Origin of the sequence: Actinomyces massiliensis 4401292 (assembly GCF_000269805.1) — a bacterium.
Taxonomy (GTDB): Bacteria; Actinomycetota; Actinomycetes; order Actinomycetales; family Actinomycetaceae; genus Actinomyces; species Actinomyces massiliensis.
On record NZ_JH711481.1, the window covers coordinates 259,537 to 317,207 of the forward strand.

The window sequence follows — 57,671 nt, forward strand, 5'->3', positions numbered from 1 at the left end:
CCGAGCCGGTCCCGATCGGCGCCATGCCCGGCGTCGTCCAGCACACCCTGGACTCGCTGCGCCGCGAGGCGGTTGCGGCCGCCGAGGCCGGCGTCGGGGGGATCGACCTGTTCGGGGTGCCCGCCGTCCGCGATGAGGCCGGCTCCCGGGCCTGGGCCGAGGACGGCATCCTCAACCGCGGAATCGCCGCGGTCCGCGCCGAGGTGGGCGACGAGGTCGTCGTGTGCGCCGACACGTGCCTGGACGAGTTCACCAGCCACGGCCACTGCGGGCTCGTGCGCCCCGGGCCGGGACCGCGCGCCGGGGAGGTCGATAACGACTCGACCCTGGCGCTCTACCAGGCGATGGCGGTGAGTCAGGCGGAGGCGGGGGCGCACATGGTCTCGCCCTCGGGCATGATGGACGGGCAGGTCGCGGCGATCCGCACCGCCCTGGACGCGGCCGGGCGCGACGACGTCGCCATCCTGGCCTACTCGGCGAAGTACGCCTCGGCCTACTTCGGGCCCTTCCGCGAGGCCGTGGGATCCACCCTCACGGGCGACCGGCGCACCTACCAGCAGGATCCGGCCAATCGACGCGAGGGGCTGCGCGAGGCGATGCTCGACGTCGAGCAGGGCGCGGACATGGTCATGGTCAAGCCGGCCGGGCCGTACCTGGACGTATTGGCCGACGTCGCCGCCGCCAGCCCCGTGCCGGTGGCCGCCTATCAGGTCAGCGGCGAGTACGCGATGGTCGAGGCGGCCGCCGCCAACGGCTGGATCGACCGCGAGCGCGTCATCGCCGAGTCGGTGCTCGGGATCGTGCGCGCGGGCGCGGATACGGTGCTGACCTACTGGGCGCGCGACATCGCCGAAGGGCTCGGCTGAGCCACGAACCCGCTAATCCCCTCGAGATCGGTCGAGTTCCGCACCGAAATCGGTCGTACTCCGGCTCGAGATCGGTCGAGTTCCGCACCGAAATCGGTCGTAACCCGCGTCGAGATCGGTCGCGCTGCTGCGGACCTGCTGCTCGCCGACGGTTCTGAGGTGCGGCATGTGGCCTTCGCCCTCGACCTCGTCGTGCGCGCCTCGACGTCAGGTCGGCCGGGCTAATCAGACCGATCTCGAGCCGGAAGTGGACCGATCTCGGCGCGGGACGGCGGTTTTGCAGAGCTTGTCGAGCACCCCGGCACACGCCGGCATCAGTAGGGCCGGCCCGCCGCGATCCAGCCCGACTTCGACGACTGATTCCGACGGGGAGCGGACCGGGTCGGGCGGGCCGCCCTGAATGTCAACTGCTATTGACGGCGTGAGCGTACCTTCGTTGAGCGAACGTACTTTTCTCCCATTTTTCTGAGCTTTACCCCCAGAAGGATGGGAGAAAGGTCCGCTCGTGTTGGAAAGGTACGTTCACCTTCCGGGCCGTCTCCTCTCCTTCCTCCCCCTCGCGAATCTCACCATGCCGGCTTCATGGCCTCGGCACGGTCCTCGCATCCCTAGCCCGGGGACGTCGGAAACGCGAGCTGGAACGCAATGGGCTCGTCATCCGCCACCATCTCCAGCGACGCACCACCGTGGACCGCGTGCGCGTCATCGCAGAGCTCGTCCCCGACGACGTCTACGACCTCGTCGTCGTAGTGATGCAGTGATAGTGATGCAGTGCGGGCAGCTGCCAGAAGCTCTGCCGATCCTGGCCCGCGATGCGTCCCGGTGCCGGGCGCATCCCGCTTCAGGCTCTCGTCCTGCTCGGCGCCAAGACGAGCCTGGGCCGACTGGCTGCAGCCGACCACTGCCGCCACGCTCCCGACGAGGCGCGCCTTCTCGACGGTGCTTTCAAGCAAGTCGTGCGGGAAGCCTCGACCCCGCGGCCCGCCTGGTCGGAACTCAGGAGGCAGGCCCAGCTCAGCAACCGACCCCCGCTTGCGGACGGTTGGCCCCAAAGGCGTCCGGGAGCGTCCGGGAGTGCCGAAGGCGACCGCAGGGCGCGCGAATCTGCGCCGCCCTTGAAGGCACTCCGTCGCAGCACCCCGGTGGTATCGCGTATCCGCGGGCCTCGCCGCGACGCCCGATGAGCCGGCGGACGGGCCGACTCCCAGTAGAGTCCGAGTAGCAACCATCCGCCACCGACGGCACATCGGCCCGGCCCGGCCCAGAACCGGCCGGTGCGCCGTCCGACCCATGACAGCAGGAACGATGACGCCCTCGCACTCGACTCCACTCACCAACGCCTCCCTCTTCGACGCCGCCCGCGCCGTCATCCCCGGAGGAGTGGACTCCCCCGTGCGCGCCTTCGGCTCTGTGGGCGGAACGCCCGCCTTCATCACGGGCGCTCGCGGCGCGCATGTCTTCGACGCCGAGGGGCGCAACTATGTCGATCTGGTGGGTTCGTGGGGCCCGGCGCTGCTCGGTCACGCCCATCCCAGCGTCGTCGAGGCCGTGCGGGAGGCGGCATCCCGCGGCCTGTCCTTCGGGGCGCCGACCGCCGCCGAGACCGAGCTGGCCGAGGCGGTACGGCAACGCGTGCCCGCGGCCGAACGGGTGCGCTTCGTGTCCACCGGCACCGAGGCGACCATGACGGCCGTCCGCCTGGCGCGCGGGGCGACCGGCCGCGACCTGGTGGTGAAGTTCGCCGGCTGCTACCACGGGCACAGCGACGGGCTGCTCTCGGCGGCCGGATCAGGGGTGGCCACCGGCGGCCTGCCCGGCTCCGCGGGGGTGCCGCAGGCGGTGGCGGCGCAGACGATCGTGCTGCCCTATAACGACGTCGCCGCCCTGGAGCAGTGCTTCACGATGCGCGGCGACGACATCGCCGCCGTCATCCTCGAGAGCGCGCCCGCGAACATGGGGATCGTTCCGCCCGTGCCCGGCTTCAACGAATCGGTGAGGCGGGTGACGGCGGCCCACGGCGCCCTCATGATCGCCGACGAGGTGCTCACCGGCTTCCGCGTGGGTCCGGCCGGGTTCTGGGGCCTGGAGTCCCTGGACGGATGGTCGGCCGATGTTCCCGGAAGCGTTTCGAACATTGCCGCGGCAGCGGCGGCCTCCGCGCCGTCGTGGCCGGGGGCGGACTGGCGCGAGCGGGCCGCCTGGGTTCCGGACCTGCTGACCTTCGGCAAGGTGGTGGGCGGCGGGATGCCGCTGGCGGCCCTCGGGGGCCGGGCCGACGTCATGGACCTGCTCGCCCCGCTGGGGCCCGTCTACCAGGCGGGCACGCTCTCCGGCAATCCGCTGGCGACTGCGGCGGGAATCGCGACGCTCACCCTGGCCGATGACGCCGTCTACGCGACTGTCGCGCGGCGCGCCCGGGAGATCGGGGAGGTTGTGAGTACGGCGCTGGACGCCGAAGGGGTGGCGCACCGGGTGCAGCGCTCGGGTTCGCTGTTCTCGATCATGTTCGGTCCCGATGCCGCCGCGCGCGGGGTGCGCGACTACGACGAGGCGCGCGCCCAGGAATGCTGGAGATTCGGGCCCTTCTTCCATGCGTTCCTGGAGGCGGGGGTGGCGCTGCCTCCGAGCGTTTTCGAGGCCTGGTTCGTCTCGGCCGCGCACGGCGACGCCGAGCTGGATCGCATCGCCCGGGCAGCGCCGTCGGCGGCGCGGGCCGCGGCCACGGCGCAGCCCCCGACGGCTGAGCCCTCGGTCTGACTCGCTCCTCCCGCCGCCCGCCCCTTCGCCGAGATCGGTCCACTTCCGGCTCGAGATCGGTCGTACTCCGCACCGAAATCGGTCCACTTCCGCCTCGAAATCGGTCGTACCCCGCACCGAGATCGGTCCACTTCCGCCTCGAGATCGGTCCGGACGCTCCGTCCGCGGCGCATCGAAACCAACCAGGGAGGTTTCAGGGGACTCCCGGATACCGGCCGGGGCCGGAGTACGACACGATTGACCCATGACGCAGCACTACCCGTCCGACCCGCACCTGTCCGCCCGTACCGAGAGCTGGCGCTCCACTCTCCCCCGACGCTCGCGCAACCATCTGCTGGTGGGCGTGTGCGGCGGCCTGGCCGAGTACTGGGGCGTGAGCCCCACGATCGTGCGCCTTGGCTGCCTCGCCCTGGCCCTGCTGCCGGGCCCGATGTGGGTCGCCTACGTCCTGGCCTGGATTCTCATGCCCGGACCCGACGAAGTCCTCTGACCCTCCGCCGTCCGGGCCTCATCAACCGTGGCCCGCTGCCCGCCGCCCACGGCCCGCCCGACCGTGATCAGCTCCCGTGCTCCATCACGAGCGCCGGCTCTCCCGGCGCCTCCACCTCCGCCCGAGGTACCGGGTCGAGGCTGAGGCGCACCCGGATGCGCCGCCCCTGGCCCCCGACGGCGTCGTACTGCATGAACCGGTTCTCCAGGGCGATGCGCTCGGTACGGCCGCGCACGAGCCACGGGTGACGACGCCGCAGCCCGATAAGAGCCTGGTGCCACCGGTAGAGCCAGTCGCCGAGGGGCGAGAGGCCCTCGGGCCCGGGAGGCAGCACCGGGCGGACCTCGTCGTCGCCTCCCGGGCGATCCGTTTTCACGCCGCGGAAGGCCTGTTCATCGCCGTAATAGATGGAGGGGATCCCCCCGACGGTCAGCAGGATCGTGACGGCGAGCGCAGCCTTGGCGTCGCCGATGCGGCTGGCGAGGCGGGTGACGTCGTGGTTCCCGACGAAGGTCAACGGCACGAAGGCATCCAGGAACGCGTTGTGGCGGTTCAAGCACCAATCGAGTTCGAAGAAGTTCTCATCGAGCAGGCAGCTCCATATCGCCTTCCACAGCTCGTACTGGGTTAGTGAATCCATGGAGGAGCGCTCGACGATGCCGGCGTAGTCCCCGTGAATGACTTCTCCGACGAACCAGGCGTCGGGGAACTCGCTGCGGACCCGCGGCAGGACCCGGGCCCAGAAGGACGGCGGAACCGCATACGCCGCGTCGAGCCTCCAGGCGGAGGCGCCCCGCCCCAGCCAGTGAGACAGGACGGATACGGCGAGATCGGCGACCTCGTCGTTGTCATGGTTGAGCACCGCCAGTCCTTCATGCCCTTCGAAGACTGCGTACCCGGGCGAGCCTGTTGGGGAGCCGGAATCACCCGGGCCGTCGAAGTAGAAGAGACGGCGCTCGCCGCCGCCGGCGACAGCGGCCCGGAACAGCGGGTGGGCCGTGCCCACGTGATTGAGGACGCCGTCGAGCATGAGCGCCACGCCCCGGTCCCGGCAGGCCTCTGCGAGGCGGTCGAAGACGGCGTCGTCGCCGAGTCTCGGATCGATGCGGAAGTGGTCGGTGGTGTCGTACCCGTGGGTGCTCGCCTCGAAGATCGGCCCGAGTGCCAGACCGCTGGCGCCCAGGTCGACGAGGTAGTCGAGCCATTCGACGAGGCTCTCGAGACGGGGTGCGGGCGCCCCGTCGGCTGGGCCGGCCGGCCGGATCGGGGCTCCGGTGGCGCCCAGGGGATAGACGTGCCACCAGATGCCGTGCTCGACCCATGCTGGGAGGCCCCGATCGCCCGCTTCAGTTATTCCAGTACCCTCACTACTCATGCTAGTGAGGGTACTCACTAGCATGAGTAGAATGCAACCATGCCGACCAGATCCGACCGCCGTCCTCGTCTGCGCATGGACCCCGACGAGCGCCGGCAGCTCATCCTGGACGCCGCCAGGCGGGCCTTCGCCACGCAGTCCTACGAGGAGGTGTCCCTGTCCACGATCGCGAGGGAGGCCAAGGCCTCGGAGGCTCTCGTCCACAAGTACTTCTCGACCAAGGGCCGGCTCTACGGCCGGGTGCTCGCCCTGGACGCCGAGGACCTGGCCGAGCGCACACAGCAGGCTGCCGATGCCATGGCGGACAGCAGCACCGCCCGCGACCGCATCCGCACCTCGATCGGCGTCTACCTCGACTTCATCGCCGAACGAGCCCGCGGGTGGGCCGCATATCAGATGCTCGCAGGCCACGAGCCGAGTGAGGCCGCCGAGGTCCGCAGGCGTGCGCGCGAGGCTTCGGTCGACGCACTGCGCACCCTGATCGGGGGCGCCGACGACGCGCGCACCACCTTCGCACTGTGGGGATATCTGGGCTTCCTCGACACCGTCTGCCTGGAGTGGACCTCACGAGGCTGCCTCGCGAGCGACCGACCCGCACTGACCGACGCCGCCCTGGGCTGCCTCGAGGGAGCGCTCGGGGCGACGGGCCTCGGCTGCTGAGGGCAGCGGTCGGCCCGGTTCACCGGCCCGAAAGCGGTCCACGATGCCGGCCCGGCGGCCCGCCGAGCGCAGCTGCGCCCGGCGAAGTGGTCACCCCGCACACCTTCAGCCCTCCGGGCGACCCGATCAATCCGGCCTCGGCGCCTCAAGATCACCCCGCACACCTTCAGCCCTCCGGGCGACCCGATCAATCCGGCCTCGGCGCCTCAAGATCACCCCGCACACCTTCAGCCCTCCGCGCTGCCCGGACCGCACAGCAGAACCTCGGAATCACACTGACCTCCACCATGCCCGAGGCCATCAGCCGACTTAAAAGTGCGCGGGATGATCACTTCTCCCACCCCGGGACCGGTCAGTCATCGGGATGACCGACCCTGGACCGGCAGGCACAGCCACCAGGCATGACGGGCCGGCCCCGCACCGGAACGTCAACGTACCTTCTCAACATGAACGTACTTTTCTCCCATCCTTCTGGGAGTAAAGCTCAGAAGGATGGGAGAAAAGTACGTTCGCGCGACAAAGATACGTTCACATCGAGCCGCTTGCTCCACCCGGCACGGCTCAGCAGACGTCGCCGGCGGACAGGTCAAGCTCGACCGGGAAGCAAAGCACGGCAGAGTCATGGGACACCGCCCACCGCCAGCCCGGAATCACTCACCTAGGGCGACCGCACATCACCGCGTTCCGCTCGCACTCAACTCGCAAACCCGCACACCAAGCCTGGTTGCACATGGGAGAAAGGCAGCCTTATGAAGCAAGGGCTACTTTTCCTTGATATTCCATCACTTCCTCTAGTCCATCAAGGTCAGTTGACGGTCTCCCATGTGCGCGGAGGGGGCCTGCGCACATGGGAGCGGCTCCTCCTCGACGGACGACATAGCAATTCCGCATGATTCCGCGGTTCATAATGCGACGTGCCACGCATGAATGTGCAACTCTACCGGCCCGGCACCTGCGGATCCCTCCACGGCCGCGTCGCCGCAGGCCGAACCTCTGGCCAGTGACCACGAGACGCCGGGGTCTCTCACGGGACGCTCAGCGTCTGCGGTAGCGGTATGGGCGCAGGGCCTTCTCGTAGGCGTCCACATCCTCCTGCGAGAAGGCGCAGATGACGATGCGCGGCCCGGCCTCGGGGTGCGCCTCCAACCACCGGTCAATGACCGAGAGCACGAGCGGCGCAGCCTCCTCCTTGGGGTAGCCGAAGGCGCCCGTGGACACCGAGCACAGGCCGACCGAGTCCAGCCCGGCCTCGGCGGCGAGATCCAGGACAGACCGGTAGGAGCTCGCCAGAAGCATGCGGTGCTTCTCAGTCACCTCGCCCTCGACGATCGGCCCCACCGTGTGGATGACGTGCTCGGCCGGCAGGTGGTATCCGTTGGTCAGCAGCGCACGGCCGGTCTCCTCCGGGTGACCCGCGCGCCCCTCCATGTATGCGGCGCATTCGGCCCGCAACCCCGGTCCGGCCACCGCATGGATGACGTTGTCGATGCAGGTATGGCCGGGCACCCAGCATCCGAGCATCTCGGCATTGGCGGCGTTGACGATGGCGCCCGCCCGCAACGTGGTGAGGTCGCCCCGCCATAGGGCGACCCTCTCCCCCATCTGCCCGCCGACACCGTGCGTGACGAACAGGTTCGACACGGCCAGCGCAGCGGGGACGCCGGCGTCGAGAACGCGCTGGGCGACCTCGGCGGCGAGCATCTCGTCAAGATCCTCGCGAACGTCGTCGTCGGTGATGGGCCGGGGAGGGCGAACCGTGAGCAGGCCGTCGAGAAGGCGGCGCAGTTCCACCGGCGGGAGCTCGGCGAGCGCGGCGGGCGGCGGGAACGCAGCGACATCGCCCGCCTGGACGGCCTCGGTGGCGAAGTGCTGCGTGAGGCGGATCAGACGTGCGACGTCGGCACGTGCGGTGAGCGGCATGCACTCAGGTTAACGGGCGATTGACGGGGATGCGCCGATACCGGGCCGACTCGACTCATATCGGAATGGGTCGCAGCACTCATTCGCACAATCCGGGAAACGCGAGGTTCCGCCCCGGGATCAACCGATCTCGAGGCGGAACCGGACCGATCTCGACGCGGATTGCGACCGATCTCGGCGAAAAGGGGCGGACGGAGCCGCGCGGAGCGCTCAGGCGCTGTAGTTCTGCGCGGACAGGAACCAGCTCTGCTGCTCCAAACGCTGGGTGTAGTCCTCCAGGATGCCGGAGGAGGAGGGGTCGGCCTCGTCGACCGAGTCGTGGATGTCGCGCAGGGTCGTGGTGACCGCGTTGATGGCGGACACGATGTAGTCGACGGCGTCGGAGGTGATGACACCGCCCTCGGGGGCCTGGGGCACCGAGGTCTGGGCGGCGACCGTCGAGGGACGGGCGTCGGGGTAGACGTTGATGGCGCGCATGCGCTCGGCGAGCTCGTCAGAGCCCTCGCGCGCGATGTCGACGACCTCGTCGAGGTTGAGGTGGAGGTCGCGGAAGTTCGGGCCGACGACGTTCCAGTGGATCTGCTTGCCGACCAGGCTCAGGGCGGTGATGTCCACCAGCGCGCGCTGAAGGTCGGCGCGCAACTCCGCATTGGCCGTGAAGGCGGGGGCGACGGGCGGGTTCTTGACAGTCTTAGAGCTCATGGAGACAACCATACAATCCACAGCACTCAATGGTCGTATCTTATCGCTCTCAGGGAACAGAGCGAAGGCTCGCCTATTGGAGCCCGAGTACCTAGCGCCGGGCGCCGGGCGCCGACGGGCATCGAAGAGCCCGAAGCCCCTTGACGCCTCTGCCGGCCCAGCATCCCCGACCCCGACCCGCGGAGCCCCGTCGGAAGCCGGCCCTCAGCCCTGCTCGTTCGCCTTCTCCTCGGCGATCTTCTTCTTGAGCTCGACCATGTCGAGCTCACGGACCTGGTCGATGAGGGCGTCCAGCGCCTTGGGCGGCAGCGCACCGGCCTCGTGGTAGACGAGGACGTCGTCACGGAAGGCCATGAGGGTCGGAATGGAGGAGATGCCCAGTGCGCGCGCCAGTCCCTGCTCGGCATCGGTGTCGACCTTGGCGAAGGTGATGTCGGGGTTGGCCTCGGAGGCCCGCTCGTAGACCGGACCGAACTGCATGCACGGCCCGCACCAGGACGCCCAGAAATCGACGAGGGTGATGCCCTCGCCGCGGACCGTGCTGTTGAACTCCTCGCCGGTGATGTTCGTGGTGGCCATGTGATTCCCTCCGGATAGCGCGCTCGGCGCATGCGTTCGGTTCATTCGATCGTTCAGCAGGCCCAACACCCGCGAGTGCGGCGCCTATTCCACACCTTCCCAGCCTTCCGGTTCCGCAGCCCTCCCCGCAGCCTTCCGGGACCACGACGACCGCGCCCGCAGCACCAGGGCACTGCGCAGGATCCCGTCCCGCACCCGCCATGCCCCCTGGATACGTCCCCGATGAGCCTCGGGGATCAGAAGGCGAACCCGAAAAACCCCCTCCGCATCGATCTCGACCTCCGCATCATGAAACCCGAGCCATGTTCTTTTCGCGGGGAACCAGGCTTTATATATGCTTTCCTTGATACTGAAGAGAAGCCGGTCGAAGGCGACGTCGGGGCATTTCTCGCACATGGCCCGCACATGCTCCGCCTCATGACTCGACGCCACCATGGCGAGAACATCTCGGGGCAGCGGAGCATTGGGCTCCGCATCAATCCCCACCGCGGCCGCGTCTCGCACCAGCGCCACGGCCGCGGCGCGGTAGCCCTGACAATGAGTCATACTGCCGACCACGCCGTCGGGCCACGCCGGCTCACCATGGCGGCCGGGCACCATGACCGGACGCTCCAATCCCAATTCCCGCAATGCCCGCCCCGCGCAGTAGCGAACCGTGGTGAATTCCGCGCGACGCTTCTCAACAGCAGTGGCGATATACGACTGCTCAGCGGGATACAGCATTGTTGGAATATCGCGCCCGGTTTCCACAAGCGTGACCGACGGCGGCACCAGCGCATGCATTATTGCATCGCCCCCTCAGATTGCGGCGGGCCTTTTAGCCGTGATTTCTTCGCATCGCGCGACCATCACGCGAAAAGTTCCCGGCGAGTCTACCGTCACGGAAGACCGAGCCTGGCTGCCGGCTGCCGGTCGGCGGCCGTCGGCTGCCTGCACCGGCCGTCTGCCGTCGGCTGCCCGCCCCAGCCATGGCCCAGCGCCGGGCGGGGCGAGCCGAAGCCGGGGCGGGCGGACCTACAGCGGCGGCCACGCAGCCGCCAGAACCCCGCTCCGGGGCTTGCACCCGAGCAACTTAAGACCTTAAGTTACTCACATGGACCTGGCCTTCGAGCTTCACGACCTCGTACTCACCCTCGACCGGACGGCCGAGAGATTACTGACGCCGCACGGCTTGAGCTACAACCGCTACGTCGCCCTCGTCGTTATCGCCGAGCATCCGGGCGTCACCGGCCGCCTCCTGTCCAATGCGCTGCGCGTCTCCGAAGCCGCAGCGAGCGGCATCGTCCGCTCGCTGCTCGCAGCGGGCCTGATCGACGACGTCGCCCCGGGCGGTGCGGGACATGTGCGGCACCTGCAGATCACCCCTGCGGGATCCGCTCTCGTGGAGCAGTGCTCTCAACTGCTCGGCTCCTCGCTGGACGCTCACGCCCGAGCGATCGGAATCGATCCGCAGTCTCTCGCGCACACCATCCGCGCCTTGCACGACGAGCTGCGCACGGGCGGAAGAACAACCACAACTGAAGAAGATCACTGAAGAAGATCAAGGAGCATCATCATGCTGACCGCCCTTGCCGTCCTCGCCCTCATTCTGGGAGTCGTTCGGCTCGTCATGTTCATCGCTCTCCATGTGGTACCGAGCGAGTACAACATCGTGAACCACGCGGTGAGCGACTATGCGGTGGGGCCGACTCGAAAGCTCGGAACGGCGATGACCTGGACCTCAGCCGTTTTCTGGGCCGTGCTCGCCGGGGCGGTGATCGTCAGCCCGTCCTTGACGGAGAAAAGTGTGGCGATCTGGCTCCTGGTACTGACCGTCCTCTTCGTGGCTCTGCCCTTCCTTCCCACCGATATCGAAGGGCAGCCGGCCACCCTGATCGGGCGCCTTCACCTGGTAGCCGCGGTGGCCTGGTTCGCCATCAGCTACTCCTGCATGGGCAACTTCGTCAGAATGCTCCAGCCAGTCGCGCCGCAGGGGCTCGTCTCATTCCTGGTCGGGACCCGTTGGGTGACCATGGTGTCGCTGATCGCCCTGGTCGCGGCACTGGTCATCACCCCGGCGAGGAAATACGCCTTCGGCATTTCGGAGCGAATCTTCCTCCTGGCCGTCAACGCCTTCTATCTCGGCGTCTCCCTGGGACTCGCACTCATCTGATAGCCGTGCCGGCGGGCGGGCTTGAGGGCTTGCCGGGCGCCCGCCGGCACTTGTCAGTGCTTGATGGGAAGGGTCGTGCTTCCCAGGTCTCGCACGGAGGCGAACAAGGAATCCTCTCGAGCCTTCACCTCGACCTGGCAGAGCACCGAGTCGCCCGAAGTCAGCCGACTCACCTTGATATCGCGAGCGTCGGTTCTCGCGTCGCGACGAGCAAAGGCGCTGTACTTCTCATCGCAATTCACGTCCGTGGCACCCTCATAGAAAATCTCCGCACTATGCTCGGCATCGCATGAGGCCGCCTGCCCCTGATAGCTGAGGCACCTGCGGAACTGGCCGCCGTCGTTATAGCCATTCCGGTCAGCATCGGTTGTCCACAGCTCTTTGAGAGTGGCCGATGGGAGATCGGAGCCGCTTGCGGCTTTGACGACGCAGAGCGACGCTCCGCTATTGAGCGACCCAACAGTCAGATCCGCATTGAGCACGTCCATTCCGGGAACTCCCCCAAGATACGTCACAAGAGAATCGGAATCGCAGGAATTTCCCGTAGCCGGCGAATAGACCTCTGCGGTGTGCTTGACAGAGCAGGCGACCGCGACGTCATCCCGATAGCACCCCGCAGACATTTCCGGAGCACCCGAGGAAGCTGAGGAATCAGCGGAGGACGGCGCCGCGTCGGGGGCAGTCCCGCCGCCCGGTCCGGTTGAGGTGGGAGGCTGAGATGCTTGAGGCGGCTCGGACGAGGACAGACTGCACCAGCCCCAGCCGAGACTGCGGCAGGAGGAAACTGCGCTGGGAAAGCCGACGACAAACGTCACAATCACACCGATAATGGCGATGGCAAGGGTCGAGAGCGAAAAAACGATCCCCACCTTCTGCATGGTGCTGAGCTTACGGAACCGCTCTGCAAGACGTCGCACAGCGCCTACGGCTCCAAACGCATCCCGTAGAGAACCGCCGTGATCTCGTCGCGGCACATGGTGCCCTCCTTGGGCTGGCACGTCAGAACGATCTTGAGTGCATTCACATTCGTTGCATCCACCTCAACGGGGCGGGTCTCATTGAAGGGAACCTCGATGATGCTGTCGTTGGCACCATTCTTATTCACCTCGACATGAAGCGTCTCATCCGAGGACTTCGAGTTATTCGCCTGGCCGACATTGAATGTGAATTTCTCATACCGGTTCGCCAGCCTCAGCTCCGCCTCGACCTTCTGACTTCCGGAACCGACGGTCGCACCCACGCCCTTCTGATCGGTAAGCGTTGCCACATTGTACAAACCATCTTTCAAGACATGATCATCGGGTTCGAAGAAGTCATTAACCGCCAGATCGCGACCCTTCGTTTTTTCCGGGGAGATGTCTCCCGGCGTTGCGCTCCCGTCTCCCGTCGGCATGGCAGATGGCGCCGCAGAAGACGCGGGCGAGCCGCCGTCAATGGCCGTCGGCGAAGGAGAGGGTAAAAGCGTGGGAGCATCCGAGGGAGGAATGGGATCCTCGGCAACAATAGGCGACGACGTCACTGAGGAAACAGCGCCGGAATTACCTACCCCGCCCGAGCATCCAGTGAATCCGATAATAACGGAGACTGCGAGAGCGGTCACCTTCCAGGGAATTTCAGGGACATATATGAAGTTCATCTTGCGAGCGTACCAAAGGGCTGACCCCGCTCACAACGGCGGCCTCACCGGGCCGGCAGGAGAGCGGGAGGGGAACCGACCGGCACCTAGGATCCAGAACCGACTCCAGCCGCCGGAGAGTCCTCGCTTCTTCGCGGAATTCCAGGCAAGAAGAAGCAGACAATACGCACCCCGAGATCGTTATTCGATTGTGATTCTCGGTGCTGCGGCGCTCCCGTCGGGGCCGTCCGAGACGCCATGTAGCAGCGTTCTACGACGACGCGAAGGGCCGCCCCGACGGGCTATAGATCTGGCAGCATCAAAGATGCCCGGCCGCCGTTCCAGAGGGTGACCGAGCCACTCGCATCCCTGTTGCCGCAATGCCCGGCGATACAGGCGATCGCCAATTGCAGGCACCACAGCCGCCCCGCCCCCGCAGGCATCAGCAGCACACAGGACACTCGGGCAACGAGCGCATCGCCCTGTCGAGATCGACAGAGTGGGGCGGAACCGAATCGATCTCAGCACGAGAGCGGGATGCTTATTCATAAGCTCTCTTGTGTTTCCGCAGGTTGTGCGTGTTTTGCGGGGAGATGTTGGACAGTCCTCAAGAGTCGTGGGCGGGAGGCGCGGTTGGTCGAGCCCGGGGCGCCTCGGTAGCGGAGGCCGGAAGTGGCGGGGGTTCCGTCAACGAAGGCTGCCGCTCTCAACGCTGGCTTCATCCCTGATGATGAGGGCCCCGGCCCGCGTGATCGGCCCCGAAACCGCATTAGTGGCGCAACCCCTCGTCCACGACAAGGCCCACGCCCTCGAGCGCCCCGCCCCAGCCCGGCCCGCTCCGGGGCGGCCCTGACTCTGGTGCCGGCACGGCGCAGTGAACGCGCCAAGTGTCCAAAACGGAGGAGATCAGCCCGGACACCATGCAATGCAACACCGAAGGCACACCGGAAACACACCGAAAACACGCCAAAAACACCAGCCCATCGCATGGTCTCTTGAAGACACCCACGCCACCGAGGCTTTAATCCCCTCCGTTTTGGACACACCCAGCCCAACAACCCCCGACAACCGACCCCACCACCACGCCGGCCCCACCGAAAACAACCGACACCTAGAAACCCACGAATAAGCTCCAGCCCCAGCACCGCAGTTCTCCCCCGCCCCCCCCCGTTCACTTCCGAGTCCGCAAGGAATCCTTCTAATGACCCTTCACCGAGCATCCATCGCAACGATAGACTCGAAGCCGCCTGCATCATTGCCGTATTCTTCATACCCGGGAAGACATCATGCCGGTTACCAGACAATCGGGCCTTGACCAGTCGGATCTCCTGCGCACAGCTCCGGCAGTACTCCTAACCATCGGCTTGACCGCCCTCCTGACGGACAGCCTGGGAACAGCAAGCCACCTCTCCCCCGACGATGCCCGCGACCAGCTGGGCATCGTCATCACCACCGCCGTCGTATCCGCCGTGCTCGCCGCAGTGGTGGGCACGAGTGCAGGCACAGCCGCCGTCTGCGCCACCGTCCTCGTCTCATGGGGTGCCGGAGCACATTTCCTCCTCGACATGAACGACGGCGACCGGACCGCGATCAGTTGCATCGCGGTGGCCGGGATGCTGTGGGGGTTGAGCATGACCTGCACCGCCGACGAGGCCGTGATCAAGGGCGACCGTGCACTCATCTCCAGGCGTCAGGCCATCCTGCGAGACCCCACTATTCTCATGGCCGCCTTCTTTCTGTCATCTCTGGCGGCGGGCGGCGTCGAGGCGACGCTTGCACTGTATGATAATGATACTTATCATCATGAAACGATAGTCGTCCTTTGCCTCCTGGGTCTGGCCGGCGCCGCCCCGCTCGTGTTGGCCCGAGACACTCCACTCGCCCCGGTTTTCTTCGCCTTCACCTTGTCCATCTGGGCGGGGCAGTTCTCTGCGCCAGACTCCACGACAGTGCTGGCGTTCCAGATGGCCGCGATCGCAGTCGCCCTCTCCGTTCCTCTGATGATCCGTCCTCGCGTGGGCAGAGCCGCACCTGACTGAGCCGGGGCGGACTGAGCCACGAGCACCGGGCCGTCAGCCACCAATCTGACCGCGCCGAGTCCGGCCATCATCCTGGGACGGCCGAGCCGTTCACGCCCTGTTGTCGCAGTGCCCGGCGGTACAGGCGGTCGTCATTCGACGTCTGCCCGCTCAAGGAGCGATTTCCGAGTACCTGGATGGGCGGCCGCGCGGGGACCGCACATGGGAGAGAGACGGTCGAGACCATCAAGAGCCGCTTTTCATTGGTATATCAAGAATCCTGGCATCTCCCGGAGTCTGGCCGCTGAGCTCCCATGTGCAAGCAGGGGGGGTCCATGCACATGGGAGCTGCCGACGGTCGATTGTCGGAATCCTTTTCCCGCATGATTCCGGGGTTCTGTTCAGCAGAGATCGCAGCTATGTGTGCAACATCCCGATTCGGCGGTCGCGCGACTCCGATTGAGCCCCCGCAGGCATCACGACCGTCTCCCCATGGACATCGCCGCGCGGACCACTCCGAAGACCATTCGCCCAGCCCCGGTCAGCCCCACCCGGACGAGGTTGAAGGCCCCACCCACGCGGCCGGCCTTTCGCCTCCACGCGTCAGTACCGACGGGCCGGGTTCAGAAGGCTCGGCGTTATCCCCTTAATTGCCCCGTCATTCGCCCCCATCAACGGCTGCGTGACAGCTCAGCCCGGGTGGGGTTGAGCGGGTCCGGCCAGGGATAGCCGGCGAACATGGCCGGCGAACGAGGAGTTTCAGTCCCGCATGAGCGAGGTCGGGCGGAGCCCCAGGGTGAACCAGTGCACCAGTCGACGGAAGGCGATGGGATCGAAGTCGCCGTCGGCCATGACCGAGTAGGTCTGCTTGCCCTCACGAATGCGATACCCGGTCAGAGTGAAGCCGGTCCGCTCATAGAAGGACCGGCGACGGCGGCGCTGCTCGATATTGGGGGCGCCGTCATCGAGCGGCTCGATCTCCAAGACGATCGTGCGCCCCTCCGCCTCCTGCCGCAGGTGGCTCAAGATGCGCGACCCGTAGCCGCGCGAGCGCACGGCATCGTTGACCGCGAAGTAGAACAGCCAGAGCATGGTCGGGCGACTGACCGTGTACGTGAGTCCCACGAGGGCGCCGTCGTCGAGCCAGGCCCGGAGCCTGACGTCCCGACGCAGCGACATCAGGCGCATGTGCCACAGCGGGATCCGCTCCTCGCTCGGGAAGGCCCGCCGGTACAGGTCGATGACCTCTCGGTACTGGGGCAGCCGTCGCGTCACGTCTCGAGACTCCAGATCAACGGTGCTCCGCGCAGTCATGCCGCTCCCTCACTTCTGCTGGTGCGCAGACTACTCCGCCGACATCCAAACAGACATTTTCGAATGAGGCCGACGGTGGCACCGTCGATCTCATTCGACAATGTCTATCTCGACGTCGGGCAGCATGAGCAGTCGCCCGCGGGGGCCTCAGTCGCGCAGCGAAGCCGTCACCACTGCCCCTGGTTCGCTATTTCTTTCACACCCCCTTACATGAGGTACAGGAGGTAGAGGAAAATTTTAAAGATCACGCCTACTCCCACGATGTATAGGACTGCTTGAAGGATCGAACCCGGGAGGCTGTCGAAGACGCCTGAGCTCGGGTAGATGATCCGGCCAAACCGGCGTTTCTGCTGGCGGTTGGAGAGAACCTGCTTGCGATAGGCGCGCAGCGGGTGGCCCAGGCAGCTCTCGAAAGTAATGCTCGCACCGTCACGCCCTTCGGTCTTGATGGTGATGTCGATCACGACCTCGCCAGGTGAGGTCGGGTAGGTGGTCTGGCCCATGACCTCCTTGATGCAGCCGAGTCTGCGCTCGGTGACCACGGCCCGCCGGCCGCCCATGCTGCCGGTGAGTGTCACGCTCTGATCCTCCTGAAGCCCGACCAGATCAGTCGGGTCAATCTGGTTAGCGAGGCCCACGGAGGGCAGGGGCTCATAGAGGCTGATCTCCCCGGAGTCGTGGTGGACCTCCACCCAGTAGTCATACCGGCCGGGGCCGACCAGCTCCCACTTCTCCCAGTGGGCGAGGAAGGCGTCCTCGTACTCCTCCTCGTCGAAGTCCTGGGCGGGCCCGCCTTACTCATCCTCCTCGTCGTCCTCCTCGACCTCCTTGAACAGCAGGCACCCCTGGGCGCGCAGCTCCGACTCGGCACCGGCCAGCACGTCGCCGATCGCGAGCTCGGCCTCGGTCTTCGTCTCGATCTCACTCACAGCGACATCCCCGCGCCTGCGGCCTTCTGGACGCCATAGACCCGGGCGAGCATGCCCGCGACCACCGCCGTCGGGGCACTGAGGCGGACAGTACGATGGCTCCACCGCCGTGCCGTCTTGGGCCTCCCCACGACTCTCGTGTCGTCGCATAGGTCATTCAGCGCCTGAGGAAAATAAAGCATGGAGCCATGCTATGGAAAGGCGGCCATCATGCTGGGCGAAGCGCATGGGCAGGAGAGTCCATGCTGGTACTGAATGCTGAAGGCTTATTCGTGGACTCTCTTGTATTTCTGCACGTTGTGTCTGTTGTGCGGGGGCGGTCTTCAAGGGTCGAGGGCGGGATGCATGGTTGGTCGAGCCCGGGACGCCTCGGTAGCGGAGGCCGGGGGGCGGGGGTCCAACCGTCGACGGTGACTGCCGCTCTCAACGCCGGCTTCGTCCCCGATGACGAGGCCCCGGCCCTCATGATCAGCCTTGAACTCGCGTTGGCGGCGCAAGCCCTCGTCCACGACAAGGTCCAAGCACCCTCGAGCGCCCCGCCCCAGCCCGGCCCGCCGGACAGCCCTACTCGGGTGCCGGCACGGCGCAGTGAACGCGCCAAGTGTCCAAAACGGAGGAGATCAGCCCGGGCACCATGCAGCACGACACCGAAAGCACACCGAAAACACACCGGAAACACAACGAAAACACCAGCCCATCGCCTGGTCTCCTGGAGACACCCACGCCACCGAGGCTTTAATCCCCTCCGTTTTGGACACACCCAGCCCAACAACCCCCGACAACCGACCCCACCACCACGCCGGCCCACCAAAAACAACCGCCCCCTCGAGAACGACGCCTAGAAGCCCACGAACAAGCCTCCGGGTACTGCATGCTGGTACTGACGGACGCCGCCGCCCCTGCTCACGCTCCAGTACGGAGACGACCGTGCAGCCTGCCGTCGGCCGGGTCGCGCGGGCGTCGGCACTGGACCCGCCCCGCGCGAAGGTGCGCCCCGGCCGACGGACCGATCTCGATGCGGAACCGGACCGATCTCGACGCGAGTTTCAACCGATCTCGATGCGGAGTACGACCGATCTCGATGCGGAGTACGACCGATCTCGATGCGGAGTACGACCGATCTCGGCGAAAGGAGGGGGCGGCCAGAGCCGGCCGGCAGCGGCTAGCGCTACGAGGCCGCCCCGGCCCGGCCCGATCAGGCGCGCAGCTCGGCGGCCACCAGTTCGGCGAGCTCGACGGCGTTGAGGGCCGCGCCCTTGCGCAGGTTGTCCCCTACGGCGAAGAAGGCAATGCCGTGCCCGGGGGCGAAGGCCTGGTCGGCGCGCACGCGCCCCACGAACGTGCCGTCGCGCCCGGCCCCCTTGAGCGGACTGGGCACATCGTCATAGGTGACGCCCGGCGCCCCGGCCAGCAGCTCAGCGGCCCGCTCCGGGCTGATCTCACGGGCGAATTCCGCGGAAACACTCACCCCGTGCCCGGAGAAGACGGGGATGCGCACACAGGTGCCCGACACCGCCAGTTCCGGGATCTCCAGGATCTTGCGGGACTCGTTGCGCAGCTTCTGCTCCTCGTCGGTCTCCCCGGAGCCGTCGCCGGCGTCGTTCCCGGCCCAGGCGACGGCGTTGAAGGCGATGGTGTCCACGTACACGCTCGGCTCGGGGAAGGAGACGGCGCGCCCGTCCACAGCCAGGGCCTCGATGTCCTGGTCGGCGACTGCGCGCACCTGCCCGGCGAGCTCGGCCACCCCGGCCCGCCCGGAGCCGGAGACGGCCTGGTAGGTGGAGGCGATGAGCCGGACCAGTCCGGCCTCGTCGTGCAGCGCCTTGAGCGCCGGCATGATCGCCATGGTCGTGCAGTTGGGGTTGGCGATGATGCCCTTGGGGCGCTCGCGCAGGGCGTGAGGGTTGACCTCGGAGACCACGAGCGGCACCTGCGGGTCCTTGCGCCAGGCCGAGGAGTTGTCCACGACGACGGCGCCGGCCGCGGCGAAGCGGGGGGCGTGCTCGCGCGAGGCGGCTCCCCCGGCGGAGAAGATGGCGACGTCGATGCCGGACAGGTCCGCCGTGGCGACGTCCTCGACCTCAACCGCCGCACCGCGGAAGTCCACGACCGTCCCGGCGCTGCGAGCCGAGGAGAAGAAGCGCACCGAGCGCGCCGGGAAGTCGCGCTCGGCCAGCATAGCGCGCATGACGCGACCGACCTGGCCGGTGGCCCCCACGACGGCGACGGCGACGCCGTCGGCCGGGCCTACGTACTCGTTGACGGGGTGCTGCTGGGTGCTCTGGGTGCTCATCGGCCGGTCCCTCCGTAGACGACCGCCTCGGCGGCCTGGGCGTCGAGGCCGAAGGCGGAGTGGACGGCGCGCACGGCCTCGTCGAGCACGGCGTCGTCGACCACGACCGAGATGCGGATCTCGGAGGTGGAGATCATGTGGATGTTGACCCCGGCCTCGCTCAGGGCGCCGAAGAGCTTGGCGGACACCCCCGGGTGGGAGCGCATGCCGGCGCCGACCAGGGAGAGCTTGCCGATGTCGGGGTTGAAGTGGAGGCTCTTGAAGCCGAGCTCGCCGCGGGCGGCCTCCAGGGCCGCGCGGGCGCCGGCGGAATCGCCGTCGGGACAGGTGAAGGAGATGTTCGTCAGGCCCGTGCCCTCGGCGGAGACGTCCTGGACGATCATGTCGATATTGGCATCCGTACTGGCCACGATCGCGAAGATGCGGGCGGCGGCGCCGGGCACGTCGGGGACACCGACGATGGTGATCTTGTCCTGGCTGCGATCGTGCGCGATGCCGGAGATGACGGGAGCTTCCACGTGATCCTCCTTGGCGGAACGGTGGGGGCGGGCCTGGGCCCGGGCGTTGATGGCGTAGCTGTGAGCGGCTCCGACGGAGGCCGAGGAGGGCGCGGCCGTGCCCGCGGGGGCGATGACGCGCCCGGTCACGGCATCCACCGCGGGCCGGGCCGCGGGTGCGGGTGAGCGCGCCGGGTCATCGGCGCCGGTAGCACTGGTAGCGCTGGTAGCACTAGCAGCGCTACCGGTGCCGTCGGCGCTCTCTGCGCTTTCAGCGCCGTCGGCACTCCCGGCACTGCCGGCGCTGCTCCCGGAGAAAGGGGGCTCGGCGATGACGGGCGGCACGAAGGCGCCCTCGCGGCTGCCGTCGTAGATCCAGGTGCCGGTCTTGTCCGAGAAGGAGGAGCGCACGTGGATCGGCACTCCGAAGCGGCGGGCGTACTCCACGGCGCGCAGGTGAAGGATCTTGGCGCCGTTGGCGGCCATCTCGAGGGTCTCCTCGCTGGAGAGCGCCTCGACGCGCTTGGCGGTCGGCACGATGCGGGGGTCGGCGGTGAACAGGCCGTCGACGTCGGTGTAGATCTCGCACACGTCGGCGTTGAGGGCGGCGGCCAGCGCCACGGCGGTCGTGTCCGAGCCGCCGCGGCCGAGGGTGGTGGTGTCCTCGACCTCGTTGATGCCCTGGAATCCCGCGACGATGGCAACCGCGCCGGTCTGGACGGCGCGGGCGATGCGCTCGGGCAGGACGCCGACAATCGAGGCGCGTCCGTACTTGGAGTCGGTCAGAACCCCCGCCTGGGCGCCGGTGTAAGCACGGGCCGGGACGCCGAGCTCGCCCACCGCCATGGCGAGCAGGGCCATGGAGATGCGCTCACCGGCGGACAGAAGGATGTCCATCTCACGGGCGGGCGGCTGCGCGCTCAGGGCGCCGGCCATGTCGAGGAGCTCGTCGGTGGTGTCGCCCATGGCGGAGACGACCACGACGACGGTGTTGCCGGCCTCCCGTGTGGCGACGACGCGCTTGGCGACGCGTCGCATCGCCTCGATATCGCTGACGGACGAGCCGCCGTACTTCTGCACGACCAGTGCCATGTGGCGCTCCTCGGGGCCGGGTTACAAACTGCTGCGCGCCGGGGCGGGCGGCCTCGCCGGGGCCCGGGAGCCTCGTCGCGGTGACGCCCACGACGGCGTGGCTGAGCACAGCATACGGCGCGCAGATGACCCCGGCATTACGGGCTCGGCCACAACCGGGCCCGGTTTGGGCCCAACTTGGGGGCGCTTGGGGGCGGCTTGGGGCGGAACGTGCCGATGGCGCCCGTTCACCCCCGTCGACAGCTGTCGACAGCGGCCGTCTACGCAGCAGAACCGCCTGGCGCAGGCAACTGCCTATCACTTCCACTGAATTGCCTACTGAACAGTTTCGATCGTCTCCACTCGTGGGCTTCCTCGAACCTAATCGTGGCTGATCAGCCGAAGAATACCCGCCGCGCGCCTTTACTAGCTATTCTCGTCCAGACCTCACCATGAACCCACTGAATTACACTGAATCACACCAATTATCGTCACGACCGAGAGCGGCGAACTCCTGAAAAGCGCGACATTTCTCCACACAACACAAGCACGACATATCCAGCCCTAGCCACCCCGGACACTAGAATTCGACACTTCACCCGCATTCCAGTAAAGCAAGCCGACGGGGAGCCCTCCCCATCGAATTCACCGCCGAATCGGGCAGGCAAGCCGGCCGCTTTACCCGTAGCATGGGCCGCATGAGCATCGAGGTCACCGGCGTGACACGTTTCTTCGGTCCTACGCGTGCGGTCTGGCAGATGAACATGGCTGTCCCCACGGGCACGGTCACGGGGCTCGTGGGCTCCAATGGAGCGGGCAAGACCACTCTCCTTCTCATGCTGGCCGCGCTCCTGGCACCCGACGCGGGCTCGATCCGCATCGCAGGGCTGGACCCAGCCGCACAACCCAGGGAAGTCCACCAGGCAGTGGGGTGGATGCCGGACTCCTTCGGCACCTGGGACTCGCTGACCTGCACCGAGATCCTGCTGACCTTCGCCGCCGCCCAGGGGCTGGACAAGGCCACGGGGAAGCAGCGCGCCATCGACATGCTCTCGGCCGTCCACCTCGAGGAGATGGCCCATACCCCCGCGCGCGTGCTCTCGCGCGGTCAGAAGCAGCGCCTGGGATTGGCGCGGGCGCTCGTGCACCAACCGAAGGCCCTGCTGCTCGACGAGCCCGCGGCGGGCATGGATCCGCGCTCACGGGCCGACCTGCGGGTCCTCCTGCGCGACCTCGCGGCCTCCGGCGTCACCGTCCTGGTCTCCAGTCACATCCTGTCCGAGCTGGAGCAGATGGTCGACGGCGTTATCTTCATGGCGCACGGACAGGCGATCGCCCCGGCCTCCGCCTCCTCCGCGCAGCCCCGCCCCGACGGCGGCGATGGCGCTGGTGATGCCGAGCACACTGAAGACACTGACGACGCCGAAAGCACTGAAAGCACTGACGGCGCGGACGATCCCGCCGCACCGAAGCCGGACTCGAGCCCGACGCCGGGCTCGAACATGGTCCGCCCCCAACCATTGCAGCGCCAGTGGCAGATGCGGGCGCTGGATGCGCAACGGCTGTCGGACTGGTCCGCCGAGGCCTCGGTGCGCGCCACCACAACTGCGGACGGCACGGTGCGCCTGGCCGTGCCTGACGACGCCGCTGCCGCGCGCGTCCTGCGCGAGGCGCTCGACGCCGGGGTCGAGGTGGTGTCCTTCGCCCCGACGGGCGGAGCCCTGGAGGAGATCTACCTGTCGATGGAAGGAGATCGGCGATGAGCTGGTCCGCCGTGCGCACCGTTGCGGTGCTGGAACTGCGCCAGCGCGTGAGGTCCACACGCTGGCAGATCATGCTGGTGGTGTGGGGCGTCGTCCTGGTCCTCCTGTGCGGGGGCATGACCGCGCAGGCAGGGACCACGACGCATCATGTAGAGGAGGCCATCCCTGTTCTGTACGACATGACGGTCTGCTTCGTCCTGGGAATCGGGCTCATCATCGCCCCGACCCTGTCGGCCACCTCCATCAACGGCGATCGCGCCGACGCGACCCTGGCACTCCTGCAGGCGACGGCGCTGCGCAGCCAGGAGATCGTCGTCGGCAAACTCATAGCGGCATGGTCCGCGGCCATGGCCTTCCTCGCGGTGGCCCTGCCGTTCCTGTTCGTGTTCACGCTGGCGGGCGGCGCATCGTGGACGGCGCTGGCGATCCACCTACTGATCCTCGTGGTGACCCTGGGGTCCGTGTGCGCGATCGGCATGGGGCTCTCGGCCGCGACCGCCCGCACCTCGGCCTCGGCCGTGCTCACATATCTGGTCGTCGCAGCCCTCGTCATCGGCACGCCGCTGGCCACCGCGATCTCGACGACGGCGGTTCGAGGAGAGCAGAGGCAGACCATTTACTACACGGACTACGACAGCTCGACGAACGACTGGAGGGTATGCGACGAACCCGAGAGGCGGACGGAAGACGTAGTGCACACCAATCGAATCTGGTGGATGCTCGCCCCCAACCCCTTCGCGGCACTGGCCGACTCCTCGGCGCGGCATAGGGTGCAGCCAGAAAAAAATCCGTGGACCGAGTCCTCCCCCCTGGAGCAGGCGGGGCTGGGGATCGACGAGATGCGCAACCCCCAGCCGGATGAGGTCGTCATCTACTACTGCAGCAATGAGGGTAACCACCATGGCGACAATATGCCCAACAGCGATGATACGCGCAGAGCCACGCATCTCGTCTTCTGGCCCGTGAGTCTGGTGGTGGTCTTCGCCCTGGGAGCGTGGTCGCTGACGTGCGCGTCGCGGCGGCTGCGCACGCCCGTCCACAAGCTCGCCCGGGGAACCCGGGTGGCCTGAGCGAACCCAACTGCGGCCGCCGCATGCATCGACGCGGAGGCCTTCGCCGATCGCAGTCGATAGTTTTCGCCTCTGCTTTCGGGGTTGCGGCAGTCAGGTCCCCAACGCCTAGAAGGTACTGGAGATATCAATACCTAACTGTCGCAGATATTGCATTTTTCACCTCGAGCACGAGTCACCGATGCTGCATTCAGACACCCCGGGTCGAAGTCGACATTATCCCTATACGCCCAACCGAGCATCCCTCCCGAAGAAATGCTTTCAGGATTAACCTCCAACAGGGTAAGGGTCCCCAGGCGATCAATATAGACACTTTCTCCTAGACGCAATTTGTAGATCTTCGTACTTGCAGAATCTTTCGGATCCTCCCAGCGCACCAACGCGATCCATTCGCGATTCCTTGACTGCAGATCCTCAGCTGACAGAGCAACGCCGCTTGTCGTTCGAACAGGAGGAATCGAGTCGTCCATCCACATCATCTTCCCCTCTTCAACCCCAGCCGGCCGAGCGACGCTGCGCGGTATAGGGCGGTTCCACCACACCCACCCACTCACAGGAACCGCGACCGCCATCGTCACAATGACCAGTACCGCATACATACGAGCCGCGAAGCGCTCCCATCTGCGGCGACGCTCCATCACTTCTGGCGCCGGTCCCGCCTTACCCGCGGCGACCGTCGATAACTCCTCCCACATAGCATCACCATCATCGTCATCACGCCCCGCCATCACCGCCGCACTCCCCGCGCATCAGAAAGCATGAACGACCATCACGCTAACGCACGAGTCACTCCCATCGATAGACGAAACACAGCATTTCCAGTCCTATCCGCGCCGACACCGCCGCAACACCCCATTAATAGCAATAGACGAGCGCCCCGAAAACGCTTAACGTGACTGCCATGAGCGGACAGCAGCCACCCGCGTCCAGCGGCATCGATCTCACCGGCATCCCAGTGGACACGACCGCCCCGGTCCTGGTCACCGGCGCCACCGGCTACCTGGGCAGCTGGGTAGTCAAAGGGCTGGTGGATGCCGGCGCCACCGTCCACGCCGCGGTCCGCGACCCGGAGGCGACGAGCAAGGTCGCGCACCTGAAGCGCGCCGCCGAGCAGGCCCCGGGGACGTTGAAGCTCTTCGCCGCCGACCTGCTCCAGCCCGGCTCCTACGACGAGGCGATGGCCGGGTGCGGCGTCGTCATCCACACGGCCTCGCCCTTCGTGCGCAACGTGGATGATCCCCAGCGGGACCTGGTCGCCCCAGCGCTAGAGGGAACGCGCAACGTGCTGGACGGCGTCGGGCGGACGCCATCCGTTAGGCGGGTGGTGCTCACCAGCTCCATCGCAGCCATGTTCGGCGACGCCGCCGACATCGAGGGCTACCCGGGGCGGATCCTGACCGAGGACTGCTGGAACACCACCTCCTCCCTGGCCCACGAGCCCTATTCCTACTCCAAGACGCTGGCGGAGCAGGAGGCGTGGCGGCTGGCCGCGGGCCAGGAGCGGTGGGACCTGGTGGTCATCAACCCGGCCTTCATCCTCGGCCCGGCCCTGGGCCCCGCCCCGACCAGCGAGAGCTTCACGGTCGTGCGGATGCTGATCGACGGCACCACCCGCATGGGCGCCCCGCGCGTGGGGCTGAGCGCGGTGGACGTGCGCGAGGTGGCCGGCGCCCATATCGCGGCGGCTTTCACGCCCAAGGCCCATGGCCGCTACATCCTCTCGGCCGAGGACACCGATATCGTCTCCCTGGGCCGCCGCCTCCTGCCCCGCTACGGGCGCGCCCTCCCCCTGCCCCGGCGCGCGGCACCCAAAGCGCTGCTGCTGGCACTGGCGCCCAGGCTCGGGATGACACGCGCCTATGTGAAGCGCAATGTGGGCTTCGCGGTGCGCAGCGACGCCGCCCGCAGCCGAGCCGAACTGGGCATCAGATACCGGCCGATCCAGGCGTCCCTGGAGGAGATGGTCGAGCAGATGCAGCAGATGCAGCCTCGCGAGGCGCCGGGGGCGTAGAACGCGCACACCGCTCGGGTGCGGGCGCGGAGCCGTAGATGCCGTAGACTCGGAGGATGTCGGCAATAGCTGACGCGCTCAGGGCGGATCGATCAGGCTGGACGATCCCCGCGGAGCTGGAGCGCGCCTGGTGCTGGATGGAGACCTGGGGCCTCACCGTCATCAAGGACGGGCACTGCATGACCGCGCCCTTCCCCGTCGCACCGCAGGCCGGCCCCTTTTTCACCTCGGAGCCCGCCGCAGATGCGACCCTGGAGGCCTGGTTCGACGACGGCCGATCCCACCACGACCGCCTGCTGCCCATCGCCCGGGTCAGCGCCGACGGCTCCATCGGCGCCCTGTGGCGCGACGACGACGGCGGGGTGCGCGCCGTCGTCCTGGGATCCAAGGGTGCCGCGTACACCATTGCCGACGACGTCCGCGGACTCCTGGCGCTCTTCGCGATCGGCTACCGCGATCTCACCTCCTGGGAGCTCGGGCTCCCGCCGAACGACGACGATGCCGTTGAATCGGTCAGCGACTTCCGCACCTGGGTCGAGCACGTCCTCGGCATCACCGTCCCCCCGGAGTGGCCGGCCGTGGGCGACGACGACTTCTCCGCCTGGATCGACGCCGCCCTCAGCCTGCTCGGAACCCCCGGCTACACCGTCACCGCACTGCCGGCCGCTGCCGCCGCACTCACGCTGACCATCTGGGCGGCCGTGTGCCTGGCGGCGTACGCCGCCGCCCTCATTCGCCGAGACGCATGACCGCCAGCGGCGCCGACAGTCCGGAGCCGAGGCCTAGCCGTCGGACGATGGCTAGGCCGTTAGGCCGTTTCACGCCCCGTCGTCGACCCGCCGCCGTCCCTCGAAGGCCCGGCCGAGGGTGACCTCGTCGGCGTACTCCAGGTCGCTGCCCACGGGCAGGCCCGAGGCGAGCCGCGAAACCGGCACATCCATGGTGCGCAGCATGCGCGTGAGGTAGGCGGCGGTGGCCTCACCCACGACGTCGGGGTCGGTGGCGACGATGACCTCCTCCACGCCGCTCCCCACCCGGGCGAAGAGCTCTCGCACCCGCAGATCGTCGGGGCCGACCCCGTTGATGGGGTCGATGGCCCCGCCCAGCACGTGGTACAACCCGCGGTACTCGCGGGTGCGCTCGATGGCCACGACGTCCTTGGGCTCCTCCACCACGCAGATCACCCGCTGATCGCGGCGCGGGTCGCGGCAGATCGCGCACTGCTCGGATTCGGCGATGTTCCCGCAGGTCTCGCAGAAGCGCACCCGCGCCTTGACGGCGCGCAGGGCCTCGATGAGGCGCTCGACGCTGGCCGAGTCCGCGGACAGGACGTGGAAGGCCATGCGCTGAGCGGACTTCGGGCCGATGCCGGGCAGCTCGCCGAACTCGTCGATGAGGTCCTGAACGGCGCCCTCGTAGACAGCCGGCATGTCAGCGCCTCTCCTGAGTCACAGTGATCTCCTCTAGAACTTTCGCCCCCAGCAGCCGTTTGACCACCTCGAGGCCGACCACGCCGGCCTCCTCGGCGTCCTCGTCGTCCTCGCTGGGGACGTCGTCATCGACGGACGACGAGGCGAAGGACGCCGAGCGGGCCGCGCCCGGGCCCGCGTGCGCCTGCCCGCGGGCGGCCGCGCGCGCCGCGGCCCGAGCTGCGGAGACCCGGTCCTGGGAGTCGTCGGCGGGCGCCCAGGGCTCCCCCGGCTCGGGCTCGTCCTCGGGCGGGGGCTCCTGCGGGACGGGGGTGCCGTCGGAGAAGGTGTCCGGGCTGTCCCAGCTGACGGGGGCCAGGCCGTGATGCTCACGCGGCTCATGGCGCTCCTGCCGCTCGCCCTGCTCAAGCTGCCCGATCTGACTCGTCGGCGTCGAGGCGGACGGCGAGGACGGCGCAGCCCCGCCGGGCAGTTTCGGCAGGGCATGCAAACGGTGCACAGTGGCCAGGGGCGTCGCCTCGACCGGATCCGGCCCGGGAGGCCCGGGGGACGGAGGCTCGGGCGACCCGGGCGACTCGAGAGGCGCTGCGCCGTCGGGCGACGACGGCGGGGAAGCCGTCGCCTCGGATGCCGCCGGTCCCGGTTCCGCAGATGATTCCGCCTCCGCGGACCGAGCCGACGGGCCGGCCGGCGAGGGCGCGGACGGCGCTGAGTCGGCCGCTCGCGTCGCAGGTGACGAGAGCGGCCGTTCGCCTTGAGCATCGGTGGGCGCCGGGTCCGCTGAGGACGCCGGGTCCGCGCGGTCCCCCCGGTCCGCCGGGCCTCGGACGGGAGCCGATCGGGCGGAGTCCGGTGACGCGGAACCTGCGGATTCGGCTGTCGATGGAACAGGCTGCGAGAACGACGACGGGGCGCCTCCGTCCGCCACAGCGGCGCCGGCCGACGACCCTGACGACGCCGTCGCTGTCTGCTCGGCCGCCCCGCGGCCGGCTTCCTCAGTCGCCCCGCGACCGGCCTTCTGAGCGCCCGGAACGGCGATGACGCCCCAGCCGTCGTCCGCCGGCTCCGGTGAAGCGGCATCGGCGGGGGTGCGGACCCGAGGTGCGGCAGGCTCCGGCCGTCCGGGCGCCTCATCCCCCGGGGCCACCGGACCACCCGGCGCTTGCGGAGCGAAAGCCACCGGAGCCCCCTCGACGGCGGGGCCTCCCCGCCCCATCTGCCCGGCGCTGCCCGCCGCGTCGGCACCGACGCCGTCGGGCCACCCGGCACCATCCGGAGCGGCGGCACCGGGGCCGCCCGGCCAACCGCCCGGGCCGCCACCGCCCGGTCCCGCGGAACCTCCAGGGCCCCCGGACGGTCCGCCGGGTCCGCCGCCCGGACCGGCCAGGACAGCGTGCACCTCAAGCCTGAGGCCGAGCGCTTGATGCAGGGCCCGGGAGAGCACCGGGCCGTGGCCGCCGTTCTCGAAGGCGTTGACCAGGCCCTGTCCGCTGAAGATCACTTCGAAGACGCCGTTGTTGATGGCTCCGGGCTGGGAGTTGGGGCCCACGAGCGCCCAGGTGGCGCGCCGCGAGCGCTTGGCCGCCTCGAGGACCTCCTCCCAGCGGCCGCGGATCATCTCGGCGTCCGCGGCGGGGCTCGCCTGTCCGGGCGGCTGCGGGGGTTGCGGGGTTTGCGAGGGTGACGGTGTTTGCGGCGGCTGCGGAGATTGCGAGGGCACGGCACCCGCACTCGGGGTCGAGTTCGCCGACGGTTCCCCGCGCGATCCCGGCTGCGACCCGAGACGCGGCCCGGCACCGCCCGCACCCCCGGAACGGCCCGCCTGCGCGGGGCGCTCGGGAGAGTCCCAGTCCACCGGGGAGACTCCGCCCTGCGGCGTCGCAGAAGGAGGCGGTGCCGCAGCGTGGGCGCCCGATGCAGCCGAGGCCGTGCCGGCGCCGGGAGAGACTGCCGACCCGACGGCAGCAGGAGGCGCTGCCTGAGCGGCGGGCGACGCCGTCTCAGCAGCCTCAGCAGCCCGGGCAGGCGCACCGCCCTGCGCCTGCCCGGGCTCCGGAGGCGCGGCGGTCGGGGCGGCGCGGCGGGCGATCTCGGCGGCCATGGCCCGGCCGCCACCGGCCTGCTGCGGGCCGTCCCCACCCGGATGCTGCGCAGGCGGCCCCGCCGGGGCGCCCGGAGCGGCCGCGCGGCGACCGGACACGAGCAGGCGGGCCATGAGGAGTTCGAGCTGGAGGCGCGGCGAGGTGGCCCCCACCATCTGCGACAGGGCCTGTGCCGTCACGTCCGCCGCACGCGACAGGCCGGCCGCCCCGATGGTGCGCGACTGCACCTCCATGCGGGCCAACTCGTCGTCGGGCATGGAGCCGAGTGCGGGTCCGGCCTCCGAACCGGCCAGGGCGATGACCAGCAAGTCCCTCAAGCGCTGCAGGAGATCCTCGACGAAACGCCGCGGGTCGTGCCCGGAGGAGACGACGCGGTCCACGACCCGGAAGACCCCGGCGCCGTCGGAGGCGGCCAGGGCGTCCACGCAGGCGTCGAGCATGGTGGTGTCGGTGTAGCCCAGGAGGGCCACGGCCCGCCGGTAGTCCACCTCGGAGTCGATCGCCCCGCCGATGAGCTGATCCATGACGGACAGGGTGTCGCGCACGCTTCCGCCGCCGGCACGGGTCACCAGTGGGAAGACGCCCGGGCCGACCCGCACGTCCTCGGCGTCGCACAGGTGGGCGAGGTAGGCCTCGAGCGTGTCCGGCGCCACCAGGCGGAAGGGGTAGTGGTGGGTGCGCGAGCGGATGGTGCCGATGACCTTCTCCGGCTCGGTGGTGGCGAAGACGAACTTCACGTGCGCCGGCGGCTCCTCGACGAGCTTGAGCAGGGCGTTGAAGCCCTGCGGTGTGACCATGTGGGCCTCGTCGAGGATGAAGATCTTGAAGCGATCGCGCGCCGGGGCGAAGGAGGCGCGCTCGCGCAGGTCCCGGGCGTCGTCCACGCCGTTGTGGCTGGCGGCGTCGATCTCGACGACGTCGAGGCTGCCCGGGCCGCCGGTGGCCAGGTCCCGGCAGGAGGCGCACTGCCCGCAGGGGGTGTCGGCGGGGAAGCGCTCGCAGTTCAGGCAGCGCGCCAGGATGCGGGCCGAGGTGGTCTTGCCGCAGCCGCGCGGGCCGGAGAAGAGGTAGGCGTGGGTGACGCGATCACCGCGCAGTGCTGCCATGAGAGGGGCGGTCACATGGTCCTGCCCGATGACGTCCTGGAAGGTGTCGGGGCGGTAGCGGCGGTACAGGGCAGTGGTCACGGTCCGAGCCTATCCGAGCCGGAGCCGACGACGTCGGGCGCTGGGGTGGGCCGGGGATCTGGGGCCCGGGCGTGGGTAAGGCACCGAGCGCGATGTTCCCTCACCTGAGAACGGCCCCGCCTCGCCCGTGCACGCATCGAGGTCGACATTTTCGAACGAGGGCGACGGTGGCACCGTCGATCTCGTTCCGAGAAGTCGATCTCGTCCTACTTCGGCCACTGCTTGTGCGAGATTCGCAGGAGACACGGGGGAATCACGGGGAAATACAGGGAAATGAGGACCCCTCGCGCACCCGCCAGAGCCCGCTTACCCTTGCTACCTCCCGGTCCTGGGGGATTCACTGGATGACGCCGCACGAGGGGCCGGATCAGAGTGTACCCGATAACGGGCCAGCTGCGGCACCATGAGTCCGGTGCGAGGCGGCCCGGGCTCACGCCGCAGCTACCGCTGGACGAGTACGACGCCGACGATTCCGACCCATTCTCGGCCGAGTTCCTGGAGTACGGAGTACTACGCGAGGGTCAACGACCGCGGCTGGCAACCGAACTCGATCGGCGCCTTCACCCATGACAGCTACATGGCGCACGTCAACTTCGGGCGCCTGCGCAACCTGGCGGACTTCGCACCGCGCCAGGCACCCACCTGTGGGGCACTCGAACGTGAACGCACCTTCCTGACGTCAACGTACCCTTCTCCCAGCTTTCTGGGGGTGGAGATCAGAAGGATGGGAGAAAGGTGCGTTCATGCGACGAACCGCCGTTGGCATTGGGGGGGGCCGCCCGCCCAATCCGCCCGACACCCCGCGCATGACACATCACCCTGACGTGCCGCGTGACAGATCCCACCGCCGCGGGCTGGCCTCAAGGGAAGGGGTCCGATATATTGCTTTCTCGTTGCACGGAGCCGGCACTTCACGCTGGTCTCGTGGACGCCTGGAGGATTCGCCTAGTGGCCTATGGCGCACGCTTGGAAAGCGTGTTGGGTGCAAGCCCTCGGGGGTTCGAATCCCCCATCCTCCGCCGCAGTTTCCGTTGAGGTCAAGAGACTCCAGAGCTTGTGAGCTCACTGAGGCCCACAGCGATGTGGCCTGCTTACGGTCATTATGGTCTGTCCCTCGCAGACGGGAGCGCGTCGCGCCCCGTGAATCAACTCCTCCGAACTCGTTTGCGGCAAGAAGGCGCGCGCCTGCCCAGACCCAACACATCGGCAACCGGCCTGACCGTACTGGCGAACGCGGTCGCACTGCCCCCATGGCCTCGCGCTCCCGGCCGGCTCTGGATTCGTTTCCGCAGTACCACTACTCCCGGGGCTCCGCGTCGTCATCCGGCGCCGCGCCTCCGGCCGGTTCCGGCCGACCCCACCGCGCCACCGGGAAGCGGTCCATTCGAAGCTTGCGAACACCGAATTGGCGAGAGAATGGTGAGAGTCGCACGCTCAGTCATGCCCTACTTTCGAAGAAACCCCGGAATCAAGCGGAAAAGCGAATCCACTCATCGCCATCGTGAGTCTCCCATGTGCGACTTCGGGTTCCACACACCGCCAACCGGAGGAACCGTGGGCAAGACCGTGCAGGCGCACTCGGGTACCCGAGTACCCGGCATAGTGCGCACTCGTTGACACTCGCAGTTCGCTGAGGTCGGCCCTTTGAGAACCGCTCGGGGATCACATCGGAGGTAGCTCCATCCAATTCGCGTAAGAATGTCAACCTTGATCTCCGAAAGCTGCGCGGACCGATCTCGAGGCGGACTGCGACCGATCTCGAGCCGGAACCGGACCGATCTCGGCGCGGAATACGACCGATCTCGGCGAAAGGACGGGTGCGCCCGCTCGCTCACTAGCCCGCTCGCCCAGCCGCCCACTCGCTCACTTCCTCAGGGCATCGACCCATTCCTGGGCGGCCTCCTGGGCTGCGACATCGGGCGACTGAGGCGTGTTGTCCGGGGCCGGCCCCAGATCGGCCAGGAGCTCACTCATCTCACCCATCGCTGAGCCAGCTGAGTCAGCAGACTCCGCAGAACCAGCTGAACCAGCACGACTACTCGCCTCCTCGGCCTGACTCTCGTGGATCATGTGAGCGGTGGAGATCATGAGCTTGAGGCGGTTGAGCTGGTTGACCTCGCTGGCACCGGGGTCGTAGTCGATGCCGACGATGTTGGCCTGCGGATACTGGCGGCGGATCTCTCGGAACATGCCCTTGCCGACCACATGGTTGGGCAGGCATCCGAAGGGCTGGCAGCACACGATGTTCGGCGCACCGTTCTCAATGAGCTCGATCATCTCCGCGGCCAGCAGCCACCCTTCCCCCGCCTGGTTGCCCAGGCTCAGGATCTTCGAGGCCTTCTGAGCCATGACAGCGCTGGAGGCCTCGACATCGAATATCCGCCCGGCGGCGAGCGCCGCCCGGGCCGGGGCCTGCGCCTGCTCGAGGAACCACACGGCGGCCTTCTTCTTGGTCAGGGAGTCCAACCCAATGCCATAGGTGTCGGCCTCCCACTGAGCGGTCGCCGGACCGTTGACGAAGAAGGCCAGCAGCCCGGGGACGACGGCCTCGCAGCCCTCGGCCTCGATCTGATCGACGACATGGTTGTTGGCATCCGGCTGGAACTTGACCAGGACCTCCCCGACGACACCCACGCGCGGCTTGCGTGGGATATCGCGGCGCGGCAGGGCGGCGAACTCTCGGACCATCTCTCGCAACAGGCGCCGGTAGCCCAGCCGTCCGCCCCAGGTGGCGCTGCGCCCCTTGTGCTCGAAGAACTCCCCGATGATCGCGTTCCAGCGCCCCAGAAGCCGGTTGGCGGCGCCCTCCTCGGCCTCGTAGGGGCGCACGCGCAGCAGACAGGTGTTGAGGGTGTCGCCGATGATGACGCCCTGGACGACCTTGAGCGCCAGGGTCGGGGTGATCTTGAACCCGGGGTTCTCCTCAAGACCCTGCACGGAGACCGCGAGGACGGGGATCTGGGGGTATCCGGCGTCGCGCAGGCCCTTGCGGAGCATGGCGGCGTAGTTGGTGGCGCGGCACATGCCGCCGGTCTGGGAGATGGCGACCACGCAGCGGTCGGGGTCGTGGGTGCCGTCCTCGAAGGCTCCAATGAGCTGGCCGATCACCATAATGGCGGGGAAGCAGGCGTCATTGTTGACGTAGCGCAGGCCCACCTCGAGATCATCCCGGCTGGCCGACTCCAGCAGCTCGACCTTGTAGCCCAGCCGTCGCATGAGCGGCGCGAGCGGGCGGAAGTGGACCGGGCTCATCTGCGGCATGAGGATCGTGTGGGTGGCGCGCATCTCCTCGGTGAACGCCGGGGTGGTAGCGCCGGGCAGCTCGCGCGCCCGCCTCGCCCCGGGCCGACCGCCCCCAGAGCCGGCGCCCTCGGTCTCCGAGCCGGCCGAGGCACCGACGGATGCGGGTTCGGCGCCTTCACAAGCGGAGTTCGACGCCGTCCCGGCGGGCCCGGCCGCGGGGGCGGGCGCCAGACTGGTGTCGATCTCGACCGGCTCGTTCTCCAACGGCCGCGCGGCGGCCTGCGCGTCCGAGCCAACCGGTCCCGCGCCCGAACCCGTGGACCGCGCATCCGAACCGCCCGACTGCCCGGGCCCGGCGGCCGGAGCGGAATCGCGATGACGACGCCGGGCCTCGGAGGCCGCGGACAGGGATCGCAGGCGGATCGTGGCGGCCCCGAGGTTGGAGACCTCATCGATCTTGAGGGTCGTGTAGACGCCTCCGGCGGACTCCAGGATCTCCTGGACCTGGTCGGTGGTCACGGCATCGACGCCGCAGCCGAAGGAGTTGAGCTGGACGAGCTCGAGGTCGTCCGCATCGGTGACGAGCTCGGCGGCCTGGTAGAGGCGGGAGTGGTAGGCCCACTGGTCGCGCACGCGCAGGTGCACGGCGGAGCTCTCGGTGGCGACGCTCGCCTCGGGGCTGGGCAGGTCCTCGGCACGCACGTCCGACCAGTCGGCGGGCGCCTGCGGGTCCTCCTTCTTCCTGCTCAGACCGCGGCGGATGGAGGCGACTGCGCGCGACAGCGCCCCGCCGGCCACCTGGTGCTCGACGCCGTCGTCGGCCTCGACCTCGGGCCGGGCAGGCTCGGGCAGGATCGAGTCCTCCGACAGGACCGCCATGCCCAGGGTGTTGATGACGTCGGGGACCCCGTGGTTGATCTCGGGATCGATGTGGTAGGGCCGCCCGGCCAGGACGATGCCCTTGCGGCCGTGCTCGTGCATCCATTCCAGGGTGCGGCGCCCCTCGGCGCGCACGTCGGCCTTGAAGGCGGCGTCCTCGGCGAAGCCGGCGGCCACCGCCTTGCGGGCCTCGGGCAGGGTGACGTCCCAGTCGGCGAAGACCTCCACGAGCCGCTCGGCGAGCTTGCCCGGATTGGCCAGGTTGAGGAACGGGGACAGCATGCGCACGCCGGCCCCCTCAGCGCCGTCAGCCCCCTCCGCGTCTCCAGTGCCTCCTCGGCCGCCGCGGAGCTGCTCGACGTTGGTGCGGATGACCTCCGGGTAGGTGGCCACGATCGGGCAGTTGAAGTGGTCGTCGGCCCTATCGACGAGTTTGCGCTCGAAGAAGACGCACGGGAACCAGATGGTCTTCACGCCCTTGTCGATGAGGGATTTCACGTGCCCGTGGGCGAGCTTGGCCGGGTAGCACACGTTCTCGCTGGGGATGGAGTCCATTCCCGACTCGAACAGCTCGTGGTTGGAGCGCCCCGAGATCATGACCCGGAATCCCAGCTGGGTGAGGATGGTGAACCACAGGGGGTAGTTCTCGTACATGCCCAGCACTCGCGGAACCCCGATCTCGCCGCGAGTGTCCTGCCCGCGGCGCAGACGCCGGTAGGCGAAGGTGCGCCGGTACTTGTAGTCGTAGAGGTTGGGCATATCGGACTTCTTGGCGCGCCGCTCCTGGGTGGCGCCGCGCTCGCAGCGGTTGCCCGAGACATGCCGCTGGCCGTCGCCGAAGGTGGTGATCGTCAGCTTGCAGTGGTTCTGGCACAGCTTGCACACGGAGGTCTCGGTGGTCAGGCTGAAGCGGGACAGCTCGGCGAGTGTCATGAGCGTGGAGGGCACGCCGTCGTAGGTCTCCCGGGCGGTCAGGGCGGCACCGAGGCAGCCCATGAGACCGGCGACGTCGGGGCGCACCACCTCGCGCCCGGTGAGCAGCTCGAAGGCGCGCAGGACGGCGTCGTTGAGGAAGGTCCCGCCCTGGACGGAGACGTAGTCGCCGAGCTGGTCGGCGTCGCGCAGCTTGATGACCTTGTACAGGGCGTTGCGAACCACCGAGTAGGACAGCCCGGCGCTGATCTCCCCGGGGGTAGCCGACTCCTTCTGGGCCTGTTTGACCGAGGAGTTCATGAACACGGTGCAGCGGGACCCCAGGTCCACCGGGCGCTCGGCGCGCAGGGCCTCCTCGGCGAACTCCTGGACCGTCTGCCCCATGGACTGGGCGAAGGTCTGCAGGAAGGAGCCGCAGCCGGCCGAGCAGGCCTCGTTGACGCTGATGGAGTCGATGGCGCCGCCGCGGATGCGCAGGTACTTCATGTCCTGCCCGCCGATGTCGATGACGGAGGTGACCTCCGGGTTGAGGCGGGCCGCCGCCCGGTAGTGGGCCATGGTCTCCACGACGCCCTCATCGATGTGCAGGGCCGCCTTGACGATGCTCTCGCCGTAGCCGGTGACGCAGGAGCGCACGATGCGCACGTGATCGGGCATCTCCAGGTGGATGCGGCGCAGGATCTCGACGGCGGCGGTGACGGGGTCGCCTTCGTTGCCCGCGTAGTGCTCCCAGGCGATATTGCCCGCCTCGTCCAGGACGACGGCCTTGATGGTGGTGGAGCCGGCGTCGATGCCCAGGAAGCAGTCGACGCGAGGGGCGGCGTCGGCGGATTCAGAGGACTCGGCCGGATCGGGGCCGCCGACGTCCTCCCCGACGGCGTCGGGACCGGTGGTGCCGGTGCCGACGGCGGCCGCGGAGTCCGCTGTGGGATCGCAGTGCGCGCCGTCGGCGGCGCTCTCGACGGCGGAAGCGGGATCGTCGACGTCATAAGGACTCTGCGCGACGGACGCGGCAGGGGGCTCGGGCCAGCCGGTGCGGGGAATGGTGGCGCGGGCGTGGCGCTCGCGGAAGGCGGCGAGCTCGTCGTCGTCGGAGAAGAGCGGCCGCATGCGGGAGGTGGCCAGGCTCAGGGACTTGCGGGTGGCCAGGCGCGTGGAGAGTTCGGCGAGGGTGACCGGCTGGCCGGACGCCATGAGAGCGGCGCCGACGGCGACGTAGAGCTGGGCGTCGCCGGGACAGGTGAAGGAGTCGACCTGGTCGGCCAGGGTGCGCTCGAAGGCGCCGCGCAGCTCGGGCAGGAAATGGAGGGGGCCGCCCAGGAACATGACGTTGCCGCGGATGGGGCGCCCGCAGGCCAGGCCCGCGATGGTCTGGGTGACGACGGCCTGGAGGACAGAGGCGGCCAGGTCGGCGGGCTCGGCGCCCTGGTTGATCAGGGGCTGGAGGTCGGATTTGGCGAAGACGCCGCACCGTGAGGCGATCGGGTAGAGCGTGGTGTGGGCGGCGGCGAGTTCGTTCAGCCCCGGGGCGTCGGTGTGGAGGAGCTGGGCCATCTGGTCGATGAAGGCGCCGGTGCCGCCCGCGCAGGTGCCGTTCATGCGCTGCTCGGGGGTGGGGTGGAGGTAGGTGATCTTGGCGTCCTCGCCGCCGAGCTCGATGATGACGTCGGCCTCGGGGTTCTTGGCCTGGACGGTGCGGGTCTCGGCGATGACCTCCTGGACGAAGGGCAGGCCCATGAGGGTGGCCAGACTCAGGCCCGCACTGCCGGTGACGGCGCCGCGCACGGTTGCGTTCGGGAAGCGCTCGGCGGCCTCCGCGAGGAGGCGGGTGACCTCGCCGCGCACGTCGGCATTGTGACGGCGGTACTCCGCGAACAGGGGCGCCGGGGCGGCGTCGGAGCCACCGGAGACACCGGCTGGGGCGGGCACGGCGCTGGGCTCAGGCAGGAGCGCCGCCTGCGGCGCGACGGGCGCGGGCACGGCGCATGAGTCAGGCAGGAGCGCCGCCTGCGGCGCGACGGGCGCGGGCACGGCGCATGAGTCAGGCAGGAGCACGAGCTTGACCGTGGTGGACCCGACGTCGAGGCCCAGGGACACCGGTTGGGCACCGGCTGGGGCGGGCACGGCGCAAGACTCAGCCGGGGCGGGCACGGCGCGAGAGTCAACCAGGGCCGGGCCGGAGGCGCTGACGGAATTGCTGGTAGAACTCATCGTTCGTCCTCTTTGACTGCGCACGGGCGTCATTGCATGTGGCGGGACCGTATCGACAGCATCCTCCGGAGTTCAACGGTGTTGAAATGTCACTCCCCCTGGGCATTAAGTCCCACTTACTTTCCGTTGATATCGGAGCGTTATGACCAATGACCACATTTTCGAACGACAGCATTCCTCGACAGCGTTGAATAGCGCGCAAGCAATGTAACGAAAATATCGGTGTTTCGAAGGCAGTCATCCCGCCGCAGATCGCCCTATCCTCAGCGATTCCCGGCCAGTGCCGCGGACTCGACGCGGGATTCAAAGCCGCCCGCACGGGCCTCGGCATAGCCTCACCCCATGAGAAGCAGCGCCACAGGAGCCGCGCAGTCGGGCCAAACCGCCCCGCGCCGTCGAGGCCCCCGCCAACCGGGCACGGGCTCTGAATCCACGCGTCAGGCGATTCTCGACGCCGCCCGCGCCTCATTTCTCGCAAATGGCTTCGCCCGTACGACGATACGTAGCGTCGCCCGCACGGCCGGAGTTGATCCAGCTCTCGTTTCCTATTATTTCGGTACCAAGGGAGATCTCTTCGGAGCTTCCATGAACCTGCAGGTGAGAGCCAGCGAGGAGATCGCGAAGATCGTCTCCGACGACATTCGCACCGCCGGCCCGAGGCTGGTGCGCCTGGCGATGACTGCCTGGGACGACTCCGAGGGCGGAGCGACCTTTCATGCCCTCCTGCGCTGGATCGCCACCGACGACTCGGCACCGGAGGCCGTGCAGGCCTACGCCACCGAGCAGATCTCCGAGCCCATCACCCAGGCGCTCGCGCAGGCCGGCGTCTCGGTCCCGCACGCTCGTGAGCGCGCCACCCTGGTCGGCTCCCAGGTCGTCGGGCTGGCCATGGTCCGTTACCTCTTGCGCCTCGAGCCGCTGGCGAGCGCGAGCGTCGACCATCTCGTCGAGGTCATGGGCCCCATCGTCCAGCACTACCTGACGGAACCGCTCACCCCACCCCAGACCCGGAACCGTTGACTCAGTGCCCGCCCGCTAACCGCACCCACTCACTGCCCGCGCCCAACTGCCCGCGCCCATTGCCCGCTCACTGCCCACTCACCGCCCGCACACTGTCCGGGCCCACACGGCGGCGCCGTCCAAGCCTCATGGAACCCCGGCGTCGAGGTCGACTTTTTCGAACGAGATCGACGGTGGCACCGTCGATCTCGTTCGAAAAAGTCGACCTCGAGGCAAGTGAGGCGGGGCAACGCCGGGTGACGCGGAGCAACGGGGCAACGGCAGGCAAGGCAGGGTGACCAGTAGTGCACCGGTAGTGACAAGACGCTCGTCAAGACGCGCCGTCACCGGCCGCGACTGGAACGGCAGGGCCGCTACCATGGGCGCGTGATCTTCAAGGCAGTCCGCGAGCGAGCGCCCTACCCCGAGCATGAGCTCGTGGAGCAGCGCAACTGGACCGAGATCCCCCCGCGCCAGGTCCGTCTCGATCAGCTCACCACCACCCGGGCGACGCTGGACCTGCGCAATCTGCTCGATGACGACTCGACCTTCTACGGCGACCTGTTCGCGCACGTCGTCTCCTGGCACGGCGAGCTCTTCCTCGAGACGGGGCTGCACCGAGCACTGCGCGCCGCCCTCCAGGGACGGACCACGATCCACGCCCGGGTTCTCGAGGTCGACGACGGCGGCCGACCGACGGCCCCTCCCCCGCCTCCGCCTCCAGGGGCCTAATACCAGAGCGGATACCAGAGGCCCGAAGTCTGCTCGTCCATTACTCTGGGGCGCGTGAGCAGCACCGCAGACCCCCGCGCCGAGTACCGACGTCGCCTCAGGCACCGTCAGACCACCATCATCGGTGGGATGGCCACGGGCCTGGCATTCCTGGTGATCATCTGCCTTCTGATATGGGCCAACATTCTCCCCGTCCCCTACGACCCCGGTTTCTCCTCGGAGAAGGACGACAAGGAGAAACTCGTCCAGCCCTGCCCGCTGGCAGAGGCCAAGACGACGGACGTGTCGTCCATTCCCGTCAACGTCTACAACGGCTCAGACCAAATGGGACTGGCCACCGGGGTCGCGGACGTGCTGAGCGACTCGGGGCTCACCGTGGCCAACACCACTGACTGGCCCAAAGGCGAGTACGACGGCGAGATCCAGCTGACCACCTCGCAGGCGGGGCTGGCCAACGCCTACACCCTGTCCAGGGTGTTCACGGGCGACACCGTCGTCCAGATCGATGAGACGCAGGACCCGAGCGACCTCACCGTGAGCGTCGTCCTCGGCAACGATTTCAAGAACGAGATGCTCTCCGCGGCCGAGGTCGCCCAGATCAAGCCCGGCGACCCCATCACCGCCCCCTCCCCCTGCGCACAGGTGACCTCCGCCCCATCGGCCGCGGCCACCGACGGCTGAGCCCGCGCCCTGCGCGCCCTGCGCCCTACGTCGAGATCGACATTCTCGAACGAGATCGACGGTGACACCGTCGTCTTCGTTCGAGAATGTCGATCTCGTCCTGCTTCGCCCTAGCCCGCCTCCCCGCCTGCGGAGCCGCGCACAGCACGCAGTCTCAGGACCCGTGCTTGGAATGGCGCGTGGCGTAGGCCGGCCCCTCGAGCTCGGTGCCCGCCGGCGCCGAGGCCGGGGATGCCTGCTCCAGATTGGTGCCGCGCGCCTTGGAGACCCAGCGCATCGCGTGGTAGATCGCGATCGCCGACACCGACCCCAGGGCGATGCCCGAGAAGGTCATCTCGCCCCACTGCCAGGTGTAGTCGGCAATGGCCACCACCATGGCCACGGCCGCGGTGTTGAGGTTGACGGGGTCGGAGAAGTCCACGCGGTTCTGCACCCAGATGCGCACGCCGAGCATGCCGATCATGCCGTAGAGGATGGTGGCCGCCCCGCCGAGCACACCGGCGGGAATGGTGGCGATGATCTGGCCGAACTTCGGCAGCAGGGACAGCCCCAGCGCGGTCAGGGCGGCGACGACGTAGGCGGCCGTGGAGTAGACGCGCGTGGCGGCCATGACGCCGATGTTCTCGGCATAGGTGGTGGTGCCAGAGCCGCCGCCCGTACCGGCGAGCATGGTGGACAGGCCATCGGCCAGCAGCGCGCGACCGGTGACGTCGTCGAGATTCTCCCCGGTCATGGCGGACACGGACTTGACGTGCCCGATGTTCTCGGCCACCAGCACGAGGACCACCGGCACGAACAGGCCCAGCAGGGTCACGTCGAAGGCGGGCGCACGGAAGGCCGGCGCCCCCACCCAACCGGCGTGCGAGATCGCGGAGAAGTCGACCTCGCCGCGCAGACAGGCGGTGACATAGCCGATGAGCACGCCGAGCAGAATCGCCAGGCGGCCGATGATGCCCTTGAACAGAACGGTGATCAGCAGGATCGACACGATCGTGACCAGCGCGGTCACGGGCGCGGACTTGACGTTGTTCCAGGCGCTGGGCGCCAGGTTGAAGCCGATGAGCGACACGATCGCACCGGTGACGATCGGCGGCATGAGCCGGTCGATCCACCCGGCCCCGGCGATGTGGACGACGGCGCCCACCAGCGCCAGCGCCGCACCGGCGGCAATGACACCGCCCTGGGCCAGGGACGCCTTGTGGGCGTCGATCGGGCCGCCTCCGCCCGCCACATAGCCGGTCACCGCGCCGATCGGGGCGATCAGGGCGAAGGAGGAGCCCAGGTAGCTGGGCAGGCGCCCGCTCGTGATTCCCAGGAACAGGAGGGTGCCGAGGCCGGTGAAGAACAGGGTCGTGGAAGGGTCGAAGCCGGTCAGCAGAGGCACGAGGAAGGTCGCCCCGAACATGGCGACGACGTGCTGAACGCCGATGCCGACGGTACGGGGCCAGGTCAGTCGTTCACCGGGGGCGACGACTTCACCGGGCGCGATGGACCTGCCGTCACCGTGGATGCGCCAAAGATGCCAGGGGCTCCGGAGGCGGGAGAGGCCTGAAGGGGATGAGGGCGCTGAAGACTCTGAAGGCACTGCAGACTCCTGTCGCGGGAGAAGGACGGGGCGGCGCAACCGCCTCGAGAGGACGATGTCGCACGCGACAGGGACTGATGACGCCGACGGCGTCGAGCCCGTGAACCTGACAGAACCCTGCCAGATCTCCAGCATAGACGGCCCCCGCCCCGGATGTCGCATCGTCGCCCGCACCCGGGCATGATGGGACGTATGAGTCAGGAGCAGCCCACCGACCCGACCCGACTCGTGCCGGAGGGTTTCGTCTTCCCCGGCACCGAGATGCTTGATCCTCACGAGGTCTTCGCCGGCCCCGGCTACCAGGCCCCGCAGCAGCGGACCGATCCGGTGGCCGCCATCGTCCTCGTGCTGACTCTGCTCAGCCCGTTCCCCGGTTTCGGCGCGACCGCGGCGATCATGGGCTGGTGGGCGTTGCGCCGGCTGCGGAGGAGCTATGCCGGCGGGCACGGGCAGGCGTGGCTCGGCGTCATCGTCGGCTCGGCGACGACCGTGATGTGGCTGTGGATCTGGTGGCTGGCCTCCTGAGCCGTGCTCACGGATCACGGGACCCGGGCACCGAACCGGGCGCGGGTTCTGACACGGTTCTTGAGATGTTTCTGAGAGGTGACCCCCGTACCCCCTAGGCTGACGGGATGAAGCCCTTCATCATGGTGTCGACGCGCCCCGAGTTCGAGGCGGCGCAGAATGAGTACGAGTCCTTCCTGTCCCAGAGCGGTCTGCCCCGTGAGGATCTTCACCACGTGCTCCTGGAGGAGGTCGATTTCCTCGACGCCTTCACGGCCGGTGACGTCTCCGGCGTCCTCATCGGGGGAAGCCCCTACGACGTCTCCACGCCGGAGGGCTCCAAGACCCGTTCCCAGATGCACGTCGAGGAGCAGGTGCGCGAGCTGCTGGCGGTGGCGCTCAAGGAGGGCGTGCCGGTGCTCGCCACGGGCTTCGGACTGGAGGTCCTGGCCGGCTATCTCGGCACCTCCACCTCCCGGGAGTTCGGCGAGGAGCTCGGCGCCACGGAGATCTTCGTGACCGCGGACGGGCGGGCGGACCCGCTCCTGGCCGACCTGCCGCAGGCATTCACGGCGCTGGTCGGCCACCATGAGGGCGTCGGCGAGGTGCCGGCCCACTCGACCCTGCTGGCCTCGTCGCCCGACTGCCCCGTCCAGATGATCCGGGTGGGCGCCTCGGTGTACGGCTCCCAGTTCAACCCGGAGCTCGACGCCGAGCGCTTCGCCCAGCGGGTGTCGGCCTACTCCGACGCCGGCTACGGCGACCCCGGCCTGGTGGAGACCATCGTGTCCGAGGCGAGCAGCACCTCGGAGCATATGGCCGGTCGCGTGATCCGCAATTTCGTGACTCATTTCTCCCACGACTGAGATCGGGAGGGCCGTCGGCCACGCGCGCCAAGCCCTGTCCGGCCTGCCGCCTCCCCTCTCCCGTCGAGGTCGACTTTTTCGAACGAGGTTGGCGGTGGCACCGTCGATCTCGTTCGAAAAAGTCGACCTCGACGCATGGGGGCTCAAGGCTGGCCGACGGCGGAGGCACGGTGTAGACCAGGCTCCATGAGCGATCCGATCAGTGCTGCGGATATCACGGAGGCCGTGAACGCGGCCGCCGCCCTCATGGCGGGACGGCGCACCCTGGCCGTGACCGGCGCGGGAATCTCCACCGACGCCGGCATCCCTGACTACCGGGGCATGGGGACGACGCCGGTCGAGCCGGTCGACTACGAGCAGTTCGTCACCGATCCGGTGTGGTACCGGTGGTTATGGGCGCGCAACCACGCCACCTGGCGGCTGCTCGATCCCTTGGAGCCGACGCCGGGGCATGCGGCCCTGGCCCGCCTGGAGGAGGCGGGACTGGTGACGGGCGTCGCCACCCAGAACGTGGACCGGCTGCACTCCCGGGCCGATCAGCGCACCGTGTGGGAACTGCATGGCGCCTACGACCGGGTCGTGTGTCTGACCTGCGGGCGAATCGTCTCCCGCGCCGAGGTGGATGCCCGGCTGACGGTGCTCAACCCCGACTATCCGCGTGAGACCGATCCGGCACGGGTGGCGATCACTCCGGAGGCGGACAGGGACGCGGCGCGGGCCTGCGACTTCGAGCCGGTGACGTGCGAGGCGTGCGGCGGTCTGCTCAAGCCGGACATCGTCTTCTTCGGCGAGGGGCTGCCCGCCGCCATGAGCGAGGCCATGGACGCCGCCGGCCATTGCGACGTCGTCCTGGTGGCGGGCACGAGCCTGGCGGTACTCACCGGGCTGTGGATCGTGCGCCAGGCCATAGCTCACGGCGCCGAGCTCGTGGTCATCAACCGCGGGCCGACCGCCGTGGACGAGATGGCCGACGTGCGCGTGCAGGGCGGAACGAGTCAGGTGCTCGAACCACTCGCCAATGCCCTGGGAGCCTGACCCGGGCGCGGGGCCGAGCACGCGTCCGGGTGCACCCAGGTGCGCCCGCCCCCGTCCCCCGTCGAGATCGACTTTTTCGAATGAGGGCGACGGTGGCACCATCGATCTCGTTCGAAAAAGTCGATCTCGACGCAAGGGCAGCTCAGTCCCGGGCGGCTCAATCGCGAGCGTAGTGCTCGGCGAAGTTGCGCAGCACAGCCCAGGACTGACTCACATCCTGGGCGCGGGTCCAGGCCTGAACGGCGGGCAGCTCGTCGGGGTCGAAGTACCCGTGATCGGCGTAGAAGGCCTGGCGGTGCGCGAAGGCCTCGCCATCGAGCTCGGGGTGGAACTGCGTGGCGTAGAGATTGGTCCTCATGCGGAGCATCTGAACCGGGCAGGGCTGAGAGGTCGCCAGCACGACGGCGCCGGGAGGAGGCGTGAAGATGGCGTCGTTGTGGGCGACGAACGCCTGAAAGGTGGGCGTGATGCCGGCGCACAGCGGGTCGGCCAGACCAGCGGCGGTCAAGGTGATCTCGGGAGCGCCGACCTCCTCGGCATAGGTGGCGTCGATGACGGCGCCCTGATGCCGGGCGAGGGTGCCGATGCCGTAGCAGGCCCCGAGGAAGGGGAAGTCAGCAGCGACAACGCGGTCGAGCAGGGCGGTGAACTCGGCCTCAACACGTCGCTGAGTATCGGATTTCACATCTTCGGGGGTGGATGTGTTGAAGGGAGATCCCCCCACCATGATGCCGGAGTACGCATCCATGTCGATGTCGGGCATGGGTTCTGACTCGAGGCGGACGCGGCACAGGTCGCGCTCCCGCAGGCCGGTACGGATGAGGAAGGCTTCGTACTCGGCATCCGCCGGGGCGTCGTCGGCTCGGGTGGCGAGCAGGATGAAGGGCTTCACGAGCGCACTTTAGCGGCAGCGGAGCTGGAGGGCAGAAGAGTCCCGATGGGCGGGCAGCGCGACAGCACCGCGAAGGAGGCGGACTCGGGGCGGCCTGGGCCCTCGAGCTCCCGAAGCCCTCGAGCTCCCGAAGCTCAGCCGAGGGCGGTCAGGATCGCCTCGACGGCGGCACGGACCACGTCGGGCGCCGGCCGACGGGTGAAGCCGTCCGCGCTGTGGGCGCCCACCCGGTGCTCCGCGGCACCCCGCCCGGTGGTGGCCGACGGATCGGCGGCGGCATCGACGTAGGCCAGCCCGGCGACCCGGACGCCCCGGGAGGCCAGCGCCATGGCTTCGGCAATGGAATCGGTGACGACGCCATCGGCGCCGAGCGCGGCGAGGACGCGGGCCTCCGCCCGAGTGGGGCGCACCGGTCCCGGGACGAGAGCCAGCAAGCCGGGCTCGCGCACGCCGTCGAGCGTGGCCAGACGCGCGGTGAGGTCTTCGTCCCACGCGGCCTCGACGACGCCGCGAGCGGGGAACAACGGGGTGCCGGCGAAGTTGAGGTGGTCGCCGATGGGGAGGAAGTCTTTGAACTCGGCTCCGCCAACACTGGTCGCACGCGTGACGAGCAGGGCCGCGCGCACGCGGGCCGCGGCGGTACGGGCGAAGGCCGTGGTACTGCGGACGGGTTGGCCCTCGAACAGATTGGTGCGACCGCGGGCGATGAGGACGCCGAAACCATCATGCTCGTAGGACTGAAGGGCGTCCTCCTGCCCATCGAGCTCGGGTGCGGACACGCCGGGGAGAAAGGACAGGCGCACGCTGGAGGCGGGGCGCCCCCACGCCTCGCGGAGCTCGGTGAGGAAGAAGGGCTCGGCTATCACGAGGAGGTCATGCTGCGGACGACCGGTCGCCAGGAGAATCGAGGCCCCGTCGGGATCATCATCCCAGGGCGCGGTTGCAGGTTCCGGGGTCACGCATTCTCCCTCTTAGTCGCGGGCATTCCGATAGGCAGCCTACCGGTCTCCCTCGCCAGAGGGTGTTTCTCCCAGGAAAAGAAGAGGGGAGCACCATCCGATCGTCTTCTCGACCCTCTCAGCCCACCATCCGCTCAGCGGTCACTCATCGGCCGTGCGATCACATAGTCCGGTCGTAGTAGAAACGGGCCGTTCCGGCAACGACCGAGTACGCGAAGGCTGCCACTTTGACGAACAAGGATATCGGAAGCGATGTGAAAGATACCACGAAAAGAATGAGCATGATCGGCAAGGCCGTCCTGCCGGCGACCACCCACATCTTCTGCTTGACCGCCCTGTCCCGCTCGTCCCACACGCCGTCCATCTCGCGGCTGAACATGGTGTCGTGGCCGCGACGCCCCCTCACGAGCAGGAGGATCAGCACGATCGCCGCAGCGAGAATGCCGATGGCTCCGCCGAGCGCGGCGGACCGGACCTGATCGTCGGCGAGTCGCGGTCGGAGAATGAGAAGCGCTGCCGCGCCGACGACGCAGGCAACGAGATACACGCGCTCCCAGAAAGCCCTGCGACGCCGCCTGCGCTCAGCAGGAGACGCGGAGGCCGGAGCCGTGGCCGGGGGGCGACCCTCCGGTATCTCAGACATCTCAGGCATGGAAGATCTCCTCGACGGCGCGCCCGAATAAGCGCGCAATGGCGATGGCGAGCGGTAATGAGGGATCGTACTTCCCCTTCTCGATGGAGTTGACGCTCTGGCGCGAGACACCGAGAGCCTTGCCCAACTGCGCCTGAGTGAGACCCTTCTCCTCACGCAGCGCGCGCACGTCATTCTCCACGCCGGCCTCCTTCACCGCTGGGACCGATCGTAGCGAAGACGGCACAGGACGAGCGCAGCACCGGCGACGAGGAGACCGGCGGCCGCCACGATGCTCCATCGCCCCGGGAAGGGCGCCGCGGACGCGCATGACTCAGTCCTCGGCCGGCCAGTTGGCGGAGTGGACGGCCGCGGAGCGCCGGGCGCGGGAGAGCGAGCTCCTCACGACGTCGATCATGGCGACGGCGAATCCGACGATGACCAGGCCCGTGGCCAGGCCCATGAGGAAGTAGTGATCGAGCAGGGCGCCGATGAGCAGAGCGATCAGGCCGACGCCGAGGATGACGGCGGCGATCCTGGCGGACAGGGACATCTCGCGAATGGCGGCGAAGGACTTCATGACTGTTCTCCTAACTCCTGTGGGCCGCGCCGCGGGATCGAGGCCCGTCGACACGTGTCGCGTTTCCTTGACATGAAAAGTGTGCTTGACATCGACGAGCTTGTCAAGCTTGCTTGGCAGCGAGGCGGGTCGAGCTCTCGCCGGGCCGCCGGCGAGCCGCCAGCGAGCCATCCCCTCGCTCCCCGCTCCGTCGTCTCCTTCACCGAGATCGGTTCGGTTCCGGCTCGAGTTCGGTTGGTGTGTCGTGGTTGTGTGGTGAGGTGGTGCGCGAGGGGGTTTGTGGTGGGTGGTGGCTGGCGGTCGGGCGTGTTGTGCGGTTTGTGGTTGGTCGTGGTGGGTGATGGGTCGGGTGGGGCCTGGTGCGGTGGGAGGGGTTGTGTGGTGGTGCCGTTGCTCGTGTGGTTGTGCTCTGCGTCGTGCGGTCGTGTCTCCGTGCCCGGGCTCGTGTGGTCGTACATGGGCTCACGCGGTCGTACGCTGCGGTGCGGGGTCGTACCCGGGCTCGTGTGGTCGTACATGGGCCCACGCGGTCGTACGCTGCGGTGCCGGGTCGTACCCTGGGGAGGCTTTAAGGTACGACTCCGCGGCGCCGGGTACGACCGCGTGGATCTGGGCACGATCCCGCGGTGTCGGGGGTGCGTCGTGGTCGGGCCCGGCGTGCGGCGCGGCCCGTGCGGGGCGCGGCTCGGCGCCTGCGGAGGAGCGCGGTGACGGTCGCGCGCGGCCCATCGTCGCGCGGCTCGGTGCTCGTGGGGGGAACGAGTCCTGCTGGGGCACGGCCTCGTCCTGTCGAGGGCGATATTTCGGCGCGAGCCCGGCGTCGTCGTCGGTCGGAGTCGTGCAGGAATGCCCGGCTCGCGGCCCCGGATCCCGGACGCCGCGTCGCCGAACCGATCTCGGCACGGAACTCGACCGATCTCGAGCCGGAACCGGACCGATCTCGACGAAAGGGGACAGAGGGGAGAGCACCGCCGTCGACCACAATGGGAGCGTGGACCGAACCGCGCCCGACCCGCTCGCCCGATTACTCGCCGCCCCTCCCCCGCTGCCCGCCAAGGAAGCCCTCCCCCGACTCCGCGAGCTGCTGACCGGCGTTCCGGTGCGCGGAGTCGTCGTCACCGCTCCGCCCGGCACCGGCAAGACGACCCTCGTCCCACCCCTGGTCGCCCAGATCCTCACCGCCCCTGACGGCGACCGGCGCGTCATCGTCACCCAGCCCCGGCGCGTCGCCGCGCGCCGCCGCACGACGCTTGGCGACTCTGCTCGACGAGCCCCTCGGAGCGACCATCGGCTACGCGGTGCGCGGAGAGCGGAGAACCGGCCCGCGCACGCGCGTCGAGATCGTCACCGCCGGAGCCGCTCATAGCGAAGACGAAACAGGACGAGAGCTGCACCAGTAATGAGAAAAGCAACGGCTGCAATGGTGTGCCATCGGCCGAGGACACTCGCCAGATCTCCGGTGGCGGCGGACTGAGAGATGACCAGAAGCAGAAAGCCGGCGCCCACGATCAACCGGGACCGGCGGAACCAGCGACTGTTGGAATGGGCGTGACGAGAGCGCATGGGTCAGAACCAACCTGCTTAATCGATGCCAGCGTGGGCACGAGAGTACTGATGGAGATACCTGATGAGTATCCCGAGGAAGAACGCGGATCCCAGCTGAATACCGATGAGGCCGCCGGTCACCGCGTCGGGCATATTGAGCACGGCCATGAACAGCAGCGGGAAGCCGCCGATCACGATGAAGGAGGGCAGGAGGACGACGGCTGCACGCCGGTCCAGGACCCCGCTCCCCCAGTGGGCGCGGTAGACGACGGCGATGGCGGCGAGCAGGCCGATGATGACGAGGGCCACGCCGACGCCGAGAAGATGGTCGCGAAGCTCGGCGGGGACAGCGCGATGCAGGATGACGGCACCGGCTCCCGCAAGGGCGCCCACAGCGATGAGGGGCGCGGCGATAGCGCCGATGATGCGGCGCATACTGTTCTTCTTTCCATTGAGACGTGCGGCAGCGGGAGCAGAGGGACCGGTGAGCGATGGAATCGGCGAACGCCGAACTATGTCGCATTTATGATCTATGTGACTTGAATTAGCTTGCTTGGCACCGACCTCTTTGCCAAGTGTACGCGCTGTACTCGAACTTACTTGGGAGGTTATGAACGGTCGGATTGAGGCCGAGGACCTTCGCCAGGATGCGGATTACCAGGCTCGCACCATCGATCATCGCGTGCTGGGTATTGGCGGGGCGTCATCTGTCACTTAGGTCGTTGGTGACCGACAGCCTCCTTGGCATCTACGCCCACTTCATCGCCAGCCCCATATTCAGCATGTTCTTGGCAGGATCCATCCTCGGCATCATCGTCTCGCGCCCCTGCCGTCACGACGACGAGCGAGACCCGTCCTCACGCGCCACCGAACTCGAGGGAGAGAGTGAGGCCGATACATCCGACTCGGCGCGGCACTGGACGCGGCCTTGTGGGCACCGACATCTTCTGCTCGAGCTCGCGAGGCAGTGAGGACGGGCCTTGACGCGAGTCACATCAGTAGTAGTATCGGGTGTTATATCAATGTCGGGTGTTGTTATTTGAATGCTTCCCGACAGCCTTGAGGTCTCCGCCAGTCGGCAGCGCCTCGCCAGTTTGAAGCAGCGCGAAGAGGGGGAACATGTACCGGGACAAGGAACTGGCTGATGGGAGTTGGCGGACCGGGAGCGTGTCCGCGCGCTTGTCGCTTCCGAAGCCTGGAACGGCGGCCAGTACGCGAAGCCTCGATCCGCACCGTTCGAGACGCATGCAGGCAAGACCTTCATGACGTTCCGAGGACCTATCGTGCATGCGCCCAAGGCCGATGAGCGCCACCGCGCAGGGAACGCGCACCGTATTGCGACCCGCTGGATCGCAAGCGAGATCATCACTCCCACGCTTCGTAAAACTCCGGCACCCGGTTTCGCGGCCGACCGCATCTGGACGAGTCACGAGGCGCTGCTCTTCGACTATGAAGCCCCGCAGATCCGCGAATATCGGGATCGCCGATACCTCACGAGCACGGCAACACCTTCACCAACAGTCAGGACATCAAGACCCGGCTCGTGGCGGACATACTCGCTGAAGCGACAGAGTTCTCCTCTGTTCTCCTCGATCGTCCGAGCGTACGGAGTTGCACCAGGCGGATTCCGCCTGGAAACCACGGTGGACGACGTCGACGAGTGCGTCTGGGACCGTGATGCCCTGATCGACCCGCATCGGTATACGACCGGATGCGATCCACGGCTCAGCTTGATTCAAGCCCAGCACGTCATCGAAAAGTGGGTGGCAGCATGAGCAGTATCGGTCTACTCGAGGTCGAGAGCGTAGTCTGCCCGGTGGAGGAGAACCGATGAACGGCCGGTTCGACTCTTCCACAACGGCATTCGAGCCACCGGAGGATTACCGTCTCGGCATCCGGGGCGGCCCGTTGCTCCCCAGCGCAGTCCGTGCGCGTTTATCGCCCGCGATCGCGCGCGACATCATCACTGGTGAGCCGGGACAGTTCGCTCTTTTCTACTCGGATGTCGCGCCGACGGGGCAGCGCTTCGCGATTGCACTTGCGCTGGCGGGACTCGCAGAGCAGATACCGATCATCAGCGTCCAGCGAGGCCGCCTCCGGGCAACGTCCGACGTCGCCTGGTGGGAACCAGTCGATGAGGCGGATGCATCGAGGGGGATGCTCGCGAGTAGCACACGGCTGCCCGCACTCGTCGGACATGCGGGCGTGGTGAGCAACGATCCGTACCGGACGCTAGCGATACTCCGCGACGAGCTGACCGACGTACCGATCGACCTTTACCCGCCCGACCTCGCCCCACAGCAGCGGGCGTGGACAGAACGCATCTTCTTCGATCTGCATGCCGCTGTCTACCGAGCGGGGTTCGTCACAGATCAGCATGAATACGAGACCGAGGTGACCCGCGTTGAGCATCTGTTGAGCGACCTCGACCACCAGGTCCAGAAATCCGAGTACCTGCTCGGCAACGGACCGACCGACGCGGACGTCTGGCTCTTCACCCTCCTCATTCGATTCGACGTCGTGTATGCGCCGTCCTTCCGACTACACCGATACCGGGTCCGCGACTTCCCATCACTGCACGACTACGTCCGGAGACTGTACCGCTCCCCGATATTCCGGATAACGACCGACTTCGACGCGATCACCCGCGGGTACCACCTGGGGATACCGATCCTCAATCGCGGCATCGTCCCTGTCGGCCCGGACGATCTCTTTCTCCGCTAGCACTAAGGAGCGCCCATGCAATTCCGTCTCATCATCCTCGCCCTCGGCATGTTCGTCATCGGGACAGACGGCTTCGTCATCGCCGGTCTCCTGCCGGACATCGCCCGGGCGACCGACGTGACGACATCGAGCGCAGGCCAGCTCATCACGATCTTCGCGCTCGTGTACGCGATCGCCAGCCCAATCCTGGCCTCAGCGCTCGGGGGCGTAGAGAGAAAGCAACTGCTACTCGGATCGCTGGCAGTGTTCGTCCTCGGCAACGTCCTAGTCGCCGTGAGCACGCTCTATCCCGTCCTGCTGGCCGGCCGCGTCATCGCCGCGCTCGGCGCATCCACGTTCACACCCGCGGCACTCGTGATCACCGCAGCGCTCGCGACGCCTGAACGACGGGGGCGGTCGATCGCACTGGTGACCTCAGGTCTGACGATCGCGACGATCGTCGGCGTGCCGATCGGCTCGTTCATCGGCGCCGTCTCCGGGTTCCAGAACGTGTTCTGGTTCATCGTCGCAGTAGGCGTCGTCGTACTCGTGCTGGTGGCCTGGCGGTTCCCTCCCGTCGCGGCACCTGTTGCAGTGGATCTTCGGCAGCGCCTGCGCACACTGCGACTCCCAGGCGTACCGGCGACGATCATCGCGACCTTCGTCGTCTTCCTCAGCGCCTTCACCGTCTACAACTACATCGCCGAGTTCTTCGCGATTCGCGCGGGAATCGAGGGCTCACCGCTGTCATGGGTGCTGCTGGCCTTCGGTGTCGGAGGTGCTATCGGGAACATCCTCGGCGGCGTGCTCTCCGACCGGATCGGCGCTCGAACGACCGTGCTGCTGAGCGTCATGGCGCTCACGGCGGCGTTCGTCATGCTCTGGCTCGGCGGCCACATCGCGTGGCTCGCCGTCGCGACCACGCTGTTCTGGGGCATCGCGGGATGGCTACTCGCCCCAGCGCAGCAGCATCGCCTCGTCGTCGCGGGGCACGAGGCCGCGTCCGTGCTCATCTCCCTGAACTCCTCGGCAATGTACCTCGGGATCGCGGCATCGGGTGCGGTAGGCGGTGCGCTCATCAACCTCGTCGGCGTGGAGCAACTTCCCGCCGCAGGCGCGCTGGGCGCACTCGCTGCGGTGCTGCTCGTGGTATTCGCATACGGGAGCCGCACAGTCCGTGCTGATCATCATGCTGATCATGGGGCCGCTCGGCAAACGGCCGATCCGAGATAGATCGCGGCGCCCATCGGCTGCGCCTGACCGGAATACCGGAATATGGCGGCTCAAAAAGGTCGATCAACATCGGGTAAAGTGGTGTCTGCCGCATGACGGCGGAAATGAGGAGGGTTGCATGGGTGCAAAGGCCAGCGCTTCCGCAGACCAATCCCAGATGTCGCCCACCACGACCGACGCGTTCTGGTCGTCGATTCGTCACCTCGACAGGCTGCTCAGCAAGGCCGATTCCGCTGCGCTTCGTCGACACGGCATCACGATCACACAGTACATCGCGATGATGGGTCTGCTGCAGTCGCCGGGACAGTCCGCCGCACACATGTCCCGCTGTCTTGGTGTCTCCCCCCAAGCAGCACATGCGCTTGTGAAACGACTCGAGGCGCAGGGGTACCTCCATCGGGTGGGAGACCAGCATTCGGATGTCGTCGTGCTCAATCGACTCACCTCGCTCGGACAGACGACATCTGCGGCTGCAGATGACGCGCTCTCCAGGATCGAGGAAGAGCGTCGCGACCTGATTGGAACGTTGGAGTACACCGAGTTGCTCGACCTGCTCGCTCCGGCGGTGCACCTGACGAGAGTAGAAGGCGCCCCGGAGCAACTCGACGCCCAGCGACGTATCGAGCAGATCGTGCGGCGACGTCTCGGGGCGAGCGTCAGGCATCTCGCGGCGGGATTCGCGAGCGACATCACCGGCGAGTTACGCGAGATCGGCCTTACCGCCGCGCAGTACTTCGTCCTTGAGCAACTCCGCACCGACGAACCGGCGACGATGAGCAGAATCATCCAGGACGCGGGAGTGCCCCAGCAGACCGGGTCGACCGCCCTTGAGGTGCTGACGCGAATCGGTGCGGTCGAGTCGTTCGAGTCGGAGAACCACCTGGGGCTTGCGCTCCGGACATTGACCGCCCACGGCGCAGAACTCCGCACACGTGGCCAGGCGCTTGCGGCCGAGGTGAAGGACCGTATTGCCGACGCCATCGGGACTTCGCACATCTCCCGAGCCGTCGTTCTGCTCACCGTGGTCCGTAATGCGCTGGACACTAATACAAGAGCGGTCGGTTCTGCCTGATATTACCCAATTCGGCATCAATCGAATTCTTCGTTCCCGGGTCTTGGAAGACATACGGAATCAGCGACCATTGACACCCCGTTCTCGATACTGTCCATTTGCGTGGCATTCCGAGCGCACCTGGTATGCCTGGCATACCCGGCATACCAGGTAATGACGTCCGACTGCAGGACGGTCAGCGGCTTTCATACAGCGGGATAGTCCTGAACGTCGTCAAACTGCCCCTTTCGCATCACCTTTGGCCGGCGCGCGCCCGAGTGCGGCGGACAGGAGCACATTCGGCACCACGTGGCGCACGGCCGTTTCGAAAAGCCTTGCCGGGCAGCGGCAACTGCTCCACATAGCCCGCAGCTGAACTCATCGGCGCCATAGGGGCGCGCTCCTGACAGCGCGAACAGCGTCACCTCGGGGTTCGCGTGGACGGCCGAAGCGTGAGAAGCGTCAGAGATGCACCGCTAGGTGAGGGCGCCGAGATCGGTCCGGTTCCGCGTCGAGATCGGTCGAACTCCGGCTCGAGATCGGTCCGGGCCGACGACGAGCGGCAACGCAATGCCGGCATCAACCGGGGGAGCGTCGAGATTGACTTTTTCGCACGAGATCGATGGTGGCACCGTCGATCTCATTCGAGAATGTCGATCTCGACAAGGAGGCGGTGGACGGACCGATCTCGGTGCGGAGTACGACCGATCTCGGTGCGGGTTACGACCGATCTCGGTGCGGGTTACGACCGATCTCGGTGCGGAGTACGACCGATCTCGGCGACGTTGGAAGCCGACGTCGGAAGCCGGAGGACAAAGGACGAAGGACACGGGGAGCCCGGCACCGGTCACAATGAGCCCGTGGACTCAACCGCGCCCGATCCTCTCGCCCGGCTTCTCGCGGCTCCCCCGCACCTGCCCGCCAGCGAGACCCTCCCCCGGCTCCGCGAACTGCTGGCCGATGAGCCGGAACGCGGCATCGTCATCACCGCCCCGCCCGGCACCGGCAAGACCACTCTCGTCCCGCCCCTGGTCGCCCACGCCCTCACCACCCCCGAGGACGGCGGGCGCGTCATCGTCACCCAGCCCCGCCGCATCGCCGCCCGAGCCGCCGCACGGCGCCTGGCGAACCTGATCGACGAGCCACTGGGCAACACAGTCGGCTACGCAGTGCGCGGAGAACGGGAGGCCGGCCCGCATACGCGCATCGAGGTGGTCACCGCCGGGCTGCTGCTGCGCCGCCTGCAGGCCGACCCCGATCTGCCCGGGGTGGCGGCCGTGGTCCTGGACGAGGTGCACGAGCGGTCCCTGGAGTCCGACCTGCTCCTGACGCTCCTCCTGGACGCTCGCGCCCTGCGCGAGGATCTGGTCATCATCGCCATGTCGGCCACCGCTGATCTCGACCGCCTGCCCGCCCTGCTCGGGGCAGGCTCGCCGGACGCAGACGCCAACTCCGCAGCCGACTCCGCCAACGCCGACGGCGGCAACAGCACCGCCGACTCCAGCACCGCCCCCGCAGCCCCCATCGTCTCGGTCGCCAGCTCACTCCATCCGATTCAGGAGGTGTGGGCGCCCCCGCCGTCGCGCACGCCCCGCCTGGGCCCGCACGGCGTGCCGCGGGAATTCCTCGCCCATGTCGCCGCCACCGCGCAGCGGGCGCTCACCGAGCGCACCGGCGACGCGCTCGTCTTCCTGCCCGGAGCCCGAGAAGTCGAGGACGTTGTGAGCCGCCTGCACGGCTCCGTGCCGGAGAGCGTCGACGTCCTGCCTCTGCACGGGCGGCTGAGCAACCGCGCCCAGGACGCCGCCCTGACCTCATCGCCACCGGACCGCCGGCGCGTGGTGGTAGCCACGAACGTGGCCGAATCCTCGTTGACCGTGCCGGGGGTGCGCGTCGTCGTCGACGCCATGCTGACCCGGCAGCCGCGCCTCGACGTCGCTCGCGGCATGTCGGGGCTGGTGACGGTCGGCGCTTCCCGAGCGGAGGGCGTCCAGCGGGCCGGGCGCGCGGGACGCGAAGGGCCCGGCGTCGTTTATCGGTGCTGCACGCCGACGGACTGGGCGCGCGCACCGCAAGCGCCCGTACCGGAGATCCTGTCCGCCGACCTGACTCGCCTCGTCCTCGAGCTCGCAGTATGGGGCGCTCCGGACGGCGCCGGCCTGACCTGGCTCGATCCGCCGCCCGCCCCGGCCATGGAGGCTGCGCGTACCGCGCTGCAGCGCCTGGGACTGCTGGAGGACGACGCGGAAGCCGACGGGGCAGCCGCGGCTGTGACCGTGCTAGGGCGCGCCGTGGCCCGAATTCCGGCCGATGCCCGTCTCGCACGCGCTCTGCTGACGGCTCGCGGGACCGTGGGCGCCAGGCGAGCCGCCGAGGGCACCGCCCTGCTCAGCGCGGAACTGCGCGCGCCCGGCGGCGATCTGACCGCACTGGCGCGCAGCGTGCACGACGACGGCGCATCGGCGAGCGCCTGGAGAGCGGAAGCCCGCCGCCTGGAACGGGCGGCCGAATCGGCGGGTCGCACCCTCGACCGGGCCCACCGCGCAGCCGGGTCGGCGCCCTTAGCCGGGTCGGCGTCCATAGACGGACCGCAAGCCCCAGCCGGAGCGATGCCCTCAGCCGCAATCCCGGCCACCACCCTGTCCGAGGCAGTCGCCCTGGTGGCGGCCCTCGCCCGTCCCGAGTGGATCGCACACCGCCGAGGCCCGACGCCCTCCGCAGGGGAGCCGGCCTTCTACACCAGCGTCGGCGGCGCGGGCATGCGCACCGCGCGGGGATCCGCCTTGAACTCGTCGCCGTGGCTGGCCGTGGCCGATGTCGGTGCCGCACTCGGACGCGGGGACGCGTCAGTTCGGGCGGCAGCCCCGATCGACGACGAGCTCGCCCTGAGCGTTGGCGCGCCGTGGCTCACCGAGGAGGAGCGGGTCGTGTGGACCCAGGGGCGGCTGCGCTCCGAACGGCTGCGGCGCCTGGGTGCGATCACACTGACGGCGACGCCGGGCGGGACTCCGCCCCCGTCCGCCGTGGCCGGCGCCGTCGTCGAGGCCTGCAGAGCCGAGGGGCTCGATGTGCTGCCGTGGAACGAGGCCGGTGAGCTGCGGGCGCGCCTGGCCCTGCTCAACCGCGCGCTGGGCGAGCCGTGGCCCGCGATGGACGACGGCGCGCTGCTGGACCGGGCCGAGCAGTGGCTGCTACCCGCGGTCGAGGCCCTCGCCGCCTCCGGGAGACGATTCGACCTGAGGCGGCTCGACGTCGGCACGGCACTGCGGGCGCTGCTGCCATGGCCGGAGGCGTCCGGCCTCGACGAGCTCGCACCGCAGCGCATCGAGGTGCCGTCGGGCTCGCGCATACGGGTGTCCTACGTCGGCGAGCAGGGCGAGGCGCTCCAGCGGCCAGTGCTGGCGGTGCGCATGCAGGAGTGCTTCGGCTGGGCGGACACGCCCCGGGTGGTGGACGGACGGGTACCGGTGCTGATCCATCTGCTGTCCCCGGCACGACGGCCGGTCGCGGTGACCGACGACCTGCGCTCGTTCTGGGCCGGCCCCTACCGGCAGGTGCGTGCGGAGCTGAGGGGCAGGTACCCCAAGCACCCCTGGCCCGAGGACCCG

At 68.2% G+C, this 57,671-nt stretch carries 48 protein-coding genes, 1 tRNA gene, 1 other RNA gene and 1 pseudogene (2 of these 51 only partly in view); 25 read left to right on the forward strand and 26 right to left on the reverse strand.

Translation table 11 applies throughout. From position 1 onward, the window contains the following. A protein-coding gene (gene hemB, locus W5W_RS0101125) for a porphobilinogen synthase (protein WP_017194002.1) crosses the window boundary here: on the forward strand, positions 1-866 show its 3' portion. Its footprint begins 226 nt before the window's first position; 866 of the gene's 1,092 nt are visible here — the last part of the coding sequence; the start codon falls outside the window, past its left edge; it ends in the stop codon at positions 864-866. Positions 867-1,474: 608 nt separating this feature from the next. On the opposite strand, the gene W5W_RS0101130 is transcribed toward hemB, so the two are convergent. Next, entirely contained in the window at positions 1,475-1,819 is a 345-nt protein-coding gene (locus W5W_RS0101130) for a hypothetical protein (RefSeq protein WP_017194003.1), read from the reverse strand. Between the two features lie 352 nt (positions 1,820-2,171). On the opposite strand from W5W_RS0101130, the gene hemL reads away from it, so the two are divergent. Next, a complete protein-coding gene (hemL, locus tag W5W_RS0101135; RefSeq protein ID WP_017194004.1) occupies positions 2,172-3,623 on the forward strand; it encodes a glutamate-1-semialdehyde 2,1-aminomutase in 1,452 nt (483 codons plus the stop codon). Positions 3,624-3,867: 244 nt separating this feature from the next. Further along, complete coding sequence (locus W5W_RS0101140) at positions 3,868-4,113, forward strand: PspC domain-containing protein (RefSeq protein WP_008731131.1); 246 nt, start codon at positions 3,868-3,870, stop codon at positions 4,111-4,113. Between the two features lie 67 nt (positions 4,114-4,180). Here W5W_RS0101140 and W5W_RS0101145 read toward each other — a convergent pair whose 3' ends face one another. Then, a complete protein-coding gene (locus W5W_RS0101145; protein ID WP_017194005.1) occupies positions 4,181-5,488 on the reverse strand; it encodes an alpha-amylase family protein in 1,308 nt (435 codons plus the stop codon). A gap of 39 nt (positions 5,489-5,527) precedes the next feature. On the opposite strand from W5W_RS0101145, the gene W5W_RS0101150 reads away from it, so the two are divergent. Continuing rightward, positions 5,528-6,148 (forward strand): TetR/AcrR family transcriptional regulator, encoded by a 621-nt coding sequence (locus W5W_RS0101150; protein ID WP_017194006.1) that lies wholly within the window; start codon positions 5,528-5,530, stop codon positions 6,146-6,148. A gap of 1,035 nt (positions 6,149-7,183) precedes the next feature. Here the strand turns inward: W5W_RS0101150 and W5W_RS0101160 are convergent. The 4 genes from W5W_RS0101160 to W5W_RS0101175 all read right to left on the reverse strand — a co-directional run bounded on the left by W5W_RS0101160 (position 7,184) and on the right by W5W_RS0101175 (position 10,132). Beyond that, positions 7,184-8,068 (reverse strand): macro domain-containing protein, encoded by an 885-nt coding sequence (locus tag W5W_RS0101160; RefSeq protein ID WP_017194007.1) that lies wholly within the window; start codon positions 8,066-8,068, stop codon positions 7,184-7,186. A gap of 210 nt (positions 8,069-8,278) precedes the next feature. Further along, positions 8,279-8,770, reverse strand: a complete 492-nt coding sequence (locus W5W_RS0101165; RefSeq protein ID WP_029573992.1) for a Dps family protein — start codon at positions 8,768-8,770, stop codon at positions 8,279-8,281. A gap of 204 nt (positions 8,771-8,974) precedes the next feature. Beyond that, complete coding sequence (locus W5W_RS0101170) at positions 8,975-9,349, reverse strand: thioredoxin family protein (protein ID WP_008731137.1); 375 nt, start codon at positions 9,347-9,349, stop codon at positions 8,975-8,977. 84 nt (positions 9,350-9,433) lie between these two features. Next, complete coding sequence (locus W5W_RS0101175) at positions 9,434-10,132, reverse strand: 4'-phosphopantetheinyl transferase family protein (RefSeq protein WP_162829710.1); 699 nt, start codon at positions 10,130-10,132, stop codon at positions 9,434-9,436. Positions 10,133-10,442: 310 nt separating this feature from the next. Between W5W_RS0101175 and W5W_RS0101180 the strand changes: the two genes are divergently transcribed. Further along, complete coding sequence (locus W5W_RS0101180; RefSeq protein WP_017194009.1) at positions 10,443-10,883, forward strand: MarR family winged helix-turn-helix transcriptional regulator; 441 nt, start codon at positions 10,443-10,445, stop codon at positions 10,881-10,883. 21 nt (positions 10,884-10,904) lie between these two features. Beyond that, positions 10,905-11,501 (forward strand): DUF998 domain-containing protein, encoded by a 597-nt coding sequence (locus W5W_RS0101185; RefSeq protein WP_017194010.1) that lies wholly within the window; start codon positions 10,905-10,907, stop codon positions 11,499-11,501. 53 nt (positions 11,502-11,554) lie between these two features. Here W5W_RS0101185 and W5W_RS16500 read toward each other — a convergent pair whose 3' ends face one another. Continuing rightward, a complete protein-coding gene (locus W5W_RS16500; RefSeq protein ID WP_238533215.1) occupies positions 11,555-12,379 on the reverse strand; it encodes a hypothetical protein in 825 nt (274 codons plus the stop codon). A 44-nt stretch (positions 12,380-12,423) separates the two neighbouring features. Beyond that, positions 12,424-13,137 carry a hypothetical protein gene (locus W5W_RS15905; RefSeq protein ID WP_029573994.1) on the reverse strand — a complete coding sequence of 238 codons (714 nt, stop codon included), beginning with the start codon at positions 13,135-13,137 and terminating at the stop codon, positions 12,424-12,426. A gap of 1,265 nt (positions 13,138-14,402) precedes the next feature. Between W5W_RS15905 and W5W_RS0101200 the strand changes: the two genes are divergently transcribed. Next, positions 14,403-15,155 carry a hypothetical protein gene (locus tag W5W_RS0101200; RefSeq protein ID WP_017194013.1) on the forward strand — a complete coding sequence of 251 codons (753 nt, stop codon included), beginning with the start codon at positions 14,403-14,405 and terminating at the stop codon, positions 15,153-15,155. Between the two features lie 738 nt (positions 15,156-15,893). On the opposite strand, the gene W5W_RS0101205 is transcribed toward W5W_RS0101200, so the two are convergent. From W5W_RS0101205 to W5W_RS0101230, 6 genes are all read right to left on the reverse strand, one after another. Next, complete coding sequence (locus W5W_RS0101205; protein ID WP_017194014.1) at positions 15,894-16,448, reverse strand: GNAT family N-acetyltransferase; 555 nt, start codon at positions 16,446-16,448, stop codon at positions 15,894-15,896. A 206-nt stretch (positions 16,449-16,654) separates the two neighbouring features. After that, positions 16,655-17,026, reverse strand: a complete 372-nt coding sequence (locus W5W_RS0101210) for a hypothetical protein (RefSeq protein WP_238533216.1) — start codon at positions 17,024-17,026, stop codon at positions 16,655-16,657. 216 nt (positions 17,027-17,242) lie between these two features. After that, positions 17,243-17,377 (reverse strand): hypothetical protein, encoded by a 135-nt coding sequence (locus W5W_RS16780; RefSeq protein WP_017194016.1) that lies wholly within the window; start codon positions 17,375-17,377, stop codon positions 17,243-17,245. Further along, positions 17,374-17,559 (reverse strand): hypothetical protein, encoded by a 186-nt coding sequence (locus W5W_RS0101220; protein ID WP_017194017.1) that lies wholly within the window; start codon positions 17,557-17,559, stop codon positions 17,374-17,376. Before W5W_RS0101220 ends, W5W_RS16780 begins: the two co-directional genes overlap by 4 nt. A gap of 1,013 nt (positions 17,560-18,572) precedes the next feature. Beyond that, positions 18,573-19,670, reverse strand: a complete 1,098-nt coding sequence (locus W5W_RS0101225) for an aspartate-semialdehyde dehydrogenase (RefSeq protein ID WP_017194018.1) — start codon at positions 19,668-19,670, stop codon at positions 18,573-18,575. Beyond that, a complete protein-coding gene (locus tag W5W_RS0101230; protein WP_017194019.1) occupies positions 19,667-21,259 on the reverse strand; it encodes an aspartate kinase in 1,593 nt (530 codons plus the stop codon). The genes W5W_RS0101225 and W5W_RS0101230 overlap by 4 nt, the downstream gene beginning before the upstream one ends. 677 nt (positions 21,260-21,936) lie before the next feature. Between W5W_RS0101230 and W5W_RS0101235 the strand changes: the two genes are divergently transcribed. Continuing rightward, positions 21,937-23,001: an ABC transporter ATP-binding protein gene (locus W5W_RS0101235; protein WP_017194020.1), complete on the forward strand. Its 1,065-nt coding sequence runs from the start codon at positions 21,937-21,939 to the stop codon at positions 22,999-23,001. Beyond that, positions 22,998-24,071, forward strand: a complete 1,074-nt coding sequence (locus tag W5W_RS0101240; protein WP_008732979.1) for an ABC transporter permease — start codon at positions 22,998-23,000, stop codon at positions 24,069-24,071. Before W5W_RS0101235 ends, W5W_RS0101240 begins: the two co-directional genes overlap by 4 nt. 134 nt (positions 24,072-24,205) lie before the next feature. Here W5W_RS0101240 and W5W_RS15910 read toward each other — a convergent pair whose 3' ends face one another. Further along, positions 24,206-24,802 carry a hypothetical protein gene (locus W5W_RS15910; RefSeq protein ID WP_154650212.1) on the reverse strand — a complete coding sequence of 199 codons (597 nt, stop codon included), beginning with the start codon at positions 24,800-24,802 and terminating at the stop codon, positions 24,206-24,208. 170 nt (positions 24,803-24,972) lie between these two features. On the opposite strand from W5W_RS15910, the gene W5W_RS0101245 reads away from it, so the two are divergent. Both W5W_RS0101245 and W5W_RS0101250 read left to right on the forward strand, forming a co-directional pair. Continuing rightward, complete coding sequence (locus W5W_RS0101245; protein ID WP_017194021.1) at positions 24,973-26,082, forward strand: NAD-dependent epimerase/dehydratase family protein; 1,110 nt, start codon at positions 24,973-24,975, stop codon at positions 26,080-26,082. Between the two features lie 56 nt (positions 26,083-26,138). After that, positions 26,139-26,831: a hypothetical protein gene (locus W5W_RS0101250; protein ID WP_029573996.1), complete on the forward strand. Its 693-nt coding sequence runs from the start codon at positions 26,139-26,141 to the stop codon at positions 26,829-26,831. Between the two features lie 69 nt (positions 26,832-26,900). Here the strand turns inward: W5W_RS0101250 and recR are convergent, their stop codons facing one another. The 3 genes from recR to ffs all read right to left on the reverse strand — a co-directional run bounded on the left by recR (position 26,901) and on the right by ffs (position 31,168). Further along, on the reverse strand, positions 26,901-27,512 hold the full coding sequence (gene recR / locus W5W_RS0101255; protein WP_008732988.1) for a recombination mediator RecR: 612 nt from the start codon (positions 27,510-27,512) through the stop codon (positions 26,901-26,903). A 1-nt stretch (position 27,513) separates the two neighbouring features. Continuing rightward, positions 27,514-30,801, reverse strand: coding sequence for a DNA polymerase III subunit gamma and tau (locus W5W_RS16505; RefSeq protein WP_017194023.1), 3,288 nt, complete (start codon positions 30,799-30,801; stop codon positions 27,514-27,516). 272 nt (positions 30,802-31,073) lie between these two features. Further along, positions 31,074-31,168, reverse strand: an RNA gene (ffs, locus tag W5W_RS15430) — signal recognition particle sRNA small type. 567 nt (positions 31,169-31,735) lie between these two features. Between ffs and W5W_RS0101265 the strand changes: the two genes are divergently transcribed. After that, positions 31,736-31,820 (forward strand) — tRNA-Ser (locus W5W_RS0101265). 844 nt (positions 31,821-32,664) lie between these two features. Here the strand turns inward: W5W_RS0101265 and W5W_RS15190 are convergent. Beyond that, positions 32,665-38,067 carry an acyl-CoA dehydratase activase-related protein gene (locus W5W_RS15190; RefSeq protein WP_017194024.1) on the reverse strand — a complete coding sequence of 1,801 codons (5,403 nt, stop codon included), beginning with the start codon at positions 38,065-38,067 and terminating at the stop codon, positions 32,665-32,667. A gap of 342 nt (positions 38,068-38,409) precedes the next feature. Here W5W_RS15190 and W5W_RS16510 point away from each other — a divergent pair. The 4 genes and pseudogenes from W5W_RS16510 to W5W_RS0101285 form a co-directional block, all read left to right on the forward strand. Next, positions 38,410-38,637, forward strand: a pseudogene (locus W5W_RS16510) (TetR/AcrR family transcriptional regulator); the annotation flags it as partial. A gap of 15 nt (positions 38,638-38,652) precedes the next feature. Then, positions 38,653-39,087 carry a TetR/AcrR family transcriptional regulator gene (locus W5W_RS16515; protein WP_017194025.1) on the forward strand — a complete coding sequence of 145 codons (435 nt, stop codon included), beginning with the start codon at positions 38,653-38,655 and terminating at the stop codon, positions 39,085-39,087. A 366-nt stretch (positions 39,088-39,453) separates the two neighbouring features. Next, positions 39,454-39,798 (forward strand): hypothetical protein, encoded by a 345-nt coding sequence (locus W5W_RS0101280; protein WP_008730094.1) that lies wholly within the window; start codon positions 39,454-39,456, stop codon positions 39,796-39,798. 54 nt (positions 39,799-39,852) lie between these two features. After that, positions 39,853-40,479, forward strand: coding sequence for a LytR C-terminal domain-containing protein (locus W5W_RS0101285; protein WP_008730089.1), 627 nt, complete (start codon positions 39,853-39,855; stop codon positions 40,477-40,479). Between the two features lie 154 nt (positions 40,480-40,633). Here W5W_RS0101285 and W5W_RS0101290 read toward each other — a convergent pair whose 3' ends face one another. Next, on the reverse strand, positions 40,634-42,064 hold the full coding sequence (locus tag W5W_RS0101290; RefSeq protein ID WP_008730084.1) for a uracil-xanthine permease family protein: 1,431 nt from the start codon (positions 42,062-42,064) through the stop codon (positions 40,634-40,636). Positions 42,065-42,256: 192 nt separating this feature from the next. Between W5W_RS0101290 and W5W_RS0101295 the strand changes: the two genes are divergently transcribed. From W5W_RS0101295 to W5W_RS0101310, 3 genes are all read left to right on the forward strand, one after another. After that, a complete protein-coding gene (locus tag W5W_RS0101295; protein ID WP_008730086.1) occupies positions 42,257-42,589 on the forward strand; it encodes a DUF4190 domain-containing protein in 333 nt (110 codons plus the stop codon). 107 nt (positions 42,590-42,696) lie between these two features. Next, positions 42,697-43,434, forward strand: coding sequence for a glutamine amidotransferase-related protein (locus W5W_RS0101300; protein ID WP_008730104.1), 738 nt, complete (start codon positions 42,697-42,699; stop codon positions 43,432-43,434). Positions 43,435-43,620: 186 nt separating this feature from the next. Beyond that, positions 43,621-44,469, forward strand: a complete 849-nt coding sequence (locus W5W_RS0101310; RefSeq protein WP_017194026.1) for a Sir2 family NAD-dependent protein deacetylase — start codon at positions 43,621-43,623, stop codon at positions 44,467-44,469. 157 nt (positions 44,470-44,626) lie between these two features. On the opposite strand, the gene W5W_RS0101315 is transcribed toward W5W_RS0101310, so the two are convergent. The 5 genes from W5W_RS0101315 to W5W_RS0101335 form a co-directional block, all read right to left on the reverse strand. Next, positions 44,627-45,361: a glutamine amidotransferase gene (locus W5W_RS0101315; RefSeq protein WP_008730095.1), complete on the reverse strand. Its 735-nt coding sequence runs from the start codon at positions 45,359-45,361 to the stop codon at positions 44,627-44,629. A 134-nt stretch (positions 45,362-45,495) separates the two neighbouring features. Beyond that, positions 45,496-46,320 carry a nucleoside phosphorylase-I family protein gene (locus W5W_RS0101320; protein WP_017194027.1) on the reverse strand — a complete coding sequence of 275 codons (825 nt, stop codon included), beginning with the start codon at positions 46,318-46,320 and terminating at the stop codon, positions 45,496-45,498. Between the two features lie 160 nt (positions 46,321-46,480). Further along, complete coding sequence (locus W5W_RS0101325; RefSeq protein ID WP_017194028.1) at positions 46,481-46,972, reverse strand: hypothetical protein; 492 nt, start codon at positions 46,970-46,972, stop codon at positions 46,481-46,483. Continuing rightward, entirely contained in the window at positions 46,965-47,153 is a 189-nt protein-coding gene (locus tag W5W_RS0101330; protein WP_029573997.1) for a helix-turn-helix transcriptional regulator, read from the reverse strand. Before W5W_RS0101330 ends, W5W_RS0101325 begins: the two co-directional genes overlap by 8 nt. A 132-nt stretch (positions 47,154-47,285) precedes the next feature. Then, entirely contained in the window at positions 47,286-47,531 is a 246-nt protein-coding gene (locus W5W_RS0101335) for a hypothetical protein (RefSeq protein ID WP_017194030.1), read from the reverse strand. A 991-nt stretch (positions 47,532-48,522) separates the two neighbouring features. Between W5W_RS0101335 and W5W_RS15920 the strand changes: the two genes are divergently transcribed. Then, entirely contained in the window at positions 48,523-48,897 is a 375-nt protein-coding gene (locus W5W_RS15920; protein ID WP_314780072.1) for a DEAD/DEAH box helicase family protein, read from the forward strand. A gap of 215 nt (positions 48,898-49,112) precedes the next feature. Here W5W_RS15920 and W5W_RS0101345 read toward each other — a convergent pair whose 3' ends face one another. Then, positions 49,113-49,511, reverse strand: a complete 399-nt coding sequence (locus W5W_RS0101345; protein WP_017194032.1) for a hypothetical protein — start codon at positions 49,509-49,511, stop codon at positions 49,113-49,115. 716 nt (positions 49,512-50,227) lie between these two features. Between W5W_RS0101345 and W5W_RS15440 the strand changes: the two genes are divergently transcribed. The 5 genes from W5W_RS15440 to W5W_RS0101370 form a co-directional block, all read left to right on the forward strand. Beyond that, positions 50,228-50,851 carry a 3-deoxy-7-phosphoheptulonate synthase gene (locus W5W_RS15440; protein ID WP_081486175.1) on the forward strand — a complete coding sequence of 208 codons (624 nt, stop codon included), beginning with the start codon at positions 50,228-50,230 and terminating at the stop codon, positions 50,849-50,851. 55 nt (positions 50,852-50,906) lie between these two features. Beyond that, the gene (locus W5W_RS15195; RefSeq protein WP_008730101.1) at positions 50,907-51,800 is read left to right on the forward strand and encodes a glutathione S-transferase C-terminal domain-containing protein; all 894 of its coding nucleotides are present in this window, start codon (positions 50,907-50,909) and stop codon (positions 51,798-51,800) included. A 15-nt stretch (positions 51,801-51,815) separates the two neighbouring features. After that, complete coding sequence (locus W5W_RS0101360) at positions 51,816-53,012, forward strand: MFS transporter (RefSeq protein ID WP_017194034.1); 1,197 nt, start codon at positions 51,816-51,818, stop codon at positions 53,010-53,012. Beyond that, entirely contained in the window at positions 52,957-54,084 is a 1,128-nt protein-coding gene (locus W5W_RS0101365; protein WP_232611496.1) for a MarR family winged helix-turn-helix transcriptional regulator, read from the forward strand. Before W5W_RS0101360 ends, W5W_RS0101365 begins: the two co-directional genes overlap by 56 nt. Positions 54,085-54,923: 839 nt before the next feature. Further along, a protein-coding gene (locus tag W5W_RS0101370; protein WP_017194035.1) for an ATP-dependent RNA helicase crosses the window boundary here: on the forward strand, positions 54,924-57,671 show its 5' portion. Its footprint extends 42 nt past the window's final position; the window shows 2,748 of its 2,790 coding nt (coding positions 1-2,748); it begins with the start codon at positions 54,924-54,926; its stop codon lies beyond the right edge, outside the window.

Coding starts and splice junctions, on each gene's coding strand:
- hemL (WP_017194004.1), top strand. CDS start 2,172: ATGACGCCCTCGCACTCGACTCCACTCACCAACGCCTCCCTCTTCGAC.
- W5W_RS0101140 (WP_008731131.1), top strand. CDS start 3,868: ATGACGCAGCACTACCCGTCCGACCCGCACCTGTCCGCCCGTACCGAG.
- W5W_RS0101145 (WP_017194005.1), bottom strand. CDS start 5,488: ATGAGTAGTGAGGGTACTGGAATAACTGAAGCGGGCGATCGGGGCCTC.
- W5W_RS0101150 (WP_017194006.1), top strand. CDS start 5,528: ATGCCGACCAGATCCGACCGCCGTCCTCGTCTGCGCATGGACCCCGAC.
- W5W_RS0101160 (WP_017194007.1), bottom strand. CDS start 8,068: ATGCCGCTCACCGCACGTGCCGACGTCGCACGTCTGATCCGCCTCACG.
- W5W_RS0101165 (WP_029573992.1), bottom strand. CDS start 8,770: ATGAGCTCTAAGACTGTCAAGAACCCGCCCGTCGCCCCCGCCTTCACG.
- W5W_RS0101170 (WP_008731137.1), bottom strand. CDS start 9,349: ATGGCCACCACGAACATCACCGGCGAGGAGTTCAACAGCACGGTCCGC.
- W5W_RS0101175 (WP_162829710.1), bottom strand. CDS start 10,132: ATGCATGCGCTGGTGCCGCCGTCGGTCACGCTTGTGGAAACCGGGCGC.
- W5W_RS0101180 (WP_017194009.1), top strand. CDS start 10,443: ATGGACCTGGCCTTCGAGCTTCACGACCTCGTACTCACCCTCGACCGG.
- W5W_RS0101185 (WP_017194010.1), top strand. CDS start 10,905: ATGCTGACCGCCCTTGCCGTCCTCGCCCTCATTCTGGGAGTCGTTCGG.
- W5W_RS16500 (WP_238533215.1), bottom strand. CDS start 12,379: ATGCAGAAGGTGGGGATCGTTTTTTCGCTCTCGACCCTTGCCATCGCC.
- W5W_RS15905 (WP_029573994.1), bottom strand. CDS start 13,137: ATGAACTTCATATATGTCCCTGAAATTCCCTGGAAGGTGACCGCTCTC.
- W5W_RS0101200 (WP_017194013.1), top strand. CDS start 14,403: ATGCCGGTTACCAGACAATCGGGCCTTGACCAGTCGGATCTCCTGCGC.
- W5W_RS0101205 (WP_017194014.1), bottom strand. CDS start 16,448: ATGACTGCGCGGAGCACCGTTGATCTGGAGTCTCGAGACGTGACGCGA.
- W5W_RS0101220 (WP_017194017.1), bottom strand. CDS start 17,559: ATGCTTTATTTTCCTCAGGCGCTGAATGACCTATGCGACGACACGAGA.
- W5W_RS0101225 (WP_017194018.1), bottom strand. CDS start 19,670: ATGAGCACCCAGAGCACCCAGCAGCACCCCGTCAACGAGTACGTAGGC.
- W5W_RS0101230 (WP_017194019.1), bottom strand. CDS start 21,259: ATGGCACTGGTCGTGCAGAAGTACGGCGGCTCGTCCGTCAGCGATATC.
- W5W_RS0101235 (WP_017194020.1), top strand. CDS start 21,937: ATGAGCATCGAGGTCACCGGCGTGACACGTTTCTTCGGTCCTACGCGT.
- W5W_RS0101240 (WP_008732979.1), top strand. CDS start 22,998: ATGAGCTGGTCCGCCGTGCGCACCGTTGCGGTGCTGGAACTGCGCCAG.
- W5W_RS0101245 (WP_017194021.1), top strand. CDS start 24,973: ATGAGCGGACAGCAGCCACCCGCGTCCAGCGGCATCGATCTCACCGGC.
- W5W_RS0101250 (WP_029573996.1), top strand. CDS start 26,139: ATGTCGGCAATAGCTGACGCGCTCAGGGCGGATCGATCAGGCTGGACG.
- recR (WP_008732988.1), bottom strand. CDS start 27,512: ATGCCGGCTGTCTACGAGGGCGCCGTTCAGGACCTCATCGACGAGTTC.
- W5W_RS15190 (WP_017194024.1), bottom strand. CDS start 38,067: ATGAGTTCTACCAGCAATTCCGTCAGCGCCTCCGGCCCGGCCCTGGTT.
- W5W_RS16515 (WP_017194025.1), top strand. CDS start 38,653: ATGAACCTGCAGGTGAGAGCCAGCGAGGAGATCGCGAAGATCGTCTCC.
- W5W_RS0101295 (WP_008730086.1), top strand. CDS start 42,257: ATGAGTCAGGAGCAGCCCACCGACCCGACCCGACTCGTGCCGGAGGGT.
- W5W_RS0101300 (WP_008730104.1), top strand. CDS start 42,697: ATGAAGCCCTTCATCATGGTGTCGACGCGCCCCGAGTTCGAGGCGGCG.
- W5W_RS0101310 (WP_017194026.1), top strand. CDS start 43,621: ATGAGCGATCCGATCAGTGCTGCGGATATCACGGAGGCCGTGAACGCG.
- W5W_RS0101325 (WP_017194028.1), bottom strand. CDS start 46,972: ATGCCTGAGATGTCTGAGATACCGGAGGGTCGCCCCCCGGCCACGGCT.
- W5W_RS0101335 (WP_017194030.1), bottom strand. CDS start 47,531: ATGAAGTCCTTCGCCGCCATTCGCGAGATGTCCCTGTCCGCCAGGATC.
- W5W_RS0101345 (WP_017194032.1), bottom strand. CDS start 49,511: ATGCGCCGCATCATCGGCGCTATCGCCGCGCCCCTCATCGCTGTGGGC.
- W5W_RS15195 (WP_008730101.1), top strand. CDS start 50,907: ATGAACGGCCGGTTCGACTCTTCCACAACGGCATTCGAGCCACCGGAG.
- W5W_RS0101360 (WP_017194034.1), top strand. CDS start 51,816: ATGCAATTCCGTCTCATCATCCTCGCCCTCGGCATGTTCGTCATCGGG.